Annotated in this window: 37 protein-coding genes and 2 pseudogenes (1 of these 39 running past the window's edge); 16 read left to right on the top strand and 23 right to left on the bottom strand. The window is 70.3% G+C overall.

The annotated features are described in order from the left end of the window. Positions 1–513, bottom strand: the 5' portion of a protein-coding gene (locus tag ACWGDX_RS27965) for a TetR/AcrR family transcriptional regulator (protein WP_453629897.1). The gene continues 234 nt to the left of window position 1, outside the view; 513 of the gene's 747 nt are visible here — the first part of the coding sequence; it begins with the start codon at positions 511–513; its stop codon lies off the left edge, out of view. A gap of 92 nt (positions 514–605) precedes the next feature. On the opposite strand from ACWGDX_RS27965, the gene ACWGDX_RS27960 reads away from it, so the two are divergent. Next, positions 606–1,682 (top strand): amidohydrolase family protein, encoded by a 1,077-nt coding sequence (locus tag ACWGDX_RS27960; protein ID WP_453629896.1) that lies wholly within the window; start codon positions 606–608, stop codon positions 1,680–1,682. Between the two features lie 1,969 nt (positions 1,683–3,651). On the opposite strand, the gene ACWGDX_RS27955 is transcribed toward ACWGDX_RS27960, so the two are convergent. Next, the gene (locus ACWGDX_RS27955) at positions 3,652–11,277 is read right to left on the bottom strand and encodes a ricin-type beta-trefoil lectin domain protein (protein WP_453629895.1); all 7,626 of its coding nucleotides are present in this window, start codon (positions 11,275–11,277) and stop codon (positions 3,652–3,654) included. A 611-nt stretch (positions 11,278–11,888) separates the two neighbouring features. On the opposite strand from ACWGDX_RS27955, the gene ACWGDX_RS27950 reads away from it, so the two are divergent. The 3 genes from ACWGDX_RS27950 to ACWGDX_RS27940 all read left to right on the top strand — a co-directional run bounded on the left by ACWGDX_RS27950 (position 11,889) and on the right by ACWGDX_RS27940 (position 17,302). After that, on the top strand, positions 11,889–15,386 hold the full coding sequence (locus ACWGDX_RS27950) for a DNRLRE domain-containing protein (RefSeq protein WP_453629893.1): 3,498 nt from the start codon (positions 11,889–11,891) through the stop codon (positions 15,384–15,386). A 309-nt stretch (positions 15,387–15,695) separates the two neighbouring features. Beyond that, the gene (locus tag ACWGDX_RS27945; protein WP_453629892.1) at positions 15,696–16,937 is read left to right on the top strand and encodes a hypothetical protein; all 1,242 of its coding nucleotides are present in this window, start codon (positions 15,696–15,698) and stop codon (positions 16,935–16,937) included. 194 nt (positions 16,938–17,131) lie between these two features. Continuing rightward, positions 17,132–17,302, top strand: a complete 171-nt coding sequence (locus tag ACWGDX_RS27940) for a hypothetical protein (RefSeq protein WP_453629890.1) — start codon at positions 17,132–17,134, stop codon at positions 17,300–17,302. 43 nt (positions 17,303–17,345) lie between these two features. Here the strand turns inward: ACWGDX_RS27940 and ACWGDX_RS27935 are convergent, their stop codons facing one another. From ACWGDX_RS27935 to ACWGDX_RS27925, 3 genes are all read right to left on the bottom strand, one after another. Continuing rightward, positions 17,346–17,603 carry a hypothetical protein gene (locus ACWGDX_RS27935; RefSeq protein ID WP_453629888.1) on the bottom strand — a complete coding sequence of 86 codons (258 nt, stop codon included), beginning with the start codon at positions 17,601–17,603 and terminating at the stop codon, positions 17,346–17,348. A 67-nt stretch (positions 17,604–17,670) separates the two neighbouring features. Beyond that, positions 17,671–20,733 (bottom strand): FG-GAP-like repeat-containing protein, encoded by a 3,063-nt coding sequence (locus ACWGDX_RS27930; protein WP_453629886.1) that lies wholly within the window; start codon positions 20,731–20,733, stop codon positions 17,671–17,673. A gap of 255 nt (positions 20,734–20,988) precedes the next feature. Then, positions 20,989–21,399 (bottom strand): Fur family transcriptional regulator, encoded by a 411-nt coding sequence (locus ACWGDX_RS27925; RefSeq protein WP_363083066.1) that lies wholly within the window; start codon positions 21,397–21,399, stop codon positions 20,989–20,991. Positions 21,400–21,970: 571 nt separating this feature from the next. On the opposite strand from ACWGDX_RS27925, the gene katG reads away from it, so the two are divergent. After that, complete coding sequence (gene katG, locus ACWGDX_RS27920) at positions 21,971–24,202, top strand: catalase/peroxidase HPI (protein ID WP_453629884.1); 2,232 nt, start codon at positions 21,971–21,973, stop codon at positions 24,200–24,202. Positions 24,203–24,351: 149 nt separating this feature from the next. Here katG and ACWGDX_RS27915 read toward each other — a convergent pair whose 3' ends face one another. Together ACWGDX_RS27915 and uppS are read right to left on the bottom strand one after the other, a co-directional pair. Beyond that, on the bottom strand, positions 24,352–25,806 hold the full coding sequence (locus ACWGDX_RS27915) for an oxygenase MpaB family protein (RefSeq protein ID WP_453629931.1): 1,455 nt from the start codon (positions 25,804–25,806) through the stop codon (positions 24,352–24,354). Between the two features lie 176 nt (positions 25,807–25,982). Further along, the gene (gene uppS, locus ACWGDX_RS27910) at positions 25,983–26,696 is read right to left on the bottom strand and encodes a polyprenyl diphosphate synthase (protein WP_453629882.1); all 714 of its coding nucleotides are present in this window, start codon (positions 26,694–26,696) and stop codon (positions 25,983–25,985) included. Positions 26,697–27,255: 559 nt separating this feature from the next. Between uppS and ACWGDX_RS27905 the strand changes: the two genes are divergently transcribed. Then, positions 27,256–27,471 carry a type II toxin-antitoxin system VapB family antitoxin gene (locus ACWGDX_RS27905; protein ID WP_363085116.1) on the top strand — a complete coding sequence of 72 codons (216 nt, stop codon included), beginning with the start codon at positions 27,256–27,258 and terminating at the stop codon, positions 27,469–27,471. Then, positions 27,468–27,890, top strand: a complete 423-nt coding sequence (locus ACWGDX_RS27900) for a PIN domain-containing protein (RefSeq protein WP_453629880.1) — start codon at positions 27,468–27,470, stop codon at positions 27,888–27,890. The genes ACWGDX_RS27905 and ACWGDX_RS27900 overlap by 4 nt, the downstream gene beginning before the upstream one ends. Positions 27,891–27,980: 90 nt before the next feature. On the opposite strand, the gene ACWGDX_RS27895 is transcribed toward ACWGDX_RS27900, so the two are convergent. Together ACWGDX_RS27895 and ACWGDX_RS27890 are read right to left on the bottom strand one after the other, a co-directional pair. Further along, positions 27,981–28,364, bottom strand: a complete 384-nt coding sequence (locus ACWGDX_RS27895) for a hypothetical protein (protein ID WP_453629878.1) — start codon at positions 28,362–28,364, stop codon at positions 27,981–27,983. A 198-nt stretch (positions 28,365–28,562) separates the two neighbouring features. Next, positions 28,563–29,582 carry an EamA family transporter gene (locus ACWGDX_RS27890; protein WP_453629876.1) on the bottom strand — a complete coding sequence of 340 codons (1,020 nt, stop codon included), beginning with the start codon at positions 29,580–29,582 and terminating at the stop codon, positions 28,563–28,565. A 195-nt stretch (positions 29,583–29,777) separates the two neighbouring features. On the opposite strand from ACWGDX_RS27890, the gene ACWGDX_RS27885 reads away from it, so the two are divergent. Beyond that, positions 29,778–30,737, top strand: a complete 960-nt coding sequence (locus ACWGDX_RS27885) for a LysR family transcriptional regulator (RefSeq protein ID WP_453629874.1) — start codon at positions 29,778–29,780, stop codon at positions 30,735–30,737. A 187-nt stretch (positions 30,738–30,924) separates the two neighbouring features. After that, positions 30,925–31,458 (top strand): EF-hand domain-containing protein, encoded by a 534-nt coding sequence (locus ACWGDX_RS27880; RefSeq protein WP_453629872.1) that lies wholly within the window; start codon positions 30,925–30,927, stop codon positions 31,456–31,458. A gap of 65 nt (positions 31,459–31,523) precedes the next feature. Here the strand turns inward: ACWGDX_RS27880 and ACWGDX_RS27875 are convergent, their stop codons facing one another. Continuing rightward, positions 31,524–32,366, bottom strand: a complete 843-nt coding sequence (locus tag ACWGDX_RS27875) for a class I SAM-dependent methyltransferase (RefSeq protein WP_453629871.1) — start codon at positions 32,364–32,366, stop codon at positions 31,524–31,526. Positions 32,367–32,660: 294 nt separating this feature from the next. Between ACWGDX_RS27875 and ACWGDX_RS27870 the strand changes: the two genes are divergently transcribed. Beyond that, positions 32,661–33,992, top strand: a complete 1,332-nt coding sequence (locus ACWGDX_RS27870; RefSeq protein ID WP_453629870.1) for a hypothetical protein — start codon at positions 32,661–32,663, stop codon at positions 33,990–33,992. A gap of 73 nt (positions 33,993–34,065) precedes the next feature. Here ACWGDX_RS27870 and ACWGDX_RS27865 read toward each other — a convergent pair whose 3' ends face one another. From ACWGDX_RS27865 to ACWGDX_RS27855, 3 genes are all read right to left on the bottom strand, one after another. Beyond that, a complete protein-coding gene (locus ACWGDX_RS27865; protein ID WP_453629868.1) occupies positions 34,066–35,214 on the bottom strand; it encodes an LLM class flavin-dependent oxidoreductase in 1,149 nt (382 codons plus the stop codon). Positions 35,215–35,408: 194 nt separating this feature from the next. Beyond that, positions 35,409–36,662 (bottom strand): acyl-CoA dehydrogenase family protein, encoded by a 1,254-nt coding sequence (locus ACWGDX_RS27860; protein ID WP_453629929.1) that lies wholly within the window; start codon positions 36,660–36,662, stop codon positions 35,409–35,411. Positions 36,663–37,177: 515 nt separating this feature from the next. Then, on the bottom strand, positions 37,178–37,354 hold the full coding sequence (locus ACWGDX_RS27855; RefSeq protein WP_453629866.1) for a putative leader peptide: 177 nt from the start codon (positions 37,352–37,354) through the stop codon (positions 37,178–37,180). Positions 37,355–37,426: 72 nt separating this feature from the next. Between ACWGDX_RS27855 and ACWGDX_RS27850 the strand changes: the two genes are divergently transcribed. The 4 genes from ACWGDX_RS27850 to ACWGDX_RS27835 all read left to right on the top strand — a co-directional run bounded on the left by ACWGDX_RS27850 (position 37,427) and on the right by ACWGDX_RS27835 (position 41,034). Then, positions 37,427–38,344, top strand: a complete 918-nt coding sequence (locus ACWGDX_RS27850) for a LysR family transcriptional regulator (protein ID WP_453629864.1) — start codon at positions 37,427–37,429, stop codon at positions 38,342–38,344. 191 nt (positions 38,345–38,535) lie between these two features. Further along, positions 38,536–38,952 (top strand): YciI family protein, encoded by a 417-nt coding sequence (locus tag ACWGDX_RS27845; protein ID WP_453629862.1) that lies wholly within the window; start codon positions 38,536–38,538, stop codon positions 38,950–38,952. After that, on the top strand, positions 38,949–40,181 hold the full coding sequence (locus ACWGDX_RS27840) for an RNA polymerase sigma factor (protein WP_453629860.1): 1,233 nt from the start codon (positions 38,949–38,951) through the stop codon (positions 40,179–40,181). Before ACWGDX_RS27845 ends, ACWGDX_RS27840 begins: the two co-directional genes overlap by 4 nt. Positions 40,182–40,266: 85 nt before the next feature. Then, positions 40,267–41,034 carry an SDR family NAD(P)-dependent oxidoreductase gene (locus ACWGDX_RS27835; protein ID WP_453629858.1) on the top strand — a complete coding sequence of 256 codons (768 nt, stop codon included), beginning with the start codon at positions 40,267–40,269 and terminating at the stop codon, positions 41,032–41,034. Positions 41,035–41,062: 28 nt separating this feature from the next. Here ACWGDX_RS27835 and ACWGDX_RS27830 read toward each other — a convergent pair whose 3' ends face one another. From ACWGDX_RS27830 to ACWGDX_RS27785, 10 genes and pseudogenes are all read right to left on the bottom strand, one after another. After that, entirely contained in the window at positions 41,063–42,748 is a 1,686-nt protein-coding gene (locus ACWGDX_RS27830; protein ID WP_453629856.1) for an aldehyde dehydrogenase (NADP(+)), read from the bottom strand. A 12-nt stretch (positions 42,749–42,760) separates the two neighbouring features. Beyond that, positions 42,761–43,906, bottom strand: coding sequence for an MASE1 domain-containing protein (locus ACWGDX_RS27825; RefSeq protein WP_453629854.1), 1,146 nt, complete (start codon positions 43,904–43,906; stop codon positions 42,761–42,763). A 282-nt stretch (positions 43,907–44,188) separates the two neighbouring features. After that, a pseudogene (locus ACWGDX_RS27820) lies at positions 44,189–45,013 on the bottom strand (PP2C family protein-serine/threonine phosphatase); the annotation flags it as partial. A gap of 237 nt (positions 45,014–45,250) precedes the next feature. Then, positions 45,251–46,120 (bottom strand): annotated as a pseudogene (locus ACWGDX_RS27815) (SDR family oxidoreductase); the annotation flags it as partial. A 290-nt stretch (positions 46,121–46,410) separates the two neighbouring features. Then, entirely contained in the window at positions 46,411–47,640 is a 1,230-nt protein-coding gene (locus tag ACWGDX_RS27810; protein WP_453629927.1) for a beta-ketoacyl-[acyl-carrier-protein] synthase family protein, read from the bottom strand. 20 nt (positions 47,641–47,660) lie between these two features. Continuing rightward, positions 47,661–47,906: an acyl carrier protein gene (locus ACWGDX_RS27805; RefSeq protein ID WP_066943909.1), complete on the bottom strand. Its 246-nt coding sequence runs from the start codon at positions 47,904–47,906 to the stop codon at positions 47,661–47,663. 52 nt (positions 47,907–47,958) lie between these two features. Next, positions 47,959–49,911, bottom strand: a complete 1,953-nt coding sequence (locus tag ACWGDX_RS27800; protein WP_453629925.1) for an acyl-CoA dehydrogenase family protein — start codon at positions 49,909–49,911, stop codon at positions 47,959–47,961. 172 nt (positions 49,912–50,083) lie between these two features. Further along, a complete protein-coding gene (locus tag ACWGDX_RS27795; RefSeq protein ID WP_453629851.1) occupies positions 50,084–51,349 on the bottom strand; it encodes a beta-ketoacyl-[acyl-carrier-protein] synthase family protein in 1,266 nt (421 codons plus the stop codon). Further along, positions 51,346–52,554: a beta-ketoacyl-ACP synthase 3 gene (locus ACWGDX_RS27790; RefSeq protein WP_453629923.1), complete on the bottom strand. Its 1,209-nt coding sequence runs from the start codon at positions 52,552–52,554 to the stop codon at positions 51,346–51,348. The genes ACWGDX_RS27795 and ACWGDX_RS27790 overlap by 4 nt, the downstream gene beginning before the upstream one ends. Before the next feature lie 155 nt (positions 52,555–52,709). Next, a complete protein-coding gene (locus tag ACWGDX_RS27785; RefSeq protein ID WP_453629850.1) occupies positions 52,710–54,995 on the bottom strand; it encodes a family 2 encapsulin nanocompartment cargo protein terpene cyclase in 2,286 nt (761 codons plus the stop codon). 223 nt (positions 54,996–55,218) lie between these two features. On the opposite strand from ACWGDX_RS27785, the gene ACWGDX_RS27780 reads away from it, so the two are divergent. Next, positions 55,219–55,824, top strand: a complete 606-nt coding sequence (locus tag ACWGDX_RS27780) for an HhH-GPD-type base excision DNA repair protein (protein WP_453629849.1) — start codon at positions 55,219–55,221, stop codon at positions 55,822–55,824. Positions 55,825–55,960: 136 nt separating this feature from the next. After that, positions 55,961–57,517, top strand: coding sequence for a M28 family metallopeptidase (locus tag ACWGDX_RS27775; protein WP_453629847.1), 1,557 nt, complete (start codon positions 55,961–55,963; stop codon positions 57,515–57,517). Positions 57,518–57,671 lie beyond the last annotated feature (154 nt).

Genomic DNA, 57,671 nt, shown 5'->3' with positions numbered 1-57,671 from the left:
GCCGCGCGCAGTGGCATGAATCAGAGCGGCCGCGAGCTTCTCGTCGACGCGGAGCCAGCCGCCGGCGGCGAGGCGACGGATGCGTCCCAGCAGGATCCGCATGCCCGCCTGGAAGGCGGCCGACGTCGTGCCGCGTTTGGGCTCGCCGTACATCAGCGCGTACAGCTCAGGATTGGCGAGCCCGAACTCGACGGCGAGGTCCCAGCCCGCACGCAGGTCCTCTACCGGGTCCTGAGGATGGGTGTCCACGTGCTTGGCCGCGAGGAACGTGGCGTAGCCGTGCTCGGCCACCGCTTCAAGGAGCCCGTCCTTGTCGCCGAACAAACGGTAGATCGCAGGAGGCTGAGCCCCAGCGGCCGCCGCGACCGCGCGGGTGGTCACCGCGTCGCGCCCCTCGCGTGCGAGCAAGTCCGCCGCGGCCTCAAGAACCCGCTGCCGAGTGACCTCACGGGCGTCGGCTGCGACCTCCGGCTCCGGGACGGGTATGGCGTCGACCTTCGAACCATCAGGCATAAATCAACGATACCACCGAAACGTTTCCATCGATGCTATCGTCGTTATCGTCAAATGCGTATCACCGGAAACCAAATCGAGAGGAGTGCACCATGCCTGGGAAGCTGCACATCGTAGGCATCGAGGAACACGTGGTTCTGCCAGTCCTGCTCGATGCGTGGACAAGGGCGGGGGTCCCGCGGATACCGCAGCTCGGCTACGGCGACGAGCCGTTCGCGCGGCGATTGCGAGACGTCGGCGATCGGCGCCTGGCCGACATGGACGATCAGGGCGTGGACGTCGCGGTGCTGTCCCTGGCCACACCAGGGGTGCAGAACCTCACGGCGGCGGACGCCGTGAGCGTCGCGCGTGAGGCGAACGACGCGCTCGCCGGGGTCGTCCGCGCCCACCCGCAGCGGTTCCAAGCGTTCGCGGCCATCCCCACGCCGTCCCCCGAAGCCGCCGCGGCGGAACTGGATCGCGCGGTCACGCAGCTCGGCTTCCGCGGCGCGATGCTGTACGGGCGCACCGGCGACAAGCTGGCTGACGCGCCCGAGTTCGACGACCTTTACGCCGTCGCCGAGCGACTCCGGGTTCCACTGCACTTCCACCCGCAGACCCCGGTGCAGGCGGTCCAGGACGCCTACTACGCGGGGCTGCCGAACGGAGTGGGCCGTGCGCTCGCGACCGCCGGGCTGGGCTGGTACTACGACCTGGGCGTGCAGTACCTGCGGATGATCTTCTCTGGCGTGTTCGACCGCCACCCCGACCTGCAAGTGATCGCGGGACACTGGGGCGAAGTCGTCCTGTTCTACCTGGACCACATCGGGATCCTGCGGGACATGGCAAAGCTGGAGCGCCCCCTGGCCGACTACTTCCGCCAGAACTTCTGGGTGGCGGGAAGCGGCACGGTCAGCGAGCGCTACCTGCGGTGGACGGCGGAGGTCGTCGGCACCGACCGCATGCTGTACTCGACCGACTACCCGTACACGTTCGGAACGCGGCCCGGCGGCTTCCCCTTCCTCGACACCAGTGCAGGGGTCGCCCGGTCGTTCCTCGAACAGGCGCCGTTCACCCAGGAGGAGAAGGCCGCTATCGGGTCCGGCAACTGGGAGCGGCTGACCGGTCATGTCGCAGCCACCACGGACGTCAACAGCCGAACCGCGGATGACCGAACAGACAGAAGCTAGTGCTGTGTCCGGAAAGGTTTGCCGGGGGCTCGCGGCGTCCGGTGCGGTGCATCGCAAGGCGGAGGATCGCGCTCGTACTGGACGTACTCGCGCGACTCCGACAACGCGGCGAGGTGCCGTGCCGGGCGTCGCGAGCCGGTGAACCTTTCCGGACACAGCACTAGCCGGTCGACCTGACGGCCCGCCGGAATCGTTGGCGGCGAGCGCCGTCCCCGCGTCGCCGAGGCGCGCGGCGGCGCGGGATCGTAGACCGAGCAGCCACGGGCCCACCGCCCCAATTATTGAGCCGTACCTTTGCGTGACTCGTTCAGCAAGGTTCCCGTGTACGCCAATGACTCTTCCGCACAGGGGCGGCAAGATCGCAGGCATGAGCCCTGGGGCGCCGTGTCCGGGGCGTGAAGTGAGGTCACGGCTCGGGCCGCGCTGACAGAGGTGGCATACGTGCCGTTCCACGGGACCTTCCCGCATACCGGCATAGAACTGTCCAGCAGACAGTGGCCTGATTAACGGCGCGTGATCGACGGGATTCTGCATCAGGTACGGAGCTGCGTGCGGTGACGTACTTGCCCGAGCGGCTCAAGCCCTGGAACACAATCTGCGAACACCATCGGCAACTGTCCGACGATGGACGTGGCGGCGGCCTTCGTCTGGTCTCGTCCTCCGCCCAAGGTGCACGTGACCCCAAACGATGGCCGCGATCAGGGAGAACGCGCTGTTCGGCAGTTCCAGTTGCATTCAGCCCCGTTCAGCACGGTCCGACAGTCAGTTAGCGAGGCGCTTCATGTCAGGTCAGAACGCTGACGCGCCTATCCGAACCCCCGGACGAACATTTGGAAAGCGTGTTGGGGCAACCCCTCACCAGTTCGAATCTCGTGTCCTCCGCCGTTGCTCTCGCCGGGATTCGTCGATGGGCCCCACAGCGTGCTGCGGGGCCCATCGACGTTGGGGGTTGTAGCTGCCGAGATCAGCCAGCGGTGGGCTGCTTGGCCCGCCCTGGTCCAGAGGAGCCCGCCGACCTTGGCGGCCGTGTCCCTGAGGACCCGGTCGGTCAGCGGTACTGGTACCGGCGGCGCATCCAGGCCGACCGACCGGACTCCCAGACCGTGATCGCGTCCACGACGGTGCCTGAGACCCCGAAGAGCAGCAGAAGAGCACCAGCGGTGCGACGGCCGTCGTGGTCGGCCGACCCTCAGCCCGACCGCTTCCAGCAGCGCCTCCCACATGTGGTGGCGGGTGTTCGGGTTGAGCCACTCACCGGTCGCCGAGGCGAAGAGGTACCCATTCTCGCCCCGCACTCCACCCCCCTGCTCCGCCGGGCCAGGCTCCACCCCGACGCTCCTCCTGGAACGGGCACCGAACTCGTCGTGATCAAAGAACTCCTAGGACATGCCCACATCGGCGTCAGGCAATCGACACCCCCGGCAACGCCCTCAGCGCTACCGGCAGCGGCCTTAACAACCCACCTGCCACAGCCGTCGTCCACTGACGTTGCCGTCAGCGGGGCTGGAGTCTGTCAGGTACGTTCAGCACCCTGCGGCCATTCAAAGGACTGGGGTGGCGATACCAAAGCCGCGAGAACAACCCCGACAGGTTCGTCAGTAAGGGCGATCAAACTCCACCCACTCCCTCGGACCGCGAAAAGGCCAATAGGAGGACCATCCTCATCGAGAACCGCAAAGAAGCCTTCCCATCCAAATCTATTCTTCCGGAACTCGTTCAATGTTGAATAACGGTCTCGATACGTTCCTCGAAGCGTGGACCTGGACCCAACTCCAACACGGATAGATCCACACACCCCCTCAAGAATTCGCGACACAACGGTAGGCGGCAACAAAGCCAGCGACTGACATTTTGCCTTTTGAAGCAGCTCCGCAATCTTCAGATTGGACATTTCCCGCACACTCGCCAAGGCAACTCCATTGAGAACGAGGGTGGGCGGCACCCGAAGGTACCGCCCACCAGAGCTTATCTATCCGAACCCGAGATCTTCCAGTCGTGCGCCGGACCATGCCGCCCTGACTTGACCTTGCATGACCCCTTGAATGATCACTTCGGCCTCGCCGCGAAGGTCATCTTCGACCCATGGCTGATCGTTTACATGAATATGGAAACGCCCACTGGGGATAGTAGCCCTAATTACGACTCCGCTACCCCCACCTTTAGTAGCCGCCCGAATAGCAGCAGCGGGACTAGTGGTCCAACTGGTGTAGTCGCTATCCGTCATACCGAGATGATGCATCTCAGGCGTCGAGTCCCCACCGCGGGGTCCTGCAATTCCTTCCACCGCGTCGTCAAAGGCGGGGTTGGGGCCGCCGGTTTCACCGCTCACTTCCGCAACTCCGCGATAGACCGTCGTGCCGCCACCGCAATTGTGCACAAGCACTGGCGTGGCGCCTGCGAGCACATAGTACGTGTGCAGGTCACTGACCGTGAGGTTGTGGACGGTGGCCTGCTGCGCCGTCCAGCGCTCAAGCGCGGTTATCTGGACGTGGGTGCCGGCGCTGGTGCGGAGCCATTGGCCCGGACTCAGGGCGGTGGCATCGATCCACTCGTTGAGTTCGGGGACCCAGAAGGGGTGGCCCTCGGTCGCGGTGACCGTCGCCGTCCGGTCGCCCTGGGCGCCGTCGGTGTCGACGGTCACCTTGACGAGGTGCTTGACGCCCTCCCCGCTGATCTCCGCCGTGACCGTCTCCACCGCGGTCTCGCCGGTCTCGGGGTCGGTGGCCAGGACCTTGTCGCCGTTTTCGACGTCCTCGATCGGCTTGGTGGTGCCGTCGGCCATCAGGACCATCGTGCCGGGCGTGAAGCTGTTGTCGACGCTCGGGCAGCTCGCGCCGCCTCCGCCCGACTGTTTTCCTGCCTGCGGCTTGGCGGGAGGCTTCGCGGCCGCCGACTTCTTCGCCTTCTGGACCGCGTTGCCGGTCTTCTGCGCGGCCTTCTTCGCCAGTCTCGTGGCGGCCTGCTGTGCCTTCTTCCTTATCTGCGCGGCCAGGGCCGCCGCCCGCTTCTTCGCCTCCTTGGCCTTCCGGGCCAGCTCCCGGGCCTTCCGCGCCAACTCAATGATCTTGCGGGCCTTCTCCTTGGCCTTCATCCAGGCGTCGACGGCCCCGGCGATCCGGGACGCCGCCTTCAGGATCGAGGGGATCTTGTAGAGCTTGGACCACGGGATGGCCTGGACGAAGAGGCTGCCGCATGCCCACAGATCACCCCGGGAGAAGCAGCTCACCACGTCGTTCCAGCCGACGAACTCCTTCAGCGCGGCCCAGCCGACGGACAGGATGATGTCCGACAGTGAGGTGTTCAACTGCTGCTTCGCCCACGCCTCGTCGCCCGACGACGGGCCGCCGCCACCCCCGCCGCCGACACTCTCCGAGGCCAGACCCGACGGGTCCGCGAAGGTCACCGGATTGTTCTCGCAGTACACGTACCCGTTCATCTGCACCGGATCGGCCAGGTCCAGCACCGGGTCCACGGACAGGAAACGGCCCGTGACCGGGTCGTACTCCCGCGCCCCCAGGTGCACCAGGCCGCTGCCGTTGTCGTCGTCACCGCCCACGTAGGAGCGGTCCGAGCGCCAGGCGCCGCTCTCGGCACGCTCGTTGCCGAACGGGTCGGTCTTGGAGAACTGGACCCTGTTGCCCTCGGCGAGCGCCACGTTGATGTACGCCGTGCCGTTCTGGTCCGCGATCTGGACCGACTGCGTCACCGCACCGCTGCCGGTCGCGTGCCGCATCACCGTGGGCGCGCCCGGCTGCGCGTAGTAACGCTCGACCGAGGACTGCGACTTGTCCGCGTTCATCGTGACCGTCGCGTCGCCCAGGTACAGGGTGCGCTCGCTGGCGCTGATCGCCATCAGCCGCTGGCCGGAGGCGTCGTAGATGTACTTGGTCTGCTCGTTCGGCGTCCAGGTCTGCGAGCTGCCGGAGTTGCAGGTGTAGAGCTGGAGATCGGTGCCGTTCGCCGAGTCGGAGCCGGGTACGTCCAGGCACTTGCCGGACGACTCGTGCTTCAGCGCACCGTCGGACGTGGCCGTCCACCGCTGGTCGGCCGCCCCGGTGCAGTCGGCAATCACCACCGCCGTCCCGACAGCGGTGCCCCCGCCCTTCGGCATCGCGCACTTGCCCAGGACCTTCAGCGCACCCGTGGCCGGATCGCCCGAGGAACCGGAGGACGAGCGGTCGACGCGCAGTTGCTGCGCCTTCGTCCCGTTGCACTGCCACAGCTGAAGCGCGGTGCCGGCGGTCGTGGACGAGGACGACAGGTCCAGACACTTGCCCGCCAGGCCGACCCAGGCCCCCGCCCCGTTCTCGCCGAAGCCGGTGACCTGCGCGACCTGCCCGTCCCAGGTCCAGTCCAGCGCCTGTTCGTCGCCGTCCCAGGTACGGGTCTCGGTGTCGCCCGCGGCGTTGTAGGTCAGCTCCGCCGCCTTGGTGACCCGCGCACCGCTGTCGGCCCTGTACGTGGTCGACATCCCGGTGAGGGTGTGCGGCTGGGAGCCGTCCTCGGCCCCGTACGCGTAGGTCGTCGTGGCGTCCTTCGCCTCGACGAGCCCGGGGTCGTGCTCGACGAGCTTCTTCCTGTTGCCCATCGCGTCGTACTCGTACGACTGCCAGTAACCGTCCGCCGCGGCCGTGACGTTGGCCGTGCCGTCCGCGTACTCCGGCGCCGCGACCGTCTTGCCCGGCGCGGTGCACGCCGACGGCGCCGTCCAGGCCTCGGCCAGTTGTCCCAGCGCGTCGTAGGTGAAGCACTGGCGGTCCGTCACCCCGTCGACGCGGTCCGCGATCGAGGTGACGTTGCCGGCCGGGTCGTAGGCGTAGGAACGGGCGTTGACCCGGTGATCGGTCACCGTCGTCGTGTCGCTGATCGACTCCCGGTCGACGATGCTCTGCTTCAGCTCACCGCTCGACTCGTCGAACAGGTTCGTCGTCCACACCCGGTTCGGCTGCTCGCCGCTGGTCGCGCGCAGCACCTCGCCGTAGGGCGAGTAGGTGGTCTCCGCCGCGTACCAGTCGTCCCCGGACGTCGAGACCGGCAGGCCGTCCTCGTTGTAACGGACCACCAGCCGCTCGCTGTCCAGCGTGCCCACCGCCGGCAGCGTCGCGGATGTCAGCAGACCCGCCTTCGAGTAGTCGTAGCTGTAGGTGTACGACTCCTTCAGCCCGTACTCGGCCGCCAGCGGCGCCGGCAGCGTGACCGTCTTGCCGGTCGGCTGGTAGTCGGCCGTGTAACCGGTCACGGACGTCGTGTAGCCCTGGTTGTCCGTGTACCGGGTCGACGACGCCGGCAGCCCGAGACCGCCCGGCAGCTTGTCGTACAGGGTGCTCGTCAGAAGCTCGCCGGCGGCGTCGTCCTCGTGTTGCTCGATGACGCGGGACAGTACGTCGTACTTGTTCCACACCGTCACACCGCGCCCGTTCTCCACGGTCACGGGGCGGTCCGCCACGTCGTACGTCGTCCTCGTCGTGCCGGTGTCGGGGTCGGTGGCCACGGTCTGGCGGCCACGCGCGTCATACGCCCAGGTCCACTCGTTGCCCTCGGAGTCCTTCGCCAGGACCATGTCACCGCGTGTGTCGTAGGTGTACTTCGTGCTGCGGAAGGTCTCGCGGGCCGCGTCCGTGAAGGTGTCCACCCGGACCGTGCGGCCCAGCGCGTCGGAGTAACTGCGCTGCGCCGCCGCGCCCTCGGGTTCGATCACCGTCGAGTTGTCGTAGCCGTACTCGTTCCTCGACGCCTTCTGCGGCTTCGCCACGCCCGCCTCGTACGGCGTCTCCGTCAGCACCCGGCCCAGTCCGTCGTACGCGTACAGCGTCGCGTTCGGCACCTGGGAGTCCGAGTCCAGCTCGAAGGGTATGGAGGACGGCTCGCCGGTGGCGTAGTAGGCGTTGTTGGTCTGCGCGATCGTGCCGTTCCTGGTGTAGAGCACGTCCGTGACGAGTCGGCCATCGCCGACCGCCGGCTCCTGTCTCTGCCGCTCCCGGCCCAGACCGTCGTAGATCACCACGCTGTCCGCGTAGGTGCCCTCGTTGGTCAGCGCGGATGTCACCACCGACACCGGTTGGCCGATCGTGGTGTGGTAGGCGGCCTTCACCGCCGGAGCGGTGGCGGTGGTCCCGGTGGCGGCGCCCCAGGTGGCCGTCGTACGGCCCAGCGCGTCGTAGGCGTACTCGGTGGTACGGCCGTTGGCGTCGGTCTCCTTCAGCGAGGTGCCGCGTCCCGGCTCCACGTAGGTCGTGGCGGTGTGCCCGAGCTCGTTGGCCGTCTCGATCGCGTACACCTGCCCGGAGTCGGGCACGTACGTGGTGGTGTCGGTCGTCCCCACGGCGTCGTCGGCGGTCTTCACCCGCCCGTAGTCGTCGTAGGTGATCGTGCCGCTGACCGTCCAGCCGCCGCCGGTGCCGCTGACGTCCCAGGTCTTGGTGGCCTGCCCGATCGCGGGTGCGGCGGCGAACTCCCCGCCGTCGTACGCGACACGGGAACCCGAGATCCAGTCCTCGGCCTCCGCCGACGCCGCCTGGGCACAGGTACCCGCCGTGGTCAGCGTCTGCTTGTCCAGGCCGATCAGGTGCTTGGCCGTGTTGTGGACGTACGACATGACGGTGCACGTCTGGTCGTCCGGGTCCGCGGTGTCGCCCAGCGACTCGACCTGGACCGGCAGACCGTAGTCGTCCTCGTACTCGGTGACGGTCTTCGTGGTCCGCCATGTCGGGTTCCCGCTCGCGGAGTCCGAGGCACGGGTGACGGAGATGCTTTCGGCGTCCTGGACGCGGTAGGCCTCCAGCGGCGGGATCCCGTCGCCGCGGGTGCGCGAGGCGAGCAGTGTGGCCTTCGGTTTGTCGACGGAGCGGGTGAGGAGTTCGCCGCCGTTCCCCGTGTAGGTGAGGGTCTCGGCGACGCGGCCCTGGAAGGCCTCCTCGTCCTTGGCTATGGCCTGGCCCGCGGAGTCCTCGACGGTCACCGAGCGGGTGGAGCCTTCCGGCAGCAGGTCGCCGTTCATCCCGCGGAAGTAGCGGGTCGCCGACAGGGACTGCCGGGTGCTCGTGTACGGGGTGGCGGAGTTCTCCCCGGTGACCGTCTTGACCAGGGAGAAGCCTCGCCACTGGTCGTAGGTACGGGTCTTCTTCTTGGAGAACTCCGCCTGGTTCAGCGCCCAGGCGCCGCCGCCCTCGTCGTCGTAGTCGTAGGACGTGTTGACGTCCGGGACGCCGGTGACGGCCGGCTTCTCCTGGACCGACTCGACGACGTACTTGTTGAACCAGTCGATGGTCTCGTCGCTCTTGTCCGGGTCCGGGTGCCAGTAGACCGGGAAGCACAGCCCGGTGTTGTCCTCAGGTTCCGGGAAGCCGCTGCCCGTCCTGCAGGAGCCCGTCGGCGCCTTGTAATTGACGAGAGTCTCGCCGCCGTACTCGCTGACGACCCGGGCGATACGCAACCGGTCGAAGACCGGGTTCGGGTCGCCGGCGCCCTCCTGCACCCGGTTGGGCATCGACAGGCTGTTCGCGACGAACCGCACCGGGTTGAGGGTCTTGGTGGTCTCGCCGTCGGGTTCGTAGCCGGTGCGGGTGATGGACTCCAGCCACAGCGCGGCGCCCTCGTCCGTCAGGTCGGCGGGCAGCGACTGCTGGAGTGTCCAGCTGTCGACCGTTGTCTGCGCGGTCGAACCCTGGTTGCGCTGGGCCTTCGTGGTGACCTGGGTGAGGCGCATGCGCGACCAGAAGGTCGGTACGGGGACGAAGCAGTCTTTGTCGGCGGCACCTGAGCAGTACAGATCGGCCGGGGTGTCGTACCAGACGCGGTTCTTGTCGAAGTCGCCGGACGTGAAGTCGGCCTCGCCGCAGACTCCTTCGCCGAAGCAGCGTTCGTCGACGGCGAAGTCCACCCGCGCGAGGGGCTGGGCGTCGAACAGGGAGCTCTCGTCCTGGCCGTACTTGATGGCTCGGAGGAAGCCGCCCCGGTGGTAGAGCACCGGATCCGCGAACTTCATGTTCTGGGCGTAGTAGTTGTTCTCTCTCCCCCACCACAGCGACATGGCGTGGCCCTGCGGGTCCACGACGTAGTCGAGATTCCAGCGCCAGGCCTGAGTGCAGAAGGAGTTTTCGAACTTCGTCGCGTAGCACGGCTCGTCGGACTGGTTGCCGGCCACGGGGGCGGCCAGGACCGAGGCGGTGGTCGCGTCGCCGCTCTCCCAGCCGGGGAGTTTGTTCCGCCCGAAGTAGTACTGGATGCCGTCCCGCGTGGTGACCCGCCAGTACTCGCCGTCGGCGTCCCCGTTGGCCAGGTCCGTGTTCTTCAGCAGCTCCACGCGCGAGCCGTCGCCGCTGGAGGTGACCCAGTTGTCGCCCACCGCGTCGGTGCCGTCGGGCAGCACCAGCTCGGTCGTCGTGCCGCCGAGGGTGAGGACCGCGTTGTACGAGCCCCAGCACAGGTCGCTGGTTTTACGGTTGGTGTTGTTGCCGCCCGTGGTGTCGTCCCGGCAGGCACGGTAGGTGCGGGTGATCGATCCGGGGTTGTAGTCCCAGCCGTCGCCGATCCACGAGGGCTGGGTGTTCGTGGCCGACGTACGGCCGTCGACGCCCTGCGAGTTGTAGCCGAAGCCGATCGCCGGGGACGGGCCGCCGGGCACGCCGGGGACCTGAAGGTTGTAGGTGTAGGTGAAGGCCCCGGAGTTGCCGCCCGCCGACCACGAGCCGGCACTGGCCAGCGGGGTGGCGGAGAAGTCGCCCTTGGACCCGCTGCCCGAGTCGGTGGCGAGCAGGACCGAGGCGCCCGAGGCGGAGGCGGCGGTGAGCGTCGTCCGTTCGGCGGCGTACGGGCCGGCGGCCGTGCTCTCGCGGTACAGGGCGTCGTCGACTCCGCCCTTGCCCTCGGCGGCGGACTCGGCCGTGGCGGACTCGCCGGACGCGAGGTCGGCGACGTCCAGGGTGGCGAGGATGCGCCGTTCGCCGCCCTCGGCGGCCGTCTCGACGACGTTCTCGGTGTCCACCGTGGTGGGTTCCGAGCAGCCCTCGGTCTCGGGGGTGGTCAGGAAGCAGGCGGGGAACTGCACGAAGTCGAGGCGGTCCGCCCAGTTGGCGCCGTACAGCTCCGCGAAGTCGGTGTAGTTCAGGGCGACGACGGCGTCACCGGTGGCGTCCGGGGGCGGGGTCACCATCAGAGCCAGTCCCTCGACCTCGGCACCGGAGGACGTAGCGATGTCCTCCTGGTCGGCGAGGGTGACCTGCCAGTCGCCCTCCAGGGCCGCGGCCTCACCGGTGGTCACGCCCTCGGGTGCCCCGAGTTCGACGGGCAGTTCCAGCCCGTCCTCCCCGACGACCGGTACGAGGTCACCAGGGGCGAGCCCGGAGAGCGTCTCGGAGGCGGTGCCGCCCACAGGGGCGGTCGTGGCCGCCGGCTCGTACTCGTCGGGGTCCTTGACCAGGGCGGTGGTGAGCTGCTCCAGCTCACCGGCCTTGTCGGGATCGTTCTCCTCGGGTTGCGCCTCGGCGTCCGGCAGGTCCACCAGCTCGACCTCGGTGCGGTCCTTGCCCGGCGGCGGCACCGCGTAGGCCGACGGAAGGGCGCCCACCAGCAGTGCCACGAAGACCGCGGCGATCACCGAACGACGTGCCGCAGCCCGTCTTCGGCGCGAGGCACCGTGCCGGAGAAGCCTTCCCCGGCCACACCACGACAGCGGTCGCCACATGACGGCAGCCCCCCACCCTCACCCTGAATTAACCCCGGATTCACCTGAATTCCGGCCGCCGCTCCTCACGAAGCGCACGACCGGCCCACCACCCCGAATTACCGGGCCAAATGTATGAGCACGAGTAAAGGCCACGTCAACGCCAACCGGAAGGTGGTGAATTAGATCACACGCCATATCTGACTCATTTGACATTGAATATCGGAAATACGTAGAGTCCGGGACGAACTTGTGAAGATCGCATCCACAAGTCCCCGCCAAACAGCCTCTATTGGACACAAGCTCCCTGCTCCCACCCACATCGAGCCCTTTACCGAAGCTTCACAGGCACATCACAGAGTTCCTGGGCTCTAGCGCCCCTCGCCCTCCTTGAGCCATGCTCTGGCCGCAGGATTTCTGCGTCGCCATTTCTTTTCCGGAGGGAAACTCAAGGCCACGCGCAGGAGCCTCACCGAATTTCCGAAGGGGGGCCGACGGATTCATCCGTCGTGCCGTGCTGCCGTCCAGGGGAGGGGCTCAGCACCATGGATCGTCATGGCTTCGGACTGTCATGGAGACAGTCCTCGCCCAGGCATCGGCGTACGGCGGCGGGTGTCGCCGCGCTCGTCGCGGCCGCGCTCGGCATCGGGCTGCTCGCCCCCGGCTGGGACGGCTCGGGGCCCGCGGCGGCCCCTCCCAAGACCCCGGGGACGGCGGAGTCGTCGGGCCCGTTGGACGAGGAAGCGGCACAGGAGAAGGCCGTCGCGTCGGGCAAGCGCGTCGAGGTGGAGGCCCTGCGCAACGAGACCTCCACGACCTACGCCAGGCCGGACGGCAGCTTCGAGCTGATCGCCTACGGGGCTCCCGTACGGGCCGAGGTGGACGGCGTCTGGAAGCCGATCGACACCACGCTCACCGCCGTCGAGGACGGCTGGGCGCCCAAGGCCGCCGCCGACCCGGTGGTCTTCTCCCGCGGCGGAGACGGCGAGGCCCAAAGGTCGAGCGGCGCGGCCGGAGCCACGAGCAGCCTTACGTCCGCTCACCCGGCCGTATACCGGGTCACCGACAGCGGCGGCACCCTCCAAGCGGCCGACGGCAGCGCCACGTACACCGATCTGGCCACCCTCACCACCGCCGGCCACCAGGTCACCCTGAGCTGGCCGGGCGCGCTGCCCGAGCCCGTCATCAACGGGGCCGCCGCTCTGTACCGGAACGTGTTCACGGATGTCGACCTGCTGGTGACCGCCCAGGACAGCGGCTTCACCCATGTGCTGATCGTCCACAACGCCGAGGCCGCCGCCAACCCGGCGCTGGAGAAGCTGAGTTACGGGCTGTCCTCGCCGGACCTGTACTTCCGGCTCGACCCGGTCACTCGGGTCGTCACCGGCGAGGACGCCGAGGGCGAAGAGATCACGGTGAGCCCCACCCCCTACATGTGGGACTCCGCCGGCACCCGGGCCGTCACCGACGGGGACGACCCCGAACCCGCCGAGCCCTCCGAAGACCCCTCACCCTCCTACTCGGAGGAGCCGGGCGAGGAGATCAGCGACGGACCGGAGCCACCGCCCCTGGACACCGAGGGCCCGACGCCGACCGCGGAGCCCGACGAGACCGGCCCGTCCCGTACTCCCGAGCCCACGAGCACCGACGATCCGTCGGCCGCCGCGTACGAGGGTTCCGGGACCGGTGGCGGTGTCGTCCCGGCCGGTCTGCTGCGGGCCGCCGCCCCGACCGATGCCGAGGTATGGGCCCTTCCTGGACTCGCCGGACCTGACATGAACACCCATGTCGCCGTCGCGGAAGCCGAGTTGAGCGCTCCCGGCACCACCTCCAGCACCCTGGGCATCGTCCCGGACAAGGGCCTGCTGACCGCCGAGGACACGGAGTACCCGGTCTTCATCGACCCGACGATCTACGGCAAGACCAGGAACTGGACGACGGCCTACGACCGTTTCCCCACCTCTAGCTTCTACGACGGCGCCCACTACAACACGGGCACCACAGAAGCCCGGGTCGGCTACGAGGCCACCACGTGGGGCACCTCCCGGTCCTTCTTCCGCCTCGGCTGGGACCGGAACATCAAGGGCGCCACGGTCGCCTCCGCCTCGATCAGTCTGCGCGAGACCTACGCCTGGTCCTGCTCCGCCCGTTCGATGGAGGTGTGGCACACCGGCAGCATCTCCTCCAAGACCACCTGGAGCAATCAGCCCTCCTGGCTGTCCCTGATCGGCACCAAGTCCTTCGCGCACGGCTACAACTCCTCCTGCCCGGACGCGTACGTCTCCTACGACGCCGCTTCGATCGCCCAGGACGCCGCGGACAACGGCTGGTCCTCGCTCACCCTCGGACTGCAGGCGTCGGACGAGAAGTCGGCGTACCCGTGGAAGAAGTTCAAGGCCGAGGGCGACGGCGCACCGCGGCTCAACCTCGTCTACAACCGCAAGCCCGCGGCCCCCAAGTCGCTGGACCAGACACCCGGCGGCGTGAGCTGCGACCGCACCTCGCCGGCCCAGCACATCGGCAAGCGTGATCTGGTGCTGTCGGCGAAGTCCTCCGATCCGGACGACACCTCCGTCCAGCAGAACCTGAAGTACCTGCACTTCCAGGTGTGGCGGAGCGACAACGTCGACGACAAGATCGTCGACGAGAAGGTCACCGTGGACAGCTCCGGCAAGGCCTCCCTCACCGTGGCCAAGTCGGAGTTCGACAACAAGAAGATCTATCGGTGGCACGTACGCGCCATTGACGCGAGCGGCGCGGGCTCCGCCTGGTCTCCGACCACGGCCCCGACGTTCTGCCACTTCCTCTTCGACAGCGACGCTCCCGAGGAACCGATCGTGACCTCCACCGACTTCCCCATGACGGACGAGGACGGCAGCGTCTGGTCCAAGGTGAAGTTCGGCACGGCTGGCGGCTTCACCATCGCGCCCGACAGCGACGGGGACGTCGTCAGGTTCGAGTGGTCCTTCAACACGACGAGCTATCTCGGTGGCAAGGACGTGGCGGCCGGCGCGTCGGTGACCGTGGACCTCAAACCGCACTTCGCCGGTCCCAACGTCTTCTACGTCCGCGCCGTGGACAGCGGGGGCAACGTCTCGCCCGGCACCAAGTACATCTTCTACGTCACCCCGCGCGACAAGGCGGACGGACCCGGCGACTTCACCGGCGACACCTACCCCGACCTGATCGGTATCCACGAGGACAGGCAGCTCTGGACCTACCCCGGCAACTCGGCCGGCAACGTGGGCGTCGGCCTGTCCGCCGCCCACCGGAACGGCACCCCGCTCGACCCCGAGGAGTACGCCGACTACTGGGTGAGCGCGGCCGGAGAGCCCGCGCTGCTCACCCACGACCGGGACGTCCAGCCCGGAGACGGCATCAACGACCTCTTCGCCCGGATGCCCGACGACAAGCTCTACGTCTACAAGGGCGACGGCTACGGCGGCGTCGACATCGCTCAGCGCATGAGCGTGCTGCTGCCGGAGAACGGTCCCGCCCCGGCCACGTTCACGCAGATGATCGCCGGGGACATCAACCTGGACGGACAGTCCGACCTGTTCGTCCGCACCGAGGGCGGCGGCTTCTGGATCCTCACCGGCTACACCGGTACCAGTTTCACCACCGCCACCAGGGTCGCCGCCACGACCTGGGGCGACCGCGACCTCGTCTCCGTCGGTGACCACAACGCCGACGGCACTCCCGACCTGCTGTTCCGTTCCCGGACCTCCGACCGTCTCGTCCTGCGCCACGGCGTGAAGGACACGGTGAACGGCGGCTCCACCATCGCCTCGTTCGCCACTGCCGCTGCCTCCCTCTACGGCAACGACACCGTCTACGCCGAGGGCTGGAACGAGGTGACCACACCCATCACCCACATCCGCGGCACCCCGGACGTCAGCGGGGACGGGATCCCCGACATCTGGGCCCTCGCCGCGGACGGCAGTGTCCAACTGCACGCGGGAGGCAAGCTCACCATCGGTGCCGCGACGGCCGTCGTCGCCTCGTCCGCGGCGTGGGGCACCAACAAGCTCACCTTCGGCTGACGACATGGACGGGGCGGTGCTCCCGTTCACCGGACACCGAAGAAACGGAGGGCTCCGGCGGAAGGAATCCGCCGGGGCCCTCTCCATGGCCGTCCTGTGCCGTCGGGATGGTGACCGGGCGTCGGGTGCGGGCCGGAAGCCCGGTGGCGCGCGTCGCGAAACAGCGACCCGCTCGTGCGCTCATGGCCGCTGATGAATCGAGGTTAAGCGCCCGGTCACGCTGCCGCCGTGGCGGCGCAAACTCGCCCTCGTAGGACTTAGTCCGACACAGCGGACAGCTCGTCCGTCGGCAGATCGGATGGAGTCATCGTGGGAAGTTTCACCAGAAGGAATTTCATCGGCGGACTCGCCGTGGTCGGTACGGCCGTGGTGGCGGGGCCGGTGGTGGCGGGACCGGTGGCGGCAGCGCCCCTGGTGGCGGGACCGGTGGCGGCAGCGCCCCTGACGGCGGCACCCGCGCGGGACGTCGAGACGTGGGAGCTCATCGGCAAGGACGTGTTCACCGGCGAGGCCGAGAGCTCGCGCGGCCAGGGCGTCACCACGGACGGCACTCACTGGTACTTCTCCAGCAGCAACGGGCTGGAGATCACGGACATGCGGTACAACACCGTCTTCAAGAGCTCGCCGGCCATTCCGGCCGCATTGGCCAACCCCTCGCCGCTCGCCTACAAGGGCCTGAACCACATCGGCGACATCGACTACGCCAACGGCAAGCTCTACATCTCGCTCGACACCAGCACGCGCGACTCGGTCACCGGCAGCAGATACGACACGCCGGTGTTCGCCGTCTACAACGCCGCCCAGCTGAGCTTCACCGGGCACGCCGTCGCCCTGAACCCGCCGCACGGCGTGCAGGACATCGCGAGCTGGGTGGCCGTCGACGCGCACAAGGGCCTCGCCTACGGCATGGCCTATGACAACGCGACGGAGATAGCCGTCTACAACCTGCGCGACTGGACGTTCAAGAAGTACATCCCGCTGTCGCAGACGATCGACCAGGCCCAGGGCGGCAAGATCCATGACGGCTGGATGTACTTCGCCTCGAACGACGCGGGGAAGAACATCTCCCGCGCCAACCTGACGACCGGCGAGGTCCAGGTCCTCTTCAACCTCAAGGTTCCCTACGCCCAGGAGGTCGAAGGCCTGTCGTTCCTGGAGACACGGAACGGTCTGACCCTCAACATCCTCAACCGGGAGCAGCCGGAGCCGAACGGTCCCAGCAACGTCACCTTCTATCACTACCGGTTGAAGGTGACGGGCACACCGGTCATCAAGGGTTCGCCGAAGGTCGGCGGGTACGTGACCGCCGACCCGGGCAAGTGGGTCCCGGACGCGAAGTTCAGCTACCAGTGGCTCGTGAACGGCAAGCCGGTGGCGGGCGCGACCAGGTCGCGGTTCCACCTCGCCGGAAAGTACCTCGGCGACAAGGTGAGCGTTCGGGTGACCGGCACATGGGCCAACGGGACGTCGAGCACAGTCGAGTCCAGGCCGGTGACGGTCGGCCGTGACCGGCACCGGCACGAAGAGGTGAGGGGTCACCACGGGCACTGACCCCCGTTGCGACGACGTGGCCGGGCCGCACTAACGGCGCGGCGCGGCGCGGTGCGGTGCGGTGCGGTGACGCTCACCGTCCACCGGATCACCGTCCACCGGATCACCGTCACCGCCACCGTCTGAAATGAGGCGGCCAGGTGCCGAGGGGGCCCGTCGCACAACGGACCCCCTCGTTCACCCGATCCACCTTCATGCCTGAGGAGTTCGCCGACCTTGGCGACGGCGTGACGGGCGGCGTGACGGGCATCGCGCAGTCGGCCGGCACTCAGCCCGGCCGCGTCCATGAGACCGCCGTACGCTACGTCGCCGCGCTGTACCCGGAGGGGGCGGCCCGACGACCCCGTTGGCCGTCCGGCAGCTGAGGTGATCACCAGGGCGGACCGTCAGCTGGTCTCTTGAGACCGATCAGCCATCGAAACGGTTCCAGTCGACAGGGAGGTCGGCCGGCGGGTCCAGGGCGCTTCGGTGGGTGGCGCCGGCCCAGACATCGAATGCTTCGCCGTCCTCACTGCTGACATGCACGACGAGGCCGGGGGCCGCATAGAAGTGAGTGGCTGCCCAGGGCCAGAAGGGACGCAGGGGCACAAGGCGCAGCTCTTCGGTGAGTTGCCCGACCTGTGGTGCCGTGGGTTCGCGAGGCGGGGCGCGGTAGTCGGCGCCCATGGAGGCCTCGAAGAGGGAGAACTGGAGCAGGAAGCCGCTGAGCGGTTCCTGCTCGGCGATCGGCCGTTCAGTACAGGGCCTTGTAGCCCTGCCAGCCAGTGGTGATCTCGGTGCGGGGACCGAGGGCGCCCTTGCCGTTGCCGTTGCTGCGCCACAGCTTGCCGGAGGTGTCGCGGGAGACGATGTCCGCCTTCCCGTCCCCGGTGATGTCGCCGGCGCCCACCACGACGTTCGAGGAGGCACCCCAGTTGTCGGCCACCTTGGCCCGCGCCTTGAAGCCGCCGGTCCCGGTGCCCGCGTACCGCCACAGTTCGTTCGACGCGTCCTGCGCCAGCAGGTCTCCGTACCCGTCACCGTTGAGGTCGCCCGCGCCGATGATCTTCTTGTAGCCGGACCACTTGGAGAGGATCTTCACCCGGGCCGCGAGCTTTCCGCTGCTCGTGGCTTTGGACAGGTAGATGTCACCGGTGGACGCCTGGCGGCTGATCAGGTCCGCCCGGCCGTCGCCGGTGAGGTCGCCCGGTGAGGTCAGCACGTCGTACTGGTTCCAGCCCGACGTTCCCAGCGTGGTGTACGGCGTGGATGTCGTCAGGGCCTTGCCGCACCCCGGCCGGTACGCCCGCAGCGCACCGCTGCTGAGCCGCACGATCACGTCATTGCAGCGGTCACCGTCCAGGTCTCCGAACGGCACCGCGGTGATCGAGGCCGGCCAGCCCGAGGCCGTCGTCTTCGTCGGGAACTTCCCGGTGCCGTCGCCCTGGTGGAAGGTGAGCGCGCCCGAAGGGGTGAGCGTGAGCAGGTCGCCGATGCCGTCGGACTTGATGTGGTCGCGTCTCACGGCGGCACCACCCGTCAGCTTCAGCGAGCCGAACGCCGTCGCCGACGTGCCCTGCCCGTCTGCCGGGGCAGCCGTCAGGGTCCAGGTGTACGTGCCGTTCGGCACATACGCGCCCGCCGCCGTCCTGCCGTTCCAGGACGCGTGGACCGCGTCGTGCGCGGCGCCGCCGGACAGGGTGCGCACGGTGGCGCCGGTCGCCTTGTTCCTGAGCACCAGCGTCCACGACGCGGCCGGTTCCGACAGCCACCATGTGCCGTCCCACAAGGAGGACGAGTTCACCGGACTGACCGAAGGTTCCGTCTTCGCTCCGAGGACCGCGATGTCCGAGGCGGGGACACCGCTCCGTACGACGTGGACGTCCTGGGAGTCGGGGTCCACGTAACCGACCAGGCCGGTGTACGGGTCGAGGTCCCACTTTCCGGTCCGGGCGGCCAGGGGCCGGCTCACCGCGGAGCCGCTTGTGACATCCGTGAGGGTCAGCGCCCCGGACGTGGAATCACGTGTGACCAGGAAGCCGTCGCCCAGGCGCTTCTCTCCTCCGGCCGGAGCGGCGATGAGCGTCTTCCCGCGGGTGTCGTACACGAAGGCCTTCCGCCGGCTCCCTGGGGAAAGATCGCACGAGCCGGACCAGTACACCCAGCGTCCCACCGCCTGGAAGTCCGACGTACCGCAGCCGCCGCCCACCTGGAACGACGTGATCGCGTCGCCCGAACGCACCTCCGTGGCCGTCACGGCGCCGTCGGTGGACCGCGTCCACAGCGTCTCCCCCCACAGGGCGGCGGCGGTCGTACCGGCCGAGCCCGTGAGGGTGAGCACGGTCTTCCGCGTGCCCAGATCGGCCACCATCAGCCCGTCTCCCCCGGACGCGGGTCCCCGCCAGGAGGCGTACCGGCCCTCGACGTCCACGAGACCGTGGTTTTCCTGGAGGCCGGAGACCAACATGGTGCCGGGGAGAGACTGCCCCTGGTCCAGGACATGGATCTCCCCTGCCTGGTTGTGGTAGACCGCCCGCCCGTCTCCCGTGCCCAGGAGCCGGGGACAGGCCTCGTTCATGACCCCGCACCTGTAGGTCCGGCCCCGGTCCGTGCGCGTGCCCGCCGTCAGGGTCCCGTCCGCGGTCAGCGAGCGGCTGTACAGGTGCGTCGCCCCGTCGCCGGACTCGTAGGTCATCAGCTCACCGCCGCTCAGATCGAGCGACTCGATCCCCATCGGCACGGCCGGAAGGTCCACGATCCGGCGCGTCCGGGGCAGCCCGTCGGCCCCCACCTCGACCTTGGCGATGCCGTAGTCGACGGAGGACTCTCCGCCGGCGAGGACCAGACCGCCGTCGGGGGTGACGAGGGCCTCGGCGTCCGTCCGCTTGGCCAGGGGCAGTTCCGCGGAGCCGTCGAAGGGCAGCGCGGACACGCTCCAGTAGGACGAGTCGCCGCGCCGCGCGACGACGAGAGCGTCACCGACGACGCCGAGAATCCTGTTCCCGGGGTCGCGAGGGAACAGAACCTCGTGCGTGGGAGCGTCGTAGGCACCCTTGGCGTACACCCGCACCCGGGACGTGGTGTACCAACCGGCCAGGTAGTCGGAGCCCACCACGGTGTCCATGTTCGCCACCTGCGGGGGCAGGAACGTGGCGGCGCCGGTCTCCGGATCCACCCAGGCGTACTGGAAGACCCGGTCCGGGCCGTAGAAGTTGACGAGGAGGCCGGAGGCGTCGCCCGTGGGGTAGAAGGGAAAAACCGTTCCGTCCGGGAATCCGGTCACGGGCCTCTGCACCGTACGGCCGTTCTCGTCGCGCAGCAGGAAGAGCCGAGTCCGTTCCCCGCCCGTCGAAGGGCTGGTCAGGACAGTGCGCCCGAACGTCCGCAGATAGCTCTGGTCCGCCGGAATCGTCACGGTCTCCGTCGCACCGGTTCCCAGGTCCCGGAGCAGGACCTGTCCACCGCTGCTCCCGGACGGGCGGAGGGCGACGACGTCCGAACCGGTGCCGTACGCACCCGGAGTGCGCGGCCCGAGTTCCTCGCCGCCTTCCACCGGCTTTCGGCTGCCGTCGTAGCCGGTCCACCAGAGGCCGGAGCCCTCACCCTCAGTGGCCGAACGGTACTCGAGGAAGCCGGAGGCCCCCGCGCTCTGCAGATACGCCGTGCGCGGAGTCGTGCGCACGGTGGCCGGAACGATGATCTCCGTCGCGGTCCCCGCGTGCGCGGGCGCGGGCGCTACCAGCGGAACGGCGGACACCGAGAGCGCCAACCCCGTGATGGCGGCAAGGGAGCCACGCACGAAAATACGACGAGTCACTTAGTTCCCCTCCCCGCGGAGGGCCCCACCACCCCCCGAACAAGCGAGCGGATATTAGCAGTTGTTCCGGACGAATGACCTTGCCGAGCCGGTTGGTCCGGTGATTTCGCCGCGGATCCGTCAACCCCTCTGACCTGCGGCGACGTCATCCACGTCTTCATTTGCCAGAACACAGTTCGTCGACCGGGCGTTGTCAGAATTACTTGCCAGGTTTCCGTCGTGTTGTGAGGCCGAGCCGCACGCCCCGGACAACCCCTAGCCGCAGGACGGACACAGTCCGCGGTAGATGACCTCGGCCCCCGACACCGTGAAGCCGAATCGTTCCTCCGCCGGGAGGTCGGCCAGTGGGTTTCCGGTCGGGTGGACGTCGCGGATCGTGCCGCAGCTGGAGCACACCAGATGCTGGTGCGGGTGGCGCGCGTTGGGGTCGTAGCGCTTGGCGCGGCCCTCCGTGGAGACCTCCATGACCTCGCCGAGGGAGACCAGTTCGCCCAGGGTGTTGTAGACGGTCGCCCGGGAGATCTCGGGCAGTCGCCGCGCCGCGAGGGCGTGCACCTCGTCGGCCGTGAGATGCACATGGTCGCCGTCGAGGACCTGCGCGACGACACGCCGCTGGGAGGTCATCCGCCAGCCACGTCCTCGCAGTCGCTCCAGCAGGTCGCTCATATCAGTTCACCTATTCAGGTTTGTACGGATACCCGAGATTTATCAGTGGACGTCCGGATTCTAATTAAGTATACGTTTGGTCTGCTTCTTGACTTGGACTCCGTCCATCGTAGGATCGGTTCCGGCGATAGCCAAGGGACAGGAAGATTCCGGTACGGCAGGAGACAGAGACGTGATGGGACCACCCCCGACGAACTGTTCGGCGCCGGCCTGCGGGTGACGGCCGCCCGGGGCGCGCCGCCCGAGACTGTCCAGGCCTCTGGGGCCCGGGGGGCGCGAGCGCGTGGGTCATGTCTCCCCTCACGTCATGTGTGGGGCTCATGTGTGACTTCCGACGCGCTCACCGCCACGGGACTCCCGCGCCGCGCCGCGCATCCGTCGGCCAACGCCGCCTGCCGGCCCACGCCTCGTGCCGGCCACGGCCTCCTGCCGGCCACGGCTTCCTGAGCGACGAAGCCGAAGTCATCCGCTGAGCCCCTGTCCCAAGTTGTTCCACCGCGTTGTTCCACCGTGTTGTTCCACCGCCCGCAGTTCCTGAGCACCGTGATCCGCCTGGTCCGGAAGGATTTCCATGTCTGAGAACCATGATGCAATCGTCGTAGACGCGAAGACGGAGAGCGGAGGTGGCTGCCCGGTCGCGCACGGGCGTGCCCCGCACCCGACGCAGGGCGGCGGAAACCGCGGGTGGTGGCCGGAGCGGCTCAACCTGAAGATCCTCGCCAAGAACCCCGCCGTGGCCAACCCCCTCGGCGAGGAGTTCGACTACGCCGAGGCGTTCAAGACCCTCGACCTCCCGGCGGTGAAGCGCGACATCGCGGAGGTGCTGACGACCTCGCAGGACTGGTGGCCCGCCGACTTCGGCCACTACGGCCCGTTCATCATCCGGATGGCGTGGCACAGCGCCGGCACGTACCGGATCAGCGACGGCCGCGGCGGCGCCGGGGCCGGGCAGCAGCGCTTCGCGCCCCTCAACAGCTGGCCGGACAACGGGAACCTCGACAAGGCCCGCCGTCTGCTGTGGCCGGTCAAGAAGAAGTACGGGCAGAGCCTCTCGTGGGCCGACCTCATGATTCTCGCCGGCAACGTCGCCCTGGAATCGATGGGCTTCGAGACCTTCGGCTTCGCCGGCGGTCGCGCGGATGTCTGGGAGCCCGAGGAGGACGTCTACTGGGGTCCCGAGACCACCTGGCTCGGCGACGAGCGCTACACCGGTGACCGGGAGTTGGAGAGCCCCCTCGGCGCGGTCCAGATGGGCCTCATCTACGTCAACCCGGAAGGCCCGAACGGCACCCCGGACCCGCTCGCCGCGGCCCGCGACATCCGTGAGACGTTCCGCCGGATGGCGATGAACGACGAGGAGACGGTCGCCCTCGTCGCGGGCGGCCACACCTTCGGCAAGACGCATGGCGCGGGCCCGGCGGACAACGTCGGCCCCGACCCGGAGGCCGCCTCGATCGAGGAGCAGGGCTTCGGCTGGCGCAACAGCTTCGGCACGGGCAAGGGCGGCGACACGATCACCAGCGGTCTGGAGGGTATCTGGACCAACACCCCGGTGACGTGGGACAACAGCTTCCTGGAGATCCTCTACGGCTACGAGTGGGAGCTCTTCAAGAGCCCCGCCGGTGCCAACCAGTGGCGGCCGAAGGACGGCGCCGGGGCAGACACCGTCCCCGATGCCCATGACGCGTCGAAGAGCCACGCCCCGACGATGCTGACGACGGACCTCGCGCTCCGTGTCGACCCTGCCTACGAGCAGATCTCGCGGCGCTTCCTCCAGAACCCCGACGAGTTCGCGGACGCCTTCGCCCGCGCGTGGTTCAAGCTGACCCACCGTGACATGGGCCCGATCGTGCGCTACCTCGGCCCGGAGGTCCCGGCCGAGACGCTGGTGTGGCAGGACCCGCTCCCCGCGGTGACGCACGAGCTCGTCGACGCCGAGGACATCGCCTCCCTCAAGAGCCAGATCCTCGCCTCGGACCTCTCGGTGTCCGAGCTGGTGTCCACCGCGTGGGCGTCGGCCTCGTCCTTCCGCGGCAGCGACAAGCGCGGCGGCGCCAACGGCGCGCGCGTCCGCCTTGAGCCGCAGAGCGGCTGGGAGGTCAACGACCCCGACCAGCTGGCGACGGTGCTGCGTACCCTCGAAGGCATCCAGGAGAGCTTCAACTCCGCCCAGAACGGCGGCAAGCGCGTCTCGCTCGCGGACCTGATCGTGCTCGCCGGAGGCGCGGCCGTCGAGCAGGCCGCCAAGGCCGCCGGCGTCGACATCGAGGTCCCCTTCACGCCGGGCCGCGCGGACGCGTCGCAGGAGCAGACCGACGTGGAGTCGTTCGCCGCGCTGGAGCCGACCGCCGACGGGTTCCGCAACTACCTCGGGAAGGGCAGCCGGCTGCCTGCCGAGTACCTGCTGATCGACCGGGCGAATCTGCTGACCCTGAGCGCCCCCGAGCTGACGGTCCTCGTCGGCGGTCTCCGGGTCCTGGGCGCGACCTACCAGCAGTCGCGGCTCGGTGTCCTCACCACCACCCCTGGGTCTCTGACCAACGACTTCTTCGTCAACCTGCTCGACCTGGGGACGACGTGGAAGGCGACGTCCGAGGACGCGAACACGTTCGAGGGCCGCGACGCCGCCACCGGCGAGACCAAGTGGACCGCCGGCCGCGCCGACCTCGTCTTCGGCTCGAACTCCGAGCTGCGCGCGCTCGCGGAGGTCTACGCGAGCGATGACGCGAAGGAGAAGTTCGTGACGGACTTCGTCAAGGCGTGGACCAAGGTCGCGAACCTCGACCGGTTCGACCTCGTCTGATCATGGCTCATGGCGTACGGGTCGGCCCACGCGGTCCGGCCCGTACGCCGATGCGTACGCCTACCCGTACGCCGACGCCACCGTGACGGCACACGGCACCCGGCACACGGCACCCAGCACGCGGTCCGCGGTCCGCGGTCCGGCGCGTTCTACGCCCCGGCGAGCAGCGGGTCATAGGCGCTCGAACGCCGACGGCCCGACATGAACGAGAGAAAGTCCTGCACGAACGCGCCGCGCGAGTACCTTTCGTCCGCGTCGGCCACCGTGCGCCGGAACGCGGTCCGGAACAGAGCCCGGTACTCGTCCGCGTCGATGAACTGGTTGCCGTCCGTGTCGGTGACCTCGAAGAGAACCTCGGCGACCCTGATCAGAGCGGGCCCGGCGAGAGAGGGAACGGCCGCGGCGTATTCCTCCCTGCTGATACGGCCGTCGCCGTCGGTGTCGAGGGCCGCCTGGAGTTCCCTCCACCACTCGGCGTACGCGTTGTAGAGCCTGGTCTCCTCCGGTTCGTCCAGATCCAGGCGGGACGACAACTCCCGTGCCATGGCGGCGATATCGGGCCAGTCCAGAGAGCCGTCCCCGGTCTGGTCCAGCACCGCGTCGAAGAACTCCTCCGCGCTCCGCCCCGGCGCGGTTCCCTCGTCGGGGCCAGTCGCTCCCTCGTCGGAACCAGGCTGTACGGGAAAGGGCGTGATCAGCCTGAACAGCGCGCCGGCCCGCTTCATCCGGCCGCGCAGCGCCGTGATCGTCGCGGCTCGGGGATCGTCGCTGTCGGCGGACAGCTGGAGCAGGCTGGAGAGCTCTTCCGTCCGGATCCAGCCTTCGGGCAGGAAGCGCGCCAGCCCGGCGGCCATATAGACACTCTGCATCAGTGTCTGAGCGCCGGGGACCTCGGGCAGACCCGCCCGCCGGCGGAAGGGTTCCGGGAGGGACGCCACGGTGATCGTGCCGATGACCGGTCCGGCGAGCGCGCGGCCGGCCGCCCATACGGTGGGCAGGCCGTCCAGCAGGGGCGGCGCCGGGAGATGGTCGAAGAGCTTGTAGAGGATGATGCGCAGCGCCTGCGTGTTCTCCAACTCCGTCTGGACCGTGTGGTCGTAGTACTGCCAGAACTCCCGCAGCGTGGGCGGCAGATGGCCGGCCTGATCCCCCAGGGCCGCGAGGAAGGCCTGGAATTCGGCGTACAGCTTCTCCATGGCGCTCTGTTCGAGCGGCTGCCCGCTCAGTCGGCACATGGTGACGGCGCTCTCGAACAGCGTCGCGACCACCCAGGCGCGGACCTGGGGGTCCATCGCGTCGTAGGGCCGGTTCCGTGCGTCGGTTCCGCTCAGCCGCGTGTGCAGGCGGTTGAGCCGCGCCGCCTCCCTCTGCCGTACGTCGTCGTCGGCCCCGAACATGCGCTGGAGGCTCACGAGGGTGTTACGCAGCCGTCGCCACGGGTGCGCCACGAACGTCGAGTTGTCGATCAGGGCCGCGCCGATCTGCGGGTGGGCGGCCTCCAGCACCGTGGCCCGGACCATGGCCAGTGCCCAGCGCGGGTCGTTGAAGAACCGGTGGAACTGCGAGTCCGGGCCGAACAGGGACCCGAGCTGCGCCGCGGGGATCGGCTGTACGGCGTCACGGTCGCGGTCCGCGTCGAGGTCGGTGGCGCGATCGCGGTCGCCGTCACGGCCGCTAACGCCGTCACCGTCACCGTCCCCGGCGCCGTCTCGGTCTCGGTCTCCGTCGAGGTCGGTGGCGCTGGAGCCGGTGCGCCTGGAGTGGCTGCTGCCTGTGTCGGTCACTGGTGAGGTTCTCCGTTCGCCTTCTGCGTCACGCCGCCGAAGCGGCGATTGCGTTGCTGGTAGGTGTGCAGGCACTCCAAGAAGTGCGGCGCGCGGAAGTCGGGCCAGAGCACCGGCGGGAAGATCCATTCGGCGTAGGCCACTTGCCAGAGCATGAAGTTGGAGATGCGCTGTTCACCGGAGGTCCGGATGACGAGATCCACATCGGGTGTGTCGGCAAAGGGCAGATGAGCGGCGAAGTGCCGCTCATCGACGGCGTCGGCCGACACCCCGCTGCGGATGAGGGACCGCGCCGCCTCGACGATGTCCCTGCGTCCGCCGTGATCGAACGCCACGGTCAGCGTCATGCCTCGGTTCATGCTGGTCAGCGTCATCAGGTCGGCGAAGTCCCGGGCCAGCGCCGGGGGAATTCTCGGGTCCGCCACGCCGAGGAACCGGCAGCGGATGCCCCGCGCGTGCAGCAGCGGGGCGTGTTTGCGTACGACGCGGCGCACCAGCCGCATGAGGAAGTCGACCTCGTTGCCCGGACGTTGCCAGTTCTCGGTGGAGAACGCGTACAGGCTCAGCCACTCCACCCCCGTCGTCCGCGCCGCCTCGATGACGTCGATCACCGTCGCCTCCGCGGCCCGGTGACCCGACGTACGCGGTAACGACCGCCGGGCCGCCCACCGGCCGTTCCCGTCCATCACACACGCGACATGACGCGGCACGCTCCTCTGCCGGCCTTCGGCGTCCGGGCGACGCGTATCGGCCCCCGCGTACGTATCCGTCCGCGTATCCGTCCGCGTATCCGTCCGCGCATGCGTATACGTATGGGGCAACGACGGGGCGGAAGTCCCCACGACCCGTTCAGCGGTCACCTGTGCCCCCTGCTGTCACCACACGGTTCCCCTCCGTCTCGCACCCACCGCTCCCCCGGCGCGGCGCCCCCCGCCGCGAGGCCGTGTCGCGGACGGACCCAGGAACCCCACGACCGCCCAGCACCACTCGGATCGGCCCTCAGCAGAGTGCCGGTACCTCACCCCGGGCGTATCGCGATCTCCGCAGGTTCACCCGCAGCATGTCCGTCCGATTCCGCGACCTCGTGGCGGATCCGTCTCCGCTCTCACCGCATGACAAGCGACAGGGCGCCTCCGCCCCCGACACGAGGGGCGCGACATGGCGGCGACTCCTCGTGGAGATGTCGCGGTCGGGATCGCGAAGGAGGACATCAATCGACCGCCCTTGATATATTCGATATACGAGTCGATATCAAAGGAGACATCTCTCATGAGCCGCACGGTGATCGATCTTGATGACGAGCTCGTGGCCGAGGTCGCGCAGGCGCTCGGCACCAGTACCAAGAAGGAGACGGTCAACACCGCTCTGCGGGAGGTGCTGGAGAACAGGCGACGGGCGCTGGCTCTCACCCGACTGCGTGCCGCCGGCGACGACGGGGCCTTCGACCTCGAAATCTTCGAGAACAAGAGGGATTATCGCCGATGACCGCGGCGCACTACCTGATCGATACGAGCGCCCTCGCACGGTTCATGCGCGGTGACGCGGAGCAGCACGGCTGGGATCAGGCCGCGGCGGCCGGTCTCATCGCGACGTGCCCCATCACCGAGCTTGAGTTCTTCTACAGTGCACGCTCCGCCGAGGATCGCGCGCGGGGCGTCGAGGACATGCGGATGATCTTCGGATGGGTACCGGTGGACGACCGTGCCTACAACCGCGCCTGGGACGTTCAGGCGGCGCTGACCAAGCGCGGCCTGCACCGTAGTGCCGGGGCGGTGGATCTGGTCGTCGCCGCTACGGCGGAACTACAGGGCCTGACGCTCCTGCACCGGGACCACGACTACGAGTGCATCGCCGCCGTGACCGGTCAGGCACTCCAGTGGTACGGCCCCGAAGCCGGAAAGTGACCGCTCCCCGCTGTCGGCTCCCCCGGTCGCCCTGGTTCCCGGGGACGATGGGGACGATGGCGGCGCTGGGGAGGGCTGGGGGTGCTGGGGTCAGGCGAATTGGAGCACGACGTTCTTCTCCACGCAGTGGCGGAGGACGATGACGAGCTGGCGGGCGTCCTCGATGTGCGCTTGGAGGAGCGGGGTCTTGGTGGTCTCGCTCTCCCACTGGGCCATGACCGCCTCCAGGCGCGGAAGGATCGCGGCGCATTCGGCGGCCGAGAGCTCACCGTCGTCGTCCGGGTGGTCGAGGAACGGTTCCAGCGAGGTGGAGACGGAGCTCCATGGGACGTCGCCGCCGAAGCCCCACATCTGGGAGAGGGTGATCCCCTCGGCCTCCGCCAGCCGCCGGCGGAACGCCGCGAAGCCGGAGTAGGACCAGGAGATGTCCGGGCCGGTGGCATCGTCGTCGTCCGGGAACAGACACAGCCCCACGCCCGGCCCCTCTCCTGGTCTCCTCGTCGAAGGCACAGGATCGGACAGCGAGGGCGGCGACGGCAACTGAGATTACCGGCCGCACCCTCAGGAGTCGCTTGCCGTAGAGGGCGTCGGGTCCTGGCCGAGCCGGGCGGCAAGGACGGCCGCCGGGCGGTGGACCGTGTGGGTACGGGAGCCGTGGCCGCCCCAGAGGAGTCAGCGGGACGGTCCGGCCTGGGCGTTCGTCACCGGATCGGGCACGGGCGGGGCTGCCTGCGTGTCCGTCTCCTGGTCCTGGCCCTCCTCCCGGCCCTGCGCCCGGCCCTGCTTCTCGCCCTGCTCCTGGCCGACTTGCTCCTGGTCGACTTGCTTCTGGCCCTGCGTCCGGCCCTGTTGCCTGCCTCGTGTCAGACCCACGCCGAGAAGCACCACCGCCATGCCCGCGACGACGCGGATCCCGATCTCCTCACTGAGGACGATCGCGCCCAGCACCACCGAGACGACCGGCAGCAGATAGCCGACGGTGGCGGCCGCGGTGGGGCCCTCGTCCGCGATGAGGCGGGAGTTGAGGTGGAACGTGATCCCCGTACCGAAGATGCCCAGAACGACGATGGCGATCCACGCCGTGGCGGTGGGGGCTTCCGGGGCGGCGGAGGCTGCGGGCAGGACGGGCAGGGTGAGGCCCGTCGCCATGACGAGCTGGGCCGCCGAGAGCGCGAGCGGGGCCGTTCCCCGGCCGATGAGATGACGGGCCATATAGGCGAAGGCCACGGCGTAACTGACCGCCGCGGCCATGAGGGCCAGCGCGCCCCCGCCGGTCAGACCGGCCTGGTGCCAGGGCGCGAAGATGAGCAGGATCCCGGCGAAGCCGAGCAGAAGACCCGTCAGACGCAGCGGGCGGAAGCCGCGCTCCGTGCCGATCGCGATACCGATCGCGAAGGACCACAGGGGAGTTGTGGCGTTGAGGACGCCGGCCACGCCGGAGTCGACGGTCTGTTCACCGACGCTGAACAGAAAGAACGGCAGCGCGTTGCAGAAGAAGGCGGCCACGACGAGATGGCCCCATGTCCTGCGGTCGCGCGGGAACGACTGGCCGGCGGAGCGCGCCAGGACCAGCAGGACGAGCGCTCCCAGCGCGCAGCGGATGACGGTGATGTGGAGGGGGGCGAGGCCGCCCTCCAGGGCGAGTTTGATCCAGAGGAAGCCGGATCCCCACAGCAAGGCGAGGACGGCCATGCGTATCAGGGTTCCGCGTGAGCCGCTGGGCACTGTCCGCCTCCTGGCGTGTGGTCCGCGTACGAGCATGTCGGACGTCCCGTCAGATGTGCTGCTCCGGGCGGGCGTTGTGGTCGTACGTTCTGGTCGTACGGTCCCCCGGTAAGTCCTGTAAGACAAGCGAAAACATTCGAAGGAAGAGTTAAGCTCTTCTACATGCTGGACAGACGGCGTATGCAGTTGCTGCGGGCGGTGGTCACCAGTGGGTCGGTCACCGCTGCGGCACGGAATCTCGGGTACACCCCTTCCGCGGTCAGCCAGCAGATGGCCGTACTGGAGAAGGAGGCGGGGATCGCACTGCTGGAGCGGACCGGCCGCGGTGTACGGCCGACCGAGGCGGGACGGGTGCTCACCGACTACGCGGCCGTCATAGACCGGCACTTCACCGAGGCGGAGACCGAACTGGCCGAGCTGCGGGCCGGGCGTACGGGCCGGGTGGCGGTCCGTTACTTCGCCACCGCCGGTGCGGCGCTGGTGGCACCCGCCGTGGCCGCACTCCGTCGTGAACAGCCGGGCGTGCAGGTCGAGTTGAAGCTGAGCGACCCCAACGATCCGCTGCCGGAGGTACGGAACAGGCTGGCCGATGTCGCCCTGGTGGTCCGGCCACGGGACCAACTCTCGGTCGACGGCGTCCGGTTCGTCCATCTGCTGGACGACCGGTACTCCGCGGTGCTGCCCGAAGGCCATCGGCTCGCCGCCAAAAGGGAGTTGGATCTGACCGACCTCGCCGAGGAACCATGGGTCGGCAGCGATCAGCCCGGCCCCTGCCTGGAGCCCGTGCTGGACGCCTGCGGCTCGGCCGGTTTCAGCCCGAACTTCGTGGTGGAGAGCGGTGACTACGACACGGCACAGGGATTCGTCGCCGCCGGCCTCGGCATCAGCCTGATCCCGGAGATGGGTCTCGGCAACCGCCATCCCGCCGTTGTCGTACGCCCGGTCCGCAACCCCGAACCCATCCGGACGATCTACGCGGCGGTACGCGACCCGTCACCCGCCCAGCCCGCCGTACACCGGCTGCTGGACGCCCTGCGCAACACGACGGCCCCGCACCGCGCCGAGCAGAGCGCCGCCGGACACGACCACGGACACAGGGCCGAACACGCCGCCGAATACTGACGCGTTCCGGGCCGGCGCCCTTCCGGACCGCCCCGCACGGAGGGCATACGGAGGGCATGGGGACGGGCATACGTACGTTCACTCTTTCTCATGAACGTCCATAAGGTCGCGGACGCGTGGGCCGCTGCCTCGCATAGTGAGAAACGAAACGTCTCCCTGGCCACAGCCTGATGAAAGGCGAGACACCTTGCGTACCGAAGCGATCAACCGGGCCAAGCTCGTTTTCACACTGTTCGACGTCAATGAGAACGGCTTCCTTGAGGCCGACGATTTCGACCTCATGGCGACACGCGTCCTCAAGACGGTGCCCGAGGCCGATGACACGGCGAAGGGTGCGATGCTGGCCGCCTTTCAGCGGTACTGGACGACCGTGGTCGACGAGCTGGACTCCGACCATGACGGCAGGGTCAGCCTCGACGAGTACCTCGCCTGTGTCCTCTCCCCGGAGCGCTTCGACGGGGCGATCGGTGAATTCGCCGAATCGCTCGCCGCACTGGGCGACTTGGAAGGGGACGGATTCATCCGGCGGCCTGTCTTCGTCGCGCTGATGACGGCCATCGGATTCCAACTCCCCAATATCCATGTCCTCTTCGACGCTTTCGGGCCGACGGATTCCGATCGGATCGCACGGGAGACCTGGGTCACCGGCATCAAGGAGTACTACGGCCCCGACATGGCGGGCATCCCGGGCGACCATCTGGTCGGAAGTGCGGCGGCCTGAAAAGGCCGGAACGCCGTAGGTCGTCGGGGCGCGCCCGCCGTCGTGGCGGGCGCGCCTCGCCGTTCTCAGAACGCCCGCCGCCGGCCCCACGCCGTAAGGACGGCGAGGGAGAGGTCATGGAAGTCGGGGGACGCCAGTTCGCGGTACGCGGCGTCGAAAGCCGTGTCGTCCGCGAGGCCCGCGGCCACGATGGCCTGCCGTGACTGCTCCAGATTGAGCCGCCACCACTCCGCCTCGTCGTCGCCGCCGCTGACGAGTTGGATCCGGGCGTCGAGTCCGATGTCGACGAGGCCCGCCCTCCTCAGCGGCACCGGCAGGGTACGGGCCCAGGCGGTGTCCGACCCCACCGACCGTTCGAGATGGGTGCGGAAGGCACGCATGATGGTCCGGTAGGCAGGGTGCGGGGAGTCGACCACCGGGAAGGACGCCGGTTCCTCCAGCAGCAGGACACCGCCAGGCCTGAGCCATTCGGCGAGCCGGGCCACCGCCTTGTCGGGATCGGGCAGATGCATCACCACATACCGGGCATGCACCAGGTCGAAGGATCCCGGCGGGAAGTCCTCGGTGTACAGATCGTGGCGCAGCACCCGCACGCCGTGGTCCGTCAGGTCTTCGAGGAACCGGGTGTCCAGATCCGTCACCGTCACCCGGGCACCCTGCCCGGCCAGCCAGCGGGCCACCGACCCGCCGCCACCGCCGACTTCGAGGACCTCGTCCCCCGGTTTCAGTCCGAGTGCCGTGATGCGCGCGCGTGTCGCCCCGTCCAGCAGGGACTCCAGCAGCCCGAGCCGTCGCCGCTCGCTGCTGATGCCATGGCTGAACATCCCGTTCCGGTAGCGCTCCTGCGTCCACTCCCAGCGCTCTCCCGATCCCGATGTCCGCTCCACGGGAGGGATGTACGCGTCCATGGTGCGGTCTCCTCTGCGACAGGGGCTGTCCACCCCGACCGAATGGGCGAAGCCGGTGCCTCTCCCGGCACCGGCTGTAGAGCGCTGTCACGATGGCAGCCCCGGAAGACCGGCACCCGGGTTTCCCGGGCAATTGGCTCGATCCCGGGCAATTGGCTCGATAGAGCGGAGCCGTCCCGCCGAGCGTTCGCCCGTACAACCGTTCCGGCGCCTCAGGTGTCTCCCTTCACACGGCTGTTCAGCTGTCATTCATATGCGCGCCACCTCGGAGTGCGCGCCACCTCGGAGGGCACCATGAGATCTGCGTCAACGGCCCGCGCGCTGAGGGCGGCGGCCGGCGCGGTCGCCGTCGTGGGGCTGGGCTGGGGGCCGGCGGCGGCCTCCGCCGCCGCGGCCGACCCGGCGGCACGCGAGCTGGCGGCGCCCGAGCTGGCGTTCGGGCGGACCGCTCCGGTCGACGGGATACGGCCCGGAAGCGCGAGCGGGATCTCGTTCTCGGTGACGAACAGGGGGGACGGGCCCGCCACCCGCGTGGCGCTCTTCCTCACCGGCACGCAGGGGCTGTCCTTCGCCGAGAAGTACTCGAACTGCGTGTACGAGGAGGTCCCGGCCCAGGACGAGGGAGCGGCGCAGGTGACCGCGGTCTGCGACATCGAGCAGACCCTGGAGCCGGGCGTCGTGTACGTGCCGGAGAAGCCGGTGGGTGTCACCGTCCTGGACCGCGCGCTGTACGAGCACCTCAGCTTCGACATCCAGGCGGACGTGCCGACCTTCCCCGGAGGGACGCAGCACGGCGGCGGGGCGGATCCGGTGCTGCGGCTCGTCGAGCGGCAGCCGCCGGCCGATCCGGACGCCGTCTACGGCTACGAGCGGCTCGATGTCCCCATCACCGCGCGGAACACCGCGGACTTCGCGCTCACCGGAGCGAACGTCAAGGGCGCGGTGGGCGGGACCGTCACCACGGAGGTGACATTCGCCAACAAGGGCCCGGCCTGGGTGGCCAATGACGTCAGCTCACCTATCGGCGTGTTCGAGTTCGGGATCCCGAAGGGGACCACGGTCACCAAGGCCCCGGACTTCTGCGTGCCGACCGGCCCCGACGGCAGGACCCTCGAAGCGGCGGCCGGGGCGTCGGCCTACCGCTGTACGACTCCGTACGGCTACGTCGACGAGGACACCGAGCTTCCGTACGCCTTCCGGCTGCGGATCGACAAGGCCGTCACCAACGCCGTGAGCAAGGTGGCGTTCGTCAAGGGCGATCACCGCTGGGGAACACTCCCGTTCGACACGAACCGGGGGAACAACACGGCCGCCGTGGTCGTCAACGCGACCGGCGCCGGTACCGGGGGTACGGACGCCACCGGCGGTACGGGTGGTACGGGCGCCACGGGTGGTACCAGCACCGGTGGTACGGGCGGCGGATCGGGATCGGGATCGGGTGGCGGCGGCGCACAGGGCGGCACAGGCACCGGCACAGGCACAGGCACCCACAGCACCGGCGCTCAGAACGGCGGGGCCTTGGCCGACACCGGGACCGGCATCGCCCCGCTCATCGGGGGCGGGGCCGCGGCCCTCGTGATGGTCGGCGGTCTCTTCCTCGCGTCGGGGCGGAAGCCGAACCCCTGACCCTGCCGCACCGCGGCCCGTGCCCCGCGGCCCGTGCCCCGGCGCCACCCGAAGCGGCGCCGGGCGGGCGGGGTCAGCGACTCACGAAAGGCACCTGACCGCTCTCGGACCGGGCCTCCGCCGCCCCCGGGTGCTGCCACAGGCCCTGGTCCGCCAGCAGCGGGAGGACTCCCTCGCCGAACCAGTACGCCTCCTCGACATGGGGATGGCCCGACATGATGAACTCGTCGATCCCGAGCCGGTGGTACTCGGCGATCCGCTCCGCCACCTCGCCATGGCTGCCGACCAGTGCGGTGCCGGCGCCACCGCGCACCAGGCCGATGCCCGCCCACAGATTCGGCGAGACCTCCAGGTCCGCGGTGCTTCCGCCGTGCAGTGCGAGCATCCGGCGCTGCCCCTCCGACTCGCTGCGGGCCAGCCCTTCCTGGACGGCCCGTACCGCGTCCTCGGAGAAACCGTCCAGCAGCCGCCGCGCCTCGGCCCACGCCTGGTCCGAGGTGTCACGGGTGATCACATGCAGCCGGATGCCGAAGCGTACGGACCGACCCTCGCGGGCCGCCAGCTCCCGTATCCAGGCGATCTTCGCGGCGACCTGCGCGGGCGGCTCGCCCCAGGTCAGATAGACATCGCTGTGCCGGGCCGCGACCTCGCCGGCCGCCGGGGACGAGCCGCCGAAGTAGACCGGCGGCACCGGGTCGGGCACCCTGGCCAGCTGGGCGTCCTCGACCTGGATGTGCGTACCGTCCAGCGTCACCGACTCGCCGCGCCACAGGGCCCTGACGACCGCGAGGAACTCCCCCGTACGCGCGTAACGGGCGTCCTTGTCGAGGAAGTCGCCGTACGCGCGCTGCTCATGGCTCTCGCCCCCGGTCACCACATTGAGCAGCAGCCGGCCGGGAGCGTGCCGCTGGAAGGTGGCCGCCATCTGCGCGGCGAGGGTCGGCGAGAGGATGCCCGGCCTGAACGCGACCAGGAACTTCAGCCGCTCGGTCTCCCGGGCCAGCATGGCGGTGGTGAGCCAGGCGTCCTCGCACCAGGCCCCGGTGGGCGTGAGCGCCCCCTCGAACCCCAGCTGCTCGGCCGCCCTGGCGATCTGGGTGAGATAGCCGAGGGTGGCGGGCCGCTGGCCCCCGGCCGCGCCGGCCGGGAGACCGTGACCGCCGCCCACGACATGCCGGCTGTCGCCGTAGGTGGGCAGGAACCAGTGAAAGGTGAGGTTCACGAGTGTCTCCGATGGTGGGAATGACCAGATGGGGAGGGGCGAGCAGAGGCGGGGACCGAACAGACGAGGGACGGGGACCGAACAGACGAGGAGCCGGGAGAAGAGGAGCGGGACAGGGCCGGGGGAAAAGGAGCGGGACAGGAGAAAGGGAGCCGGGCGGACGGCCGGGCGGACCGGCCGCCGACGCGGTCGGCTCAGAGCAGACCGTGGCGCGGTGGCCGTGTGCCGCTCAGCACATACCGTCCGATGTGCTGCACCTTCCAGCGGACCGGATCGTGCAGCGTGTGCGTACGCGCGTCGCGCCAGTACCGGTTCAGATTGAGGCTGTCCAGGGCCGCGCGGGTACCCGCCACCTCGAACAGGGCGCTGCTCGTCGCCACCGCCGCCTCGGCCGCCTGGACCTTCGCCGCGGCGACCGCGATCGACGCCTCCGCGGCACTGTCGTCGGTGAGATCGGCGGACGCCGCGTCCACCGCGTCCGCGGCGGCGTTGAGCAGCGCCTCCGCCGCCCGTAGCTGAAGGGCGAGTTCACCGAACCGCTGGATCAGCAGCGGGTCCTCGGCGGCCGCCTCGTAACCGCTCTCGAACCATGGACGGCTCTTCGTACGGACGAACGCGACGGCCTCCGCCAGTGCCCCCGACGCGATGCCCGCGTCGATCGCCGCGTGCAGGAGCTGTGCCACGGCCCCGTGCAACTGCGGCCCCTGGAAGGTGAGATGGTGCGGTACGACCCGGTCGGCCGGGACCACCACATCCGCCAGCCGGACGGTCCCGCTGGCGGTGGTGCGCTGCCCCATGCCGTCCCAGTCGTCGAGGACCGTCACCCCCGGGGCATCGCGCGGTACGTACGCGACATGCAGCGCCTCGTCCTCGGCTCGGGCCAGGACGGGGATCCAGTCGGCGAACAGCGCGCCGGTGGAGTAGTGCTTCTCACCGCTGAGCAGGTACGAACCGGTCCCGCCCGCGTCGCCCGCCCTCACTCCTCCCGCTCCTCCCGCGTCGCCCGCTCCTCCCGCGTCGCCCGCCGCGTCCGCCCCGTCCCGCAGCGGCGTCAGACGCGTACGGATGTCCTGGACGTGTTTCGTGCCCGCCTCCGACTGCGCGTTGCCGAACCGGCGCCCGGCCAGCACCTCCCCGAAGAAGAACTCCCGCTGCGCCGGGCTGCCCTGGCGCCGCAGCACATTGACGTACACGAAGTGGCTCTGCGGTATCTGCGCCAGACTCGCGTCACCGGTGGCCAGGAGACGGAAGATCTCGGCGAGCGTGCGCGCGGAGACATCCGCGCCACCATGGGCGCGCGGCACGGTGACCCCGAGCAGGCCGCTGGCGGAGAGCCGGTCGAGCTCGGCGCGGGGCAGCCTGCGCTCCCTGTCCCGCTCGGCGGCCTCCGCCCTGAACTCGTCGGCCAGCTCGCGGGCCAGGGCGAGCGCCTCCGCGTCGTCGGCCACCGTACGGACGGGGCCACGGTCCGGGGAGGAGCCGTCCGAGGAGCCCGGTGAGGAGCCGTCCGAGGAGCCCGGTGAGGAGCCGTCCGAGGAGGCTGAGGAGGCATTGCGGGCGGGTGCGGCGGTCACGGTACGGCCTCCAGAGAGGTACGGGCCCGGCGCGGGCCGGAGACGGCCCCGGCACACCGGACGGATGGTTCGGACGACCACGAATACCAGATGGGGTCTCGGCGGAATCCACCGTGGAACCAGTGAACGCCGTGGAAGCGGTGGAAGCCGTGGAATCGGCCGCGTATTGACATATGGCCATTCCGTGAAATCAGGAAGACCGGGAAGGACGGGAAGGCCGGAAAAACCGCGAGGGCCCCGAGAGCCGAGAGCCACGAGGACCGAGGGGCGCGGATCACCGTGCGGAGGGAATCCGTGGCGTGAATCCCGGCATTCGGATCGCTCACGCCGTCACTCTCGGGCAGCGCCCGAGCAACGGCCGCCCGACCAACGCTGACCTGGGAGTATTCTCAGCGTCCCGGCCGACAGAGGGCGCTGGAAACGCGTACGAGATCGACGTGCCGACGCCGGGTGAGATCTTGCTGCCCTGGCCTCAAGACGTCACCCCTTCCGAACGGTCGTCGCCGTACCGGCGGCTCTTTCGTCGCCACCGTACCGGCGGCCTCCTCCACGCGTCCATCAGGCATCTTCGAGCCGGTGATAGGGTTTCCCTTCCATCGGGTACAGACGAGTACCGAACGAAATTCAGCGGGATCTCCGTGCGAATCGAGCAGCTCGAATACATCGCGGCCGTCACCCGCCTCGGCTCCCTGCGCAGGGCCGCCGAATCACTGCATCTGTCGCAGCCGGCCCTGAGCGAGACGATCCGCAATCTGGAGCGCGAACTGGGCGTGGACATACTGGACCGCAGACGGTCCGGCGCCAAGGTCAGTGACGAGGGCCGCGAACTGCTGCCGCACATCATCGGAGTCCTCGACGCCGTCGACAAACTGCGCCGCGCGGCCGACGACCAGCACCACACCAGCCGGATGATCAGGCTCGGCACGGTCAACGCCGCGACCGTACCGCTGCTCGTCCCCACCATCCGGGAGTTCCGCGCCTCCCACCCGGAGACCCAGGTCGAGGTCGTGGCGGCGCGGCAGGAGCGGATCCACCGCGAGCTGATGGAGGGCGGACTCGATCTCGGGCTCGTCAACTATCTCCAGGGCGACGACCGGCCACCGGGCTTCCACTCCACCGAACTGCTGCGCGGCCGTCCCGTGGTCTGTGTCCGCGCGGACAGCCCGCTGACGGCGCTGACGGCGGTCGGTGTGGACGATCTGCTCGCCGAGTCGCTGATCATCATGCGCTCCGGCTATGTCATGCACCGGTTCGTCCACCGCATCCTCGAAGGCCGTAACCCCGCCTTCTCGTACTCGACCGACGGAGCGGAGATGGGCAAGCTGATGGTGGCCGAGGGTCTCGGCGCCACGGTCCTGCCCGACTTCAGCGTGATCGGCGATCCGCTGGAGCGGTGCGGCGCGATCACCTACCGGCCGCTGGCCGGCGACAGCACCGAGGTCCTTCTGCTGCTGCAACGCCCCTCGGCGAACTCCGTGCCCCGGGCCACACAGGACCTCTACCAGACCTTCGTACGGAGCGCCGACGCCTACCGCGCCACGCACGCGACCGGCTGAGACCCGCTGAGACACGCTGAGGCACACTGGGGACGCGCCGAGGCACGCCGAGACACACCGAGGCACGTCCCCGGCGAAAACGAATATCCGAGAAATCTTCCGAGCTCGTGTCGAGAACCCTTCACCGGCTCCGACGTCCCCTGTGAGAGTTGCCCACGAGGGGCGACGACGCGCGATGGAGGAACGACATCATGAAGTATCTGGTGATGGTGCAGGGCTCGCAGGCCGACTACGACGGGATGGCAGGCAAGGGATCCGCGCATAGCCCGGCCTGGAGCGAGAAGGACCTCCAGGCGATGTACGTCTACATGGGGGAGATCAACAACGATCTGGCCGAGACGGGTGAGCTGGTGGAGGGGAACGGGCTGGCGGAGCCCGCGCTGACCCGTCATGTGCGCCTGGACGGCGACGGCCGCCCGGTGATCACGGACGGCCCGTACGGCGAGACCAAGGAACTGCTCGCCGGATACTGGGTGCTGGACTGCGAGAGCCTGGAGCGGGTCACCGAGATCGCCGTGCGCGTCGCACGGTGTCCCGAGCCCGCGGGCGTCCCCGCCTACCCCGTGATCATCCGCCCCATCCCCGACGCCGGCGGAGGCGATGTGTGAGAGGCACCACCGGGATCGAGGACCTGCTGCGCCTGCACGCGCCGCAGGTCCTCGGGGCCCTCGTACGACGGTACGGGCACTTCGGCGCCGCCGAGGACTCCGTACAGGAGGCGCTGCTCGCCGCCGCCGGGCAGTGGCCGGAGCGGGGCGTGCCCGACAATCCGCGCGGCTGGCTGATCAAGGTGGCCTCCCGCCGTCTCATGGACCAGTTGCGGGCGGACACGGCACGGCGCGGGCGTGAGGAGACGGCCGCCGCGCTGCTGCCCCGGGACGCCTTCGTGACGCCGCCGCCCGGGGAGAGCCGTGCCCCGTCCGAGGACGACACGCTCACCCTGCTCTTCCTGTGCTGTCACCCCGGGCTGACGCCGGCGGCGCAGATCGCCCTCACCCTGCGGGCGGTCGGGGGTCTGACCACGGCCGAGATCGCCCGCGCGCATCTGGTGCCGGAGGCGACGATGGCGCAGCGCATCAGCAGGGCGAAACAGAAGGTCAGGGGCGTGCCCTTCGGACAGCCGGGGCCCGAGGAGCGCGACCGGCGGCTGGCCGTCGTCCTCCAGGTGCTCTATCTGATCTTCAACGAGGGGTATACGGCGACGTCCGGCAGCGATCTGCACCGCGCCGATCTCGCCGCCGAGGCGATCCGGCTGACCCGTGCGGTACGCCGGCTCCTGCCCCGGGAGGGCGCGGTGACCGGGCTGCTGGCGCTGATGCTGCTCACCGACGCCCGCAGCGCGGCGCGCACCGGGCCGCACGGCGAGCTGATCCCGCTCGACGAGCAGGACCGCACCCGCTGGGACCGGCGCGCGATAGCCGAGGGCACCGCCCTGGTGGAGGCGGCCCTCACCCAGGGTCCGGCCGGTCCGTACCAGGTGCAGGCGGCGATCGCGGCGCTGCACGACGAGGCGGCGCGCGCCGAGGACACCGACTGGCCGCAGATCCTCGCGCTGTACGACAACCTCGTACGCCGCGCGCCCGAGCCGATGGCCGAACTGGGCAGGGCCGTCGCGGTCGCCATGGTGCGCGGCCCCCGGGCGGGGCTCGCCGAAGTGGCGGGGCTGGCGGACCGGTTGGCGGGCCATCACCGGCTCGACGCGGTCCGGGCCCACCTCCTGGAGCGGACGGGGGACACCGAAGGCGCCCGCGCCGCCTACCAGTTGGCGGCCCAGCGCACACTGAGCGTGCCGGAGGCGCACTATCTCAGAACGCGCGCCGCGCGGCTGGCGCGCTGAGTCCCCGCGCGCCGGCACTGTCCCCAACTCATACGTTTCGACAGCGGAGTCCACTCGGCCCACGTAGTCCATGGATCGGAGACACATGGGACAGCTCGAAAACAAGACAGCACTCGTGACCGGCGGTTCCGCCGGTATCGGTCTCGCCGTCGCCGACCGCTTCGCCGCCGAGGGCGCGACGGTGTACGTCACCGGCCGCCGCAAGCCCGAACTGGACGCGGCCGTGGACGCGGTCAACGGCCGGGCGGGCGCCGAGCGGGCCATCGGCATACCGGGCGATGTCTCGGACCTGGACGATCTCGACCGGCTCTACGCGACGATCAAGGAACGCAGCGGCCGGCTGGACGTCCTCGTCGCCAACGCGGGCGGCGGCGAGTTCGCCCGGCTCGGGGAGATCACCGAGGAACACTACGACCGGACCTTCGGCGTCAACGTCAAGGGACTGGTCTTCACCGCCCAGAAGGCGCTGCCGCTGTTACCCGACGGCGCCTCGGTGATCCTGCTCTCCTCCACCAACGGCTCGCGCGGTGTGGAGGCGATGAGCGTCTACAGCGCCACCAAGGCCGCGATCCGCAGTCTGGCCCGCAGCTGGGCGGCCGAACTGGCCGGGCGGGGCATACGGGTGAACGCGATCAGCCCCGGTCCCGTCCAGACACCCGGTATCGACGGGCTGGCCGACGGCGGCCCCCGGCTCCGACGACGGCTGAAGGACGGCTTCGCGGCCGGGATACCGCTGGGCAGGATGGGCCGGCCGGAGGAGGTCGCCGCCATGGCCCTCTTCCTCGCCTCCGACCAGAGCTCGTTCACCACCGGAGCCGAACTCTTCGTCGACGGCGGCCTGGCCCAGACCTGACGCCCGCCGGACCGCTCGCGAGCGCCGCTCAGATCTGCTCCCGCGTGCCGTCCAGGCGGCGGCGCAGACCGTACGGGTTCTCGTCGGAGAGGGCGGGGGGCAGCAGATCGGCGGGTACGTCCTGGTAGCAGACGGGGCGCAGGAAACGGCGGACGGCCAGGGTGCCCACCGAGGTGGAGCGGCTGTCCGAGGCGGCGGGGAACGGGCCACCGTGGACCATGGCGTGCCCGACCTCGACCCCCGTGGGCCAGCCGTCGAAGACGATCCGTCCGGCCTTGGTCTCCAGGATCGGCAGCAGCGCGCGGACGGTGTCCAGATCATCCGCACGCCCTTCCCCCGCGCGCCCTTCCGCCGTACGCCCTTCGCCCGTACGCGCCTCCCCCACGCGCGGCTCTCCCGTACGCGGTTCCCCCGGGCGCGCCTCCCCCGCGCCGTGGTGGACCGTGGCCGTGAGCTGCCCCCGCAACGCCCGCGCGACCTCGACGAGCCGGCCGGGATCGCGGCAGACCACCACCGTCGCGGCGGCGCCGAACACCTCGTCGTGCAGCCCCGGCCGCGCGAGGAACACCTCGGCCGGGGCGGTGAACAGCCGGGCCACACAGGTGTTGGCGCCCTCGCCCGGCCGGCCGGCGGCCCTCTCCCGTACGCCCTCGACCGCCGCGAGCGCCGCCACGGCGCGTTCGTACGCGTCACGGACACCACGGCTGAGCATCGTCTCGCCGGTGTACGCGGACACCTCCTCGCCCGCGGCCGTCAGGAACTCCGTCAGCTCCGGCCCCTCGACGGCCACCAGCAGCCCCGGTTTCGTACGCAGCTGCCCCGCCCCCGTCGTCAGCGACGCGACAAAGCCCCGGGCGAGCGCGGCGGCCCGGTCGCGCAGCGCGGAGGGGAGCAGAAAGACCGGATTGACGCTGCCCATCTCGGCGTACACCGGGATCGGTACGGGCCGGGCGGCGGCCGTACGCAGCAGCGCCGTACCGCCCGCCCGCGAGCCGGTGAAGCCGACCGCCCTGATGCGTGGATCGGCGACCAGCGCCCTGCCGATCTCGACGGCGGAGCCGAAGAGCAGCGAGAAGACTCCCGCGGGCAGCTCGCTCTCGCGTACCGCGGCGGCCACCGCCGAGCCGACCAGTTCCGAGGTGCCCAGATCGGCGCTGTGCGCCTTGACCACCACGGGACAGCCGGCGGCGAGCGCCGCCGCCGTGTCACCGCCCGCCACCGAGAAGGCGAGCGGGAAGTTGCTCGCGCCGAACACCGCCACCGGTCCGAGCCCCACCTGACGGGCCCGCAGATCGGGACGGGGGCGCGGGGTGCGGTACGGCAGCGCCCGGTCGATCCGTGCCTCCACCCAGCCGCCGTCCCGTACCTCGGCCGCCAGGAGCCGCAGCTGATCGGTCGTGCGGTCCCGTTCGGCGCGGATCCGGCCGGACGGGAGGCCGCTCTCCGCCATGGCCCGGACGGTCAGCTCCTCACCGAGCGCCTCCACCCGGTCCGCGACCCGCTCCAGGAAGGTCGCGCGCCGCTCGGGGGAGGTCGCCCGGTACGCCGGAGCGGCCTGTTCCGCCAGCTCGCAGGCGCGGGCGACGTCCTCGGGGGCAGCGGAGCCGTAACCGGGTTCCAGCACCGTGTCCGTACGGGGGTCGACCGAGGCGATGACCGGCTCCCGGCCGGTGCGCCGCTCGGCGCCGAGGAACATCGCTCCTGTGAGGGGCATGGCTCGCTTCCTTCATGGACTCCCCCGGCTCTCCCCGGGCTTTTCCCTCCCCCGTATCCCCCCTCCTCCTTCTTCGCTTCCTTTCCCTCCCGCGTCCCCTCCCTGCTCTCCTGCCTGGTCCCCTCCCTGCTCCCCTTCCTGCTCCCCTTCGCCTCCTTCGCCCTCCCGCCTCCAACGACCTCCTTCCTGCCTCCAGCGGCCCGCCTTCTCTCCCGGCACAAGCCGCTCCACCACCTCGGCCAACGCGTCACAGGCCTGCTCGATCCTCAGCCGGACGTTCCGCTGCTCGGTGATGATCGCCGCCAGCAGCAGCGAGGTCAGCGCCGCGGACCCGTTGAGCGCCTGAAGGCCGATCATCCGCTCGATGAGGTTGTGATGGGCGAACCCGCCGACCGGGTCGGTCGACTCGGAGATCGTCAGTACGGAGACGAACAGCACGTACGGCGCGCTCCCGGGCAGCTCGAAGCGGAGAGCGGCCCAGATCAGCACCGGGAAGACCAGGAACAGCAGGGTCAGCGAACTCATGATGGCCAGTGGTGTGAGCACGGCGGCGGTGATCACCAGAGCCGTCACCTCGGGCCAGCGGTGGGTCGGTACGGGCAGCCGGAACCTGCGCAGCGCGAGCAGGAAGGGAGCGACCACCAGCACCCCCATGGCGTCGCCCGCCCACCACGCCGACCAGATGGCCCAGAAGTCTCCCGGGGCCAGTCTGCCGGCGAGGACCATCGCCCCCGCGCCCGCCGTCGCACTGATCAGCATCCCCACCAGGGCCCCCAGGAACACCAGGGCGACCCCGTCCCGCAGCCGGTCCAGCTCCGGACGGAACCCCACGCGCCGCAGCATCAGACAGGCGCAGACCGGGGCGAGGGTGTTCCCCGCCAGGATCGCCACATCGGCGGGCGCGAAAGGGCCGAGCGTCACGATGCTGAAGAGGGTGCCGAGAGTGATCCCCGGCCAGACGTCGAGACCGAGCAGGAGCAGAGCGGTCAGGGCGATACCGGTGGCCGGCCAGAGGGGGGTGACGGTCGCGCCCTCGATCCGTACCTGCTTCAGCAGACCGAGCTGCCCGCCCGCGTAGTAGGCGACGGCGACGCCGAGGATCCGCAGAACGGTCAGGGACAGCCGTCGGATCGCCTCACCGCTCACTACAGCAGCCATCGGACAGTGCCTCCCGCCCGGGTCGGGCGCGCCCCGCACCGCCGGCGCGGCACGTCACCCGGTCCTGTGCGCCGTGGCGCCGTCGGGCAGCGGCGCGTCCGGGACGACGGCGTACGGTCCCGCCGCGTCCGGCGACCCACGGGACGGGACGGCCGTCCGCTCGGCGCGGGAACCGGTCCCGACCGGCGATGTCCGGGTCCCGACCGGTGAGGTACGGGTTTCGACCGATGACGTACAGGTGTCGACCGGTGAGGTACGGGTCTCGACCGATGATGTCCGGGGTGCGCGGGGTGGCCCGTCATGGCGCAGGACGAGGACGGCGGCGTCGTCCGTGTGCCCCGTCAGCTCGGCCACCTTCATCACCTCCGCCGCCAGCTCCCCGGGATCGGCGCCGGCCCCGGCGGCGACCACCTTGGCCACCCGGGCCAGCCCCTCCTCGACCGGGAAGGAGGGACCCTCGATGACACCGTCCGTGAGCAGGACATAGGCTCCCGCGCTCGTCAGCCCGCGGCGGGTCACGGGGTACCTCTCGCCCGCCACGATGCCCAGCGGGGGACCGCCCGCGTCCTCGGCGTATCCGGACCAGCCGTCGACCGTCGCCCACACCGAGGCGACATGACCGGCGCGAGCGCTCCGGATCTCCCATCGCACCGGATCGAAGCGGAGGAACGTACAGGTCGCGAAGAGGCTGGAGTCCACCGACAGCAGCAGATCGTTCGCCAGGCTCAGCACCTCGCCCGGGTCGCGCGCGGTGGCGGCGACCGCCCGCAGTCCGATCCGGACCTGTCCCATGAACGCCGCCGCCTCGACATCGTGGCCCTGCACATCGCCGACGCAGAACGCCACTGAGCCGTCGGAGAGCGCGAAGCCGTCATACCAGTCACCTCCGATGTCCAGGCCGTCGCGGGAGGGCGCGTACCGGGCGGCGGTCCGCAACCCCGGCACCGCGGGCAGCCGCGCGGGCAGCATGTCCCGCTGCAAGGCCTCGGCCAGCTCCACCCGGGCGTGCTGGAGCTCCGCCCCCTCCCGCGCCTGGGCGGTGAGACGCCCAAGTGTGCTGAGCAGATCCTCGGCGCTCGTCGAGCGCGGGGGACGACGCCGGGTCATGCACCGCCTCGCTACGAAGTAGCCATGTGGGGCCTTGTGGCCCCTGGGGTCCGTGCGGCTGCACAAACCTCGCATTCATCATATTTCCGGTACGGGACTCGTGCCGGACAGCGGATGCGGAACCGTCGGTGCCGCCGGCCCCGCCGGACCTGCCGGACCTGCCGGACCTGCCGGTGCCGACGGATCTGCCAGAGGTCCCGGATCTACCGGAGCCGTCGGAGCCGTCGGAGCCGTCGGACGACTCGTACTGTCCGCCGCGCCTCCCGCGCCCAGCAGCGTCGCGGGCGCGTCGGCGGCCCGAGGTTCGAGCACCGGCATATGCGCGCGGGTATGGCGGACCACGAGGGAGGGAAGGGCGGTGCGCGCGAACCGGGCCGCCCGCAGCCACGGCTGCCCGTAGACATTGCGGGCACGGCGCTCGACACCCGTCGCGAGCCGGTCCACCGCGGGGCCCAGCGGATAGGTGCGCCCGGCCGGCCAGGGCAGCCGGGAGCGCAGCTCACGCAGCGCGGCCACCTGCTCGCCGCCCCTGACCATGTCGGTGTCGGTCCAGCTCAGATAGCCGATCCCGATCCGTACGCCATGGTGCGCGACCTCGCTCCGCAAGGTCTGCGCGAAGGCCTCCACGCCGGCCTTCGACGCGCAGTACGCCGTCATCATCGGCGCGGGGGCGAGGGCCGCGAGCGAGGCGATCTGGAGGTAGTAGCCGCGTGAGTCCAGCAGCGCCGGGAGAAAGGCGTGGGCGGTGTTGGCGCTGCCGACGAGATTGACCTCGATGACGCGCCGCCACACGTCGGGGTCGCGGTGGCGGAAGAGACCGCTCGCCGCGACCCCGGCGTTGGCGACCACCACATCGATCGTGCCAAAACGTTCCTGGACGCTCCGTGCCGTACGGACCATGGCGTCCGCGTCGGTCACATCCGTGTGCCAGTGCGCCGCCTCGCCGGTCAACGACGCCGCGACACGGGCGAGTTCGGCCTCCTCCAGACCGACGAGGGCCAGTCGCGCGCCACGCGCGGAGAGGGTGCGGGCGAGCTGCTCGCCGACACCGCGCGCGGCGCCGGTGACGACGGCGGTACGGCCGAGAAGCGGCGGGTGTCCGCGCATGGGTGAGCGTTCTCCAGTCGGGGTCGGTGGACCCGTCGGGTCGGTGGACCGTCCCCCGGCGCCGGGGGACCGGTGGTGGGGGACGGCGTTCCGCGCGAGGGCACGACGGCGGTCACGACGGCGGTACGGGGCGCCCCGTACGGCGACGGCGGCGTTCCGTACAGCGGGCCGGCGGTACAGCGGACCAGCGGTCCGTACCGCGCGCGAGGGCAGCGGATCCGTCGCGTACGAGTCGCGTACGAAGAGGGTCCGTACCGCGGTGAGACTCCGTACCGCGTTACGGGGAACGGTCAGGCGCGTCGCAGCGCCAGGACCGCGTTGTGACCGCCGAAGCCGAAGGAGTGGCTGACGGCCCGGTCGATCCGCTGGTGCAGCGGCCGCTTGGTCACACAGTCGATGTCGAACCCGGCCGCCGGCGCGTCCAGATTGGCGATCGGCGGGATCACCCCGTGCTGGAGGGTCAGCACGGTCAGCCCCGCCTCGATCGCGCCGGCCGCGCCCATGCAGTGCCCCAGCACGCCCTTGGGAGCGGTGACGGAGGGCCGGTGCGGGAAGACCCGGCTGATCAGCGCGGCCTCGGTCGCGTCGTTGAGCGGTGTCGACGTGCCGTGCGCGTTGACGTGCTCGACCTCACCGGCGTGCCATCCCGCGTCCCGCAGCGCCGCCTCGACCGCCCGCTGGGCGACGGCGCCCGAGGGATGCGGGCTCGTGGGGTGATGGGCGTCGGTGGTGGCCCCGGCGCCCGCCAGCAGCGCTCTTGGCCTCGCGCCGCGCGCCCGCGCGTCCCTCTCCCGCTCCAGCACCATGATCGCGGCGCCCTCGCCCATGACCAGCCCGGCGCGGTCCGCCGCGAAGGGCCGGCACAGCTGGGCGGGGTCGACCCCGGGACCGGCCAGGGCGGCCACGCCCGAGCGGGCGAACCCGGTCATGGCGAGCGGGCAGATCATCGCCTCGGTGGCGCCCGCCACCGCGATGTCGCACTGCCCCGCGGCCAGCAGATCACGTGCCACGGAGAGCGCCGTCACCCCCGAGGAGCAGGCCGTGCACGGCGCCATGCTCGGCCCGGTGGCCCGCATCCTGACGGCGATCTCGGCCGCCGGCATATTGGGGATCGTGAGCAGGACACCCGCCGGCGAGATGGCCTCGGGACCGCGCCGGTCGAGCGCCACGGCCTGTTCCGCCACGCTCGCGGAGCCCCCGCTGCTGGTCCCGACCACGACGGCGACCCGCGTGCCGTCCCAGGACTCCGGGTCGAGCCCGGCGTCCGCGACCGCCTCGCCCGCGGCGATCAGCGCGAGTTTCACATATCTGCCCATACGGAAGGCCGTACGCCCGCCGACCGCGGCGGCGAGATCGATACCGTCGACCGTACAGGCGAAGTCGACGGCACAGCCCCGCAGTTCCGGGAGCGTACGGGCGGACGAGACCCCGGCGCACACCCCGTTCCAGGTGGACTCGGTGTCGTTCCCGACCGGGGTGATCATGCCCAGACCGGTGACGGCGACGGCGGTTCCGGTCATCGGCCGGCGGGCGGGTCCGCTCATCGGCCGACGCTCACGGCCGCATCGTCGAGGAACGCGGTGATCTCGGCCAGGGTGGCGCCCTTGAGGAGCGTGTCCGAGTCCGTGTCGATACCCAGCGTCTCCTTGATGATCACGGCGAACTCGGCGACGGCGAGAGAGTCCATCTCCAGGCTGTCCATGGTGGCCTCGGGGACGATCTCGGCGGCGGGCACCTTGAAGGTCTCGGTGAGTACCTCGTTGATCCGCGGGTGGATCTCGCTCATGGCGTGTCCTTGCGTTGTTGGTGGGTGGGACCGGTTCTGGAGGTCGGTGGAGTCAAGCGGGTACGGAGTGCCAGGCGGCCTGCGCGTCGTCGTACGCGTCGACGTAACGGGCCCCGGCGATGGGCCAGTCGGCGAGCATCTCCTCGGGCAGGGCGAAGGCGTCGACCAGGGTGGGCGCGTGAGCGGCCAGTTCGGCGATGAGCCGTTCGACGGCCTCGGGGAGCCCGTCGACATGGCGCGGGGCCAGCCGGCCCGCGGCCAGCAGATCGCCGCTGTTCCGGTCGATCCACTGGAGCGCGAAGAGCCGGTGCAGCGAACGCAGCAGATCATCGGCGGCGGTGCCGGGCGCCGGCTCGGCCGCCGCCGCGGCGAACGCCTCGCCCGCGAGGCGGTGGGCATGGGCCTCGACGGCCCGCAGCGCGGCACCGGAGGCGGTGTTCCAGCGAGCCAGCGAATCGCCGCGCGGTGCCTGGCTCATCCGGCGGCGGGCACGCGCCAGCCACAGCTCCTCGACCCCGGCGAGCAGGGCGCCCAGGAAGCGGGGGTCGGAGAGTTCGCGGGTGGCCACCGGTCCGTCCTCGTCGGCGCCGTCCGAGCCGCCGTACTCACCGGGGCCACGGCGCCCGGGGCCGCCACGTCCTGAGACACCGCGCCCTGGACCGCCGCGCCCGGAGCCGCCGCGCCCCGAGCTGTCCGGCTCCGGTGACCCGGCCGAGAACAGCATCTCGGCCGCCGCCTTCGCGTAGATCGCGAGATTGTCGCCCTCCGCCGTGATGGCACCCTCGGCCCCGGCCATCAGCTCGGCCAGCCCGTTGCTCTCCAACAGCCCCTGCGCGCCACACCGTTCCCGGCACTCCAGGATGACCGCGCGTGCCTGCCAGGTGATCCAGCCCTTGGCGACGGCGACCGTCCGCTCCGTCTCGCCCTTGTCCTCCTCGGTGTGCGCCACCCACGCGTCGAGGGCCGCGCGGTGCAGCAGGCTCATCGCGTAGACCGTGGCCAGGGCCGAGACCAGCGGACCGTGGTGGCTGCGGTGGGCGAACACCGGTACGCGGTCCACCGCCCTGGCACCCGAGATCAGCCGGTGTCCGCCGTACCGCACGGCGAGCGCCAGGGCGACCCGCGCCCCGCCGAGGGCGCCCGCGCTCATCGAGAGCTTGCCGGTGGTGACCCGGCCGATCGAGGTCAGAAAGCGCCGCCGGCGGTTGCTCTGCTCACTGGTGAACACTCCGTCCCCGCCGAGCCGGCCCTGCGCGCCGCCCAGCAGCGCGTCCCGTGCCACGAAGACCCGGTCGAACGAGGTCAGGGAGTGGTCGACCGGGCTGCCGAGGAGGGCGGGCAGCCCGCGCACCCGTACCCCGGGAAGGGCGCGCTCGCCGTCGGTCAGCGGGGTCAGGAAGAGAAAGACCCCGTGGTCGGCGCCGTCCACCAGCAGCCGGGCCGCCACCACACCCGACTTGGGGCCGCCGACCGGGCTGGTGTTGGGCATGAACTTCTGCGCCCCCGCGTGCGGGGTGTGCAGGACGAAGCCGTCCCTGTCGCGGTCGTAGACGGCCGTCGTCTCCAGGGCCGCCGCGTCGTTGCCGTGCGCCACCTCCGTACAGAGGAAGGTGCCCACCCTGCGCAGCGCCAGGAAGTCGGCGAGATCCCGGGCCGGTTCCGGGTCCCGTCCGTCCGCGCCGGCCGGGGAGGCGTGATCAAGCAGACTGCCGAGGAAGAGGTTGTAGTGGATGCCGGCCACGGTCGTGAGGCAGGAGTCGACCGGGCCCAGCCATTCGTACAGCGCCGCCAGCCTGCGGGGGTCGGCCGCCAGCGCGAGCGGGCTGTCGAGCGAGTCGTTGAGCGTACGCAGCCGCGCGTACGCCAGGGCGACCCGCGCCCGGGGAGAGGCGTCCGCCGGGCGGCGGAACGGTTCCGCCGCCACCAGCCGTCGCCAGGGTCCGTGCACGCGGGAGAACTCCTCTCCGAACAGCACACGCGTCAGCCGGGCCGCCGTGGTGTCCATCGAGTCCGCCGGGGCCGTCGGGTCCACGGCTCCCGTGGACTCCACACCGTCATGGTCGATCAGTACGCTCACGCGAAAAGAACGATCAAGGAGTGGCGAAGAAACGACTCTTCCCCACCCCGAACCTCAAAACATTCATTCGAAAGGCCCCCCTGGGGCGCCTTCGCCGTCCTCATGCGCGGCAGAACGCCAGCGCCACATTGTGCCCGCCGAAGCCGAAGGAGTGGCTGATCGCGGTCTCCACGCAGTGCCGCCGGCATTCCTTGGTCACACAGTCGAGATCGAACCCGACATCCGGCGCGTCCAGATTGGCGACCGGTGGAATCACGCCGTGTTCGAGGGTCAGCACCGTCGCCACCGCCTCGATCGCCCCCGCGGCCCCCAGTGTGTGCCCCACCACCCCCTTGGGCGCGGTGACCGGGGGCCGGTGCGGATAGACCCGCTCGATCAGCGTCGCCTCCATGGCGTCGTTGAGGTGGGTGGACGTCCCGTGCGCGTTGACGTGCTGGACGTCGCGGGCGCTCCAGCCCGCGTCGCGCAGCGCCGCCTCGACCGCCGCCTGCGCGCCCCTGCCGTGCGGTTCCGGCGCCGTGGGGTGGTACGCGTCCGTACTGGCGCCCGCCCCGGCCAGCAGCGCGCGGGGCGCCCGGCCCCGGGCCCGCGCGTCCGTCTCCCGTTCCAGTACGACCATCGCGGCGCCCTCGCCGAGGACGAAGCCGTCCCGGTCCGCGGCGAACGGCCGGGACGCCGAGGCGGGGTCGTCCGTACGCGTCGACAGCGCGCCCATCCGCGCGAAGGCCGTCACCACCAGGGGCGTCAGTACGGATTCGGCTCCGCCCGCCACCACCACGTCGCACTGTCCGCCGGTCAGCAGATCGCGTCCCAGCGCGATCGCCGTGGCACCCGAGGCACAGGCGGTCACCGGCGCCAGGCTCGGCCCCCGCGCCTTGAGCGCGATGGCGACCTCCCCGGCGGCGGCGTTCGGGATCATCATCGGCACCAGCAGCGGGGAGACCGACTGCGGTCCCTGCTCGCGCAGTTTCAGCGCGCCGTCGACGAGTACGGAGACACCGCCGACCCCCACCCCGAGCACCACGCCCACCCGGCCGGGCTCCCAGGCCGCGGGGTCGAGTCCGGCGTCCGCCACCGCCTGCCGGGCGGCGATCAGCGCCAGCTTCACGAACCTCGCCATCCGCCATACCGAGCGCCCGCCCACCGCGGCGTCCACATCCAGACCGTCGACCGCGCAGGCGAAGTCGACCGGGATGCCCGCCAGTTCCTCCCGCCGCCGGGCGACGGACCGCCCGGCGCGGAGCCCCGCCCAGAAGGACCGCTCGTCGCCGCCGGCCGGGGTCACCACCCCCAGTCCGGTCACCGCCACCGGGCCGGCGCCCTGTCCGGGCTCCCGGCCGAGGGCCGTCCCGTACCGCTGCGTCATGATTCGTTCCTTCCGTCGTGGGCCGCGGCCCGTGGAATACCGGGCCAGCGGAGCGCCGCCGTGCCCCAGGTGAGACCGCCGCCGAAGGCGGTGAGCAGCACGCGGTCGCCCGCGCGCAGGCGCCCCCGGGCCTGTGCGTCGGCCAGGGCCAGCGGGATGGAGGCCGCGCCCGTGTTGCCCACCCGGTCGAGATGTATGACACAGCGGTCCGCGCCGATCCCCACCCGCCCGGCGACCGCCCGCAGGATCCGCGCGTTGGCCTGGTGCGGTACGAAGTGGTCGACCTGGGCCGCGTCCCAGCCCACGGTGGTCAGCAGGGAGCGGCAGGAAGCGGTCATCCGCTCGACCGCGTGCTGGTAGACGGCCCGGCCCCGCATCCGGAAGAACTCGTCCCCCTCGGCGGGCGGCCGGTCCGTGGCACGGGCCCGTGACCCGCCCCCCGCCACGGTGATCAGGTCGTATCCGGCGCCGTCGCTGCCCAGGTCGAAGGCGAGCAGTTCGCCGGGGGCGCCCGCCCGGCCCGCGCCGATGAGCGCGGCTCCCGCGCCGTCGCCGAAGACCACGCCCGACGCGCGGTCCCGGGGATCGAGCCAGGTCGAGTACACATCGGCGCCGACGAGCAGCACCCGGTCGTACAGTCCGGACACCACCAGGCCCCGGCAGACCGCGAGGCCGTAGACGAAGCCGCTGCACACCGCGCCGATGTCGAACGCGGGCACCGGCCCGAGACCCAGCCGCGCCGCCAGCGCGGGGGCCGTGCCGGGACAGGGATGGTCCGGTGTCGCCGTGGCCAGCACCACGGCGTCCACATCCACCGCCGGGCCGACGGCGCCGCCGCTCACCGGCCCGACACCCGGTCCGAGACCCGGCCCGGCCCCGGGACCGATCGCCCGCCCGACCCCGGGGCCCGTCCCGGGACCCATCACGGGACCGATCCCCAGCCCGCCCGCCGACCCACCCGCCGATCCGCTCGCCGGCCCGGAGTCCGCCCCCGGCTCCATCGCCGCCCCCGGCCGCGCGACGCCGAGCAGCCGCCGGGCCGCCTCGTACGCGAGATCCCCCGTCGACACCCCGGTGCCCGCCCGGTGCCGGCTCGCGATACCGGTGCGCGTACGCACCCACGCGTCGTCGACCCCCCAGGCGGCGGGTAGCGCCTCATTGGGGACCGGTTCCCCGGGGACCCATCCGGCGACGCCCTCCAGCACCGCCGTACGCACCCGCTGGGCCTCCCGGGGCTCCGGGGCGCGCGGCGCCAGCCGCTCCGCGCGCCCGTACAGTGCGTATCCGCTCGCCACCCTCGGCCCCCATCCGGTAGACACTCACATTGACCGGATGCCAAACGCCGTGGTGCGCAAGCGAGTTACTGCACCATATGGGGGACCAGTCGCACAGATTCCCAGCCGGGCAGGGAAATCCGCGCCGCCGAGGTGCCGATCCCATTCGGCACGGGCGGGATCCAGCGGGTGATACCGGCCCGGTCGTGGAGCAGGTCGGACTCCTTGTACCGATGGCAGTCCCGGTGCCATACGAGAATGCCCGAGAGCCAGTTCTCCAGCTCCTTCACATAACCGTCGAGCACCCGTCGCGCCTCGTCGTCGAGGTCGAAGTCGTCATACAGCACGGGCAGTTCATGGGCGACGACATGCTGGAACTGGCTCATCCGCGACTTCATCAAATCGTCGACGACCGCGAGAGCCGTCGGGTAGTCGCAGTCGAAGAAGTTCTGCACGACGAGGACACCGTTGTGGATCTCGCCCTCGAACTCGATCTCCTTCTGGTACGAGAAGACATCGTTCAGGAGGCAGGCGTAATCCTGCGCCGCGTTCTCCAGGGACCTCATCGGCCCGGTGCGGTAGATCTCCGGCGGCACCACCCGGCCATGGCTGAGCCGGGACAGACTCATCGTCATGTTCGAGCCGAAGGTCCGCCGCCGCATCTCCATGTAGTCGACGGGGTCGGGGATCCGGTGCTGCACCTGGTTGACCAGCTCCCAGTGCCAGCTCGCGATCATCTCCTCGACGGCCTCACGGAAGGTGCGCCGGGCCGCCGCGTCCATCGGACCGGCCGTACGGATCCAGAGATCCGCGAGTCCCCGCTCCAGACCGGTCGTCGCCACCGGCATCGCGTCGGTCTCCACCGGCATGAAGAGCAGCAGCCGCTCGTTGCAGGCCTTCGCGCCCGCCGCGTCGCGGGCGTTGCCGTAGACCACCGGGTAGTAGTCGTCGCCGTACGTCCCCCAGGTCAGCCAGTCCGAGGTCAGATCGAGCGCCTCCGGCGCGGCGTCCGGATGGATACCGGCGGCGCAGAGCGGCAGATCGATACGGCGCAGCCGCTCCTCGTCCCAGACGTCCGAGCCCGGGATACCGGGCTGCGCCTCCAGGATCCCCATCCGGTGGGACCACTCGACGACATGCTCGCGCGAGCGGTCGAGATACGGGCTCAGGGAGGCCTCGAACGGCATGTGGAAGTCCGGCAGCCTGGACGGTCCGACCTTCTGGAACAGCCGGTGGCTGTAGCCGCGCAGCCGCGCCGGGGTGCCCGCGCCGATCGCTCTCGCGATATCGGCCGCGGCCGTGCCGAGACCGACCGGGGTCATCGAGAACGACGCGCCGGGCGACGGGACGCCACCGGGCAGGGCGTCCCCCGGTCCGGCACCGCCGCCGTTCATATAGCGGCTGGAGCGCATGTGCCACTCATGGCCGCCCGACTGCCAGTCCTGAAGGCCCTTCACATAGGCCAGCGTGTCCGCGCACAGCTCCGGGGCCAGGCCCTTCTCCGCGAAGAGCGGTCCCAGTTCGGTCAGCGCGGTGTGCTCGAACTGCTGGACGCGCGAGGTGAGCAGATCGTTGACGGCCTCGGCCGCCTCCTGGGTCGTACAGCCGAGGAAGGTCTCCAGGACGAGCACGCCATTGCTCAGCTCGCCCTCCTCCTCGATCTCCCGCTGGTACGAGAAGAGGTCGTTGCGCAGATGGACGGCGTCGGAGAACGTGTCCTTGAGGACGCGCAGCGGACGGGAGCCGGCGATCTCCGCGGGGACCTCGGCGCCCGCCGCGTACTCGATGAGCCCCGCCGACCACGGCGCTCCGCCGACCTTGCGGCGCATCTCGATGTACTCGACGGGGTTGGCGATCCGCTCCGCGTTGATGTTCGCGAGTTCCCAGTCGGACTCGTTGAGCAGATTCTCGGTGCTCTCCGCGAACCGCTCACGCCATCCCATGGACATGCTGGGGACCGTACGGGCCCAGAGATCCGCGAGCCCCGCCTCGACCGGATTGGTCGGCTCGGGGAATCCGGCGGAGAGATCCATCGGCATGAAGGCGGCCAGCCGCTCCAGATACGCCCTGCCGCCGGCCCGGTCCTGGGGCCGTTTGTAGACCTCCAGGAAATGGTCGTCGAAGAAGAACACCCACACATACCAGTCGGTGACCAGGGAAAGCGCCGGACCGTCGCAGTCCGGATGGGTGTACGAGCAGAGCAGGGCGTAGTCGTGGGAATCGAGGTCGTGCTCCTCCCAGATCCCCGATCCCTCCAGCATCCCCATGTCCCTGGCCCATTTCTTGGAGTGCTCCCTGGCCTCCTCCAGGTGGGGATTGAGGCGGGCCGGATAGGCCATATAGAAATCCGGCAGTTCAAAGGGCTGTGTCACGGGCGAGCGGCCTTTCCCGACGGTTCCGGAATATGTCCCTGCACCGGAATGAGCCGATCAGGAATGCCGACACCACGTGGACCGCCCCCCTGTCCTGTCACCCGGTCGGCCCAGATCTACCCATCCGCCCGTTGCGCCATTCGCGCCACAAATTAATCATATGAACACACCGGCAGTGTGTGGTCTACGTGCGTCACGCCCGGGACGGGGTGATCATCGGGGAATGAGCACCACAATTCGGCTCGCACAGCAGCCCGAGGCCGACGAGCTGCTCGGCCGCAGTCCGCTGGCCGCGCTGATCGGCATGCTGCTGGACCAGCAGATTCCCATGGAGTGGGCGTTCTCCGGCCCCCGCACCATCGCCGTACGCATGGGCGGTGACGATCTCGACGCGCGGCAGATCGCCGCGTACGACCCCGAGGCCTTCGTGGCGCTGCTCTCGGAGAAGCCCGCCGTACACCGCTATCCGGGGTCCATGGCCGGACGCGTACAGCAGCTCTGCCAGTACCTGGTCGAGCACTACGACGGCGACGCCACCGCGATCTGGCGCGATGTCGCCACCGGCACGGAGGTACGGGAGCGGCTCAACGCGCTGCCCGGCTTCGGGACCCAGAAGTCCCAGATCTTTCTGGCCCTGCTGGGCAAGCAGTACGGCGTACGGCCGGAGGGCTGGCGGGAGGCCGCGGGCGCGTACGGCGACGAGGGCTCCTACCGCTCGGCGGCGGACATCACCGGACCCGAATCGCTGGCCAGGGTCAGGGCGTTCAAGCAGGAGGCCAAGCGGGCCGCGAAAGCGGCGAAGAGCCCCGGTCCCCCGGACAAGCGCTGAGCCCCGCGACCCGCGACCGGTCACGGCCCACCCCTCCCCATCCGGTGTGACCTGCGACACATCAGTTCACAGACGGCGCGTCGCTCGCTAATTTTCCTCACGCTCGCTCACATCCGTTCTCGCCGGAAGGACCCTTGTGAAGGCAACTCCCCGCAGTCTCGTGGCTGTTGCGGCCGTCACCGCGCTGGCCGCGCCGCTTCTGCTCACCGCCTCCCCCGCCGCCGCACGCAGTCACCACCCGGGCAAGGAGGCCGCGAAACTCTCCAAGAAGCTGGTGCGCGAGTCGTCCGCCAAGGACGCCTACAAGCACCTCAAGGCGTTCCAGGCCATCGCGGACGCCGCCGACGGCCACAGAGCCGCCGGCACCCGCGGCCATGACGCCTCGGCCGCCTATGTCCACGACAAGCTCAAGAAGGCGGGCTACCGGGTCTCCTACGACACCTTCGACATCACCTACATCGAGACGCTGGCCGAGAAACTCTCGGTCACGGCGCCGACGCCCCGTGATGTCGCCATAGTGGCCATGTCGTACACGAAGTCCACCCCGGAGGGCGGCACCCGGGCCGCCCTCGCCGCCGTCCCGGTCGACGCGACCACGGGCTGCGAGCCCGCCGACTACGCCGCCGGGGCCTTCACCGGCAAGATCGCGCTGATTCAGCGCGGCGGCTGCGACTTCGCCACCAAGCAGCGGGAGGCCGGAGCGGCCGGAGCCGTCGGCGCGGTCATCTACAACAACACCGCGGGCTCGCTCAACGGCACGCTCGGCGGCCCCGACGCCGGGGTGATCCCCACCGGCGGTATCACCCAGGCCGAGGGCCAGGCGCTCGCCGCCGAGGCCGGGGCCGGCCCGGTGACCATCTCGCTGGAGCTCCGCCAGCTCCAGGAGGAGCGCACCACCCGCAATGTGATCGCCGAGACCAAGGGCGGCAACGCCGACCGTACGGTCATGCTCGGCGCGCATCTCGACTCGGTCACCGAGGGCGCCGGTATCAACGACAACGGCTCGGGCTCCGCCGGGCTGCTGGAGGTGGCCCTCGAACTCGCCGAGACCCACGACCGGCCCACGAACAAGGTGCGCTTCGCCTGGTGGTCGGCGGAGGAGCTGGGGCTGCTCGGCGCCGAGTCCTATGTCACCCGGCTCACCCCGGAACAGCGCGCGGACATCGCGCTGTATCTGAACTTCGACATGATCGGCTCGCCCAACGCCGCCCAGTTCGTCTACGACGGCGACGACTCCGACGCCACGGGCGCGGGACCGGGCCCTGAGGGCTCCGCCCAGCTGGAGAAGGGCATCACCGACTTCCTCGACCGCCGGGGCGTCCCGCACGAGGGCACGGACTTCGACGGCCGCTCCGACTACGGCCCCTTCGTGGAGGCGGGCATCGCCTCCGGCGGCACCTTCACCGGCGCCGAGGGCATCAAGAGCGAGGCCCAGGCCAGGAAGTACGGCGGCGAGGCCGGAGTGGCGTTCGACAAGTGCTACCACTCCGCCTGCGACAACCTGTCCAACATCAATATGAAGTACTTCGGCGCCAACATCGGTGTCATCGCCAACGCCGTCGGCACCTACGCGCACGACCTGAGCTCCCTCTCCGCGCCGGCGCGGAAGGAGTCCGCCCCGGCGCGCGGCAAGGCCGAGAGCGCCCCGGCCGAGCACCGCACCCACGGCCGCGGCCACGCGCCCACGTCGTGACGGATCACTGAACAGCCCGGCACGGCGCGCTGACACGGCGCGCCGAACCGCCGGCACGGCGCACCTACGCCGTGGGGGCCGGGGCACCCCCCCCCCCGCGGTCCCCGGGCCCGGACGCGCCCCCCGCCCCCCATCGGCCGCGGCGGCCGCGCCC

It is taken from the genome of Streptomyces sp. NPDC055025 (genome assembly GCF_053608565.1).
This window is presented reverse-complemented; position numbering and strand designations above follow the sequence as displayed.

Bases quoted from the DNA above. Each gene is read 5' to 3' on its own strand.
- ACWGDX_RS27960 (WP_453629896.1), top strand. From the start codon at position 606: ATGCCTGGGAAGCTGCACATCGTAGGCATCGAGGAACACGTGGTTCTG.
- ACWGDX_RS27950 (WP_453629893.1), top strand. From the start codon at position 11,889: ATGGATCGTCATGGCTTCGGACTGTCATGGAGACAGTCCTCGCCCAGG.
- ACWGDX_RS27940 (WP_453629890.1), top strand. From the start codon at position 17,132: ATGCCTGAGGAGTTCGCCGACCTTGGCGACGGCGTGACGGGCGGCGTG.
- ACWGDX_RS27935 (WP_453629888.1), bottom strand. From the start codon at position 17,603: ATGGGCGCCGACTACCGCGCCCCGCCTCGCGAACCCACGGCACCACAG.
- ACWGDX_RS27925 (WP_363083066.1), bottom strand. From the start codon at position 21,399: ATGAGCGACCTGCTGGAGCGACTGCGAGGACGTGGCTGGCGGATGACC.
- katG (WP_453629884.1), top strand. From the start codon at position 21,971: ATGTCTGAGAACCATGATGCAATCGTCGTAGACGCGAAGACGGAGAGC.
- ACWGDX_RS27905 (WP_363085116.1), top strand. From the start codon at position 27,256: ATGAGCCGCACGGTGATCGATCTTGATGACGAGCTCGTGGCCGAGGTC.
- ACWGDX_RS27900 (WP_453629880.1), top strand. From the start codon at position 27,468: ATGACCGCGGCGCACTACCTGATCGATACGAGCGCCCTCGCACGGTTC.
- ACWGDX_RS27890 (WP_453629876.1), bottom strand. From the start codon at position 29,582: ATGGCCGTCCTCGCCTTGCTGTGGGGATCCGGCTTCCTCTGGATCAAA.
- ACWGDX_RS27885 (WP_453629874.1), top strand. From the start codon at position 29,778: ATGCTGGACAGACGGCGTATGCAGTTGCTGCGGGCGGTGGTCACCAGT.
- ACWGDX_RS27875 (WP_453629871.1), bottom strand. From the start codon at position 32,366: ATGGACGCGTACATCCCTCCCGTGGAGCGGACATCGGGATCGGGAGAG.
- ACWGDX_RS27870 (WP_453629870.1), top strand. From the start codon at position 32,661: ATGAGATCTGCGTCAACGGCCCGCGCGCTGAGGGCGGCGGCCGGCGCG.
- ACWGDX_RS27855 (WP_453629866.1), bottom strand. From the start codon at position 37,354: ATGCCTGATGGACGCGTGGAGGAGGCCGCCGGTACGGTGGCGACGAAA.
- ACWGDX_RS27845 (WP_453629862.1), top strand. From the start codon at position 38,536: ATGAAGTATCTGGTGATGGTGCAGGGCTCGCAGGCCGACTACGACGGG.
- ACWGDX_RS27835 (WP_453629858.1), top strand. From the start codon at position 40,267: ATGGGACAGCTCGAAAACAAGACAGCACTCGTGACCGGCGGTTCCGCC.
- ACWGDX_RS27830 (WP_453629856.1), bottom strand. From the start codon at position 42,748: ATGCCCCTCACAGGAGCGATGTTCCTCGGCGCCGAGCGGCGCACCGGC.
- ACWGDX_RS27825 (WP_453629854.1), bottom strand. From the start codon at position 43,906: ATGGCTGCTGTAGTGAGCGGTGAGGCGATCCGACGGCTGTCCCTGACC.
- ACWGDX_RS27810 (WP_453629927.1), bottom strand. From the start codon at position 47,640: ATGACCGGAACCGCCGTCGCCGTCACCGGTCTGGGCATGATCACCCCG.
- ACWGDX_RS27805 (WP_066943909.1), bottom strand. From the start codon at position 47,906: ATGAGCGAGATCCACCCGCGGATCAACGAGGTACTCACCGAGACCTTC.
- ACWGDX_RS27800 (WP_453629925.1), bottom strand. From the start codon at position 49,911: ATGGACACCACGGCGGCCCGGCTGACGCGTGTGCTGTTCGGAGAGGAG.
- ACWGDX_RS27795 (WP_453629851.1), bottom strand. From the start codon at position 51,349: ATGACGCAGCGGTACGGGACGGCCCTCGGCCGGGAGCCCGGACAGGGC.
- ACWGDX_RS27780 (WP_453629849.1), top strand. From the start codon at position 55,219: ATGAGCACCACAATTCGGCTCGCACAGCAGCCCGAGGCCGACGAGCTG.